The following is a 57,671-nucleotide window of genomic DNA, read 5'->3' as shown; positions in this document are numbered from 1 at the left end:
GCGCAGCGGCAAGCCTTCGCGGATGGCCGGCTCGTCGATCTGGATGATGCCGATGCCGGCCGTTTCCAGGTCTTGCACCTCGTCGCGGATGGCCAGGGCCAACTGCAGCGCCGTGCTGGCGCGCGGCTGGTCGTCGCGCACGAACGACCATTGCAAGAGCGTGACGGGGCCCGTCAGCATGCCCTTCATGGGTTTATGCGTCAGGCTTTGCGCGTGCACCGTCCATGCCACGGTCATGGCGGCCGGGCGCTGCACGTCGCCGTAGATGACGGGCGGTTTCACACAGCGCGAGCCGTACGATTGCACCCAGCCCAGGCGCGTGAAGGCGAACCCGTCGAGTTGCTCGCCAAAGTATTCGACCATGTCGTTGCGTTCCGCTTCGCCATGCACCAGCACGTCCAGGCCCAGCGCTTCCTGGCGCCCCACGGCGTGGGCAATTTCGGCGCGCATCTGGCTTTCATACTCGGCGCTGGCCAGTTCGCCCCGTTGATGGCTGGCGCGGGCGGCGCGGATGGCCGCCGTCTGCGGGAAGGAGCCGATGGTCGTCGTCGGGAAGTCGGGCAGCTGCAAACGCGCGCGCTGCACGGCCTGGCGCAGCGGGAAGCTGGAATCGCGGCGGTCGACGGTGGGCGTGAGCGCTTGCAGGCGCCGCGCCACCGATGCCCGGTGGACGCGGGGGCTGGCGCGTCGCCCGGCGATGGCCAGGCGGGAACGGGCCAATGCGGCCAGCGCGGCGGCGTCGGACTGGCCTTCCAGTGCCCCCTTGAGCAGGGACAGTTCCGCCAGCTTTTCCGTGGCAAACGCCAGCCAGCTCTTGATCTCGCCGTCGAGCGCCGTTTCCGCTTCCAGGCTGAACGGCACGTGCAGCAGCGAGCACGACGGCGCCAGCCACAGCTGGCCGTTGCGCCTGGCTGCCAGCGGCTGCAGCACGGCCAGGGCCGCGTCGAGGTCGGTGCGCCAGATGTTGCGCCCGTCGACGATGCCGATCGACAAGACTTTATGCGCGGGCAGCCAGTCCGTCACGCTGATCAATTCATGCGGCGCGCGGATGCCGTCCACGTGCAGGCCGGCCACGGGCAGGCGGCAGGTCAGGCTGAGGTTTTCTTCCAGCGGCGAGAAATATGTGGCCAGCAAGATATTCACGCCCACCTGGTTCAGCTGCCAGTACGTGCTCTCAACAGCGCTGCGCCAGGCGTGGGGCAAGTCCAGGCCCAAAATCGGTTCATCGAGCTGCACCCATGTCACGCCTTGCTGTTTCAGGCGGTCGAGCAGGGCGCCGTACACGGGCAGCAATTGTTCCAGCAGGGCCAGACGATGGAATCCCGACTCGCCCGGCGTCTTTTCCTTGCCCAGCCAGAGGAAGGTGAGGGGGCCGATCAGGGCCGCCTTGACCTGGTGGCCCAGCGTCTGCGCCTCGGCCACTTCCGCCAGCAGGCGCTCGCCAGCCAGCGAAAATTGGGTCTGCGGCGACAATTCGGGCACCAGGTAGTGGTAATTGGTGTCAAACCACTTGGTCATTTCCAGCGCGGCAGTGCCTGCGGCGTTGCTATGGTGCGCGTGGCCGCAGTGCGCGTGTTGCGCCTGCGTTGCTGCACCGCGCGCCATGGTGAAATAGCGCGCCAGCGGTGATTGCTCCTGCGTAAAGTTGAAACGCGCCGGTTCGCAGCCCAGCAGCTGGATATGGCTGGCCACCTGGTCGTAAAAGGCGAAGTCGCCCACTGTGACGTAATCGAGCCCGGCGTCGCGCTGCTGCGCCCAGTGGCGTGCGCGCAGTTGCTGGCCCGTCGCTTCCAGGGCGGCCTCGGACACTTCGCCACGCCAATGGCTTTCCAGTGCCAGTTTCAGTTCACGCGCGGCGCCGATACGGGGAAAGCCAAGGATGTGGGTACGAATGGGCATGATGTCATCGAGATTTAATGTGAATGCGCTAGAGTGTGCGGCAACTTGGTCTATAATCAAAACGAAACATTTTGCCGAATAACATGAAAATAATTCACGTACATCCCCCCATTTCCCGATGCTAGAAATCCGCCACCTGCGCACCCTGAGTGCCTTGCGTTCGTCCGGCAGCCTGGTGCGCGCCGCGCAGCTGCTCAATTTGACCCAGTCGGCGCTGTCGCACCAGATCCGCTTGCTGGAAGAGCGCTACAAGGCGCCCTTGTTCGAGCGCAAGTCGATGCCGATCGCGTTTACGGCCACGGGCAGCCGGCTGCTGGAGCTGGCCGACAAGCTGCTGCCCGAGATCGAGCTGGCCGAGCGCGACGTGGCGCGCCTGTCGCAGGGCGACAAGGGGCAGTTGCGCGTGGCGCTCGAATGCCATACCTGTTTCGACTGGCTGATGCCGGTGATGGATGCGTTCCGCCAGCGCTGGCCGGAAGTGGAGATCGACCTGGTCTCGGGCTTTCACAGCGAACCAGCGGACTTGCTGCGCTCGGGCGAGGCCGATCTCGTGATCGGTTCGCCATATGGCCCCGATTTCACCGTATTTCCCCTGTTCCGCTTTGAAATGCTGGTGGTGATGGCGCAGAAGCACCGGCTGCAGGCGCAGCGCCGGCTCGTGGCGGCCGACTTTACGGGCGAGACCCTGATCACCTATCCGGTGCCGGAAGAGCGCATCGATCTGATCCGCGAAGTGCTGCGGCCTGCCGGCATCGAGTTTGAACGCCGCACGGCGGAACTGACGGTGGCCGTGCTGCAACTGGTGGCGAGCCGGCGCGGCATCGCCGCCTTGCCGAACTGGGCCATCAAGAATTACGTCGATTACGATTATGTGGTGGCGCGTCCGGTGGGCGAGCACGGCCTGTGGAGCGACTTGTACGTGTCCGTGCCGGACCAGTTGCAGGACAAGGCGTATGTGCGCGATTTCGTCAGCGTGATACGCGAGCAGTGCGCGGCCTCGCTCGATGGTATCAAGTTGTTGTCCTGATCAACGTTGAGTTGGAAACAAACCAACAGCAAAGCTTGATAAATATCAAGGTTCAGCAATGAACCACCGCTTACAGTTGAGCACTGTGCGGCGCAACATGGCGCTGCCTACTCTTTGGGGAGGAACACGATGTTTTCATTTTCCGAGCAATGGGCACTGGCCGGCAAGGCCGTGGTGGAAGCACAATTGATCAGCGCGCAAGCGTATGCCCAGGCCGCCGTCGAGAGCGGCGCCAGCGTGCTGGACTTGCAGCTCGACGCGGCCCGCGCGGCGCTGGCGGCCGCTACGGTGGCGGGCAATCAGCTGCTGTCCGCGAAGGATACGCAAGCGCTGCTGGAACTGTCGCGCACGCAGTCGCAACTGGCCATCGAACGCATCGGTGCATATGGCCGTCAGGCAAAGGATGTTGCTCAGGAAACCCAGGAGAAATTCGACACTGTGACAAAGGGTGAGTTTGCTGCATCGCGTCAAAAATTTGGCGAACTGGTGCAGGTGGTAAAGCAAACGCCCGTGCCCCTGATTATTCCCTTCAATAATTTTCTAAAAACCACTTTCGGCGGCGCCGATGAAGGGTATGATAAAAATAAAAACACGCGTTCCGCTCGTCAAACATAGACGCGTTGCGGCCCGGCAGCGACTATCCGCCGCGCCAGGCCGCCCGCCGCCACCGCAAGGCAGGCTGCCATCGCCGCCGCCTGCGGTGTGGCGCTGGAACTGCGGCGTATGCCGCGCTAGAATGAAACACAGCTTGCTGTGTCTTCCCGGATTCATTGGATTGTATTAATACCTTGACCTTGGCCCTCGTGGCCTGCATATCGGAGAAATAAATGGATGATGTCGTAATCGTGGCCGCCGGCCGTACCGCAGTCGGCAAATTCGGTGGCAGTCTGGCCAAGATTCCTGCGTCCGAACTGGGCGCGCATGTAATCAAGGGCTTGCTGGCACAAACCGGCATCGACCCGAACCTGATCGGCGAAGCGATCCTGGGCCAGGTGCTGACGGCTGCCGTCGGCCAGAACGCCGCGCGCCAGGCTGTCATCAAGGCTGGCCTGCCCAGCTCCATCCCGGCATTCACCATCAACAAGGTATGCGGCAGCGGCCTGAAGGCCACGCACCTGGCGGCGCAAGCGATCAAATGCGGCGACGCCAACATCATCATCGCCGGTGGCCAGGAAAACATGAGCGCCTCGCCGCACGCGATGAACGGTTCGCGCGACGGTTTCCGCATGGGCGACTTCAAGATGGTCGACACCATGATCGTCGACGGCCTGTGGGACGTGTACAACCAGTACCACATGGGCATCACGGCGGAAAATGTCGCCAAGAAATACGAAGTGACGCGCGCCGAGCAGGATGAATTCGCGCTGCAGTCGCAACTGAAGGCGGAAGCGGCGCAAAAAGCGGGCAAGTTCAAGGATGAAATCCTGCCGCTGGAAATCGCCAACAAAAAAGGCACCGTGGTCTTCGACAGCGACGAATACATCAAGCCCGGTTCGACCCTGGAATCGCTGACCGGGCTGCGCCCCGCGTTCGCCAAGGATGGCACCGTCACGGCCGGCAATGCATCGGGCCTGAACGATGGCGCCGCCGCCGTCATCATGATGTCGGCCTCGCAAGCGAAAGAACTGGGCTTGAAGCCGCTGGCACGCATCAAGGCCTACGCCTCGTCGGGCCTGGACCCGGCCGTCATGGGCATGGGCCCTGTCTCCGCTTCGCGTCTGTGCCTGAAAAAAGCCGGCTGGACGCATGAAGAGCTGGACTTGATGGAAATCAACGAAGCGTTTGCCGCGCAAGCGATTGCCGTCAACAAGGAAATGGGCTGGGATACCAGCAAGATCAACGTGAATGGCGGCGCGATTGCCATCGGCCACCCGATCGGCGCCTCCGGCGCGCGCATCCTGGTCACCCTGATCCACGAAATGATCCGCCGCGACGCCAAGAAAGGCCTGGCCGCCTTGTGCATCGGCGGTGGCATGGGTGTCGCTCTAGCGATCGAACGCGACTAAGTAGCTGGCACCGCCCCCAAGCTACTGCGCGGCGCGCTTTGCGGCCTGCGATGCTCACCGTGCTAAAGCACGGTTGCGCTTCTTAGCCACAAATCATCGCCGCTCGCTACGCTTGGGTACGGTGCGGTTTGCCGCTGTGATGCAACGGTTGTGGACTGTCTTACCTAATTAATTAACTTTTTAGCAACAGAACGACACTGAGGGGATGAAAAATGGCAAGAGTTGCATTGGTAACTGGTGGCATGGGTGGTCTGGGCGAAGCAGTCTGTTTCAAGCTGGCGGCGCTCGGCTATCGCGTGGTCACGACCTATTCTCCAGGCAATCAGAAGGTCGCGGACTGGCTGGCGACGACCAAGGACATGGGCTATGACTTCAAGGCGTATCCGTGCGACGTGGCCGACTACGATTCGGCCGCCGCCTGCGTGGCTGCCGTGGAAAAGGACATCGGTCCTGTCGACGTGCTGGTGAATAACGCCGGCATCACGCGCGACATGACGTTCAAGAAGATGGACAAGCCGAACTGGGATGCCGTGATGGGCACCAACCTCGACTCTGTTTTCAACATGACCAAGCCCGTTTGTGACGGCATGGTGGAACGCGGCTGGGGCCGCATCATCAATATCTCGTCCGTGAATGGCCAGAAGGGCGCTTTCGGCCAGACCAACTATTCGGCCGCGAAAGCCGGCATGCACGGTTTCACCAAGTCGCTGGCGCTGGAAGTGGCGCGCAAGAACGTCACCGTCAACACCATTTCGCCAGGCTACATCGGCACCAAGATGGTCATGGCGATTCCGCAGGAAGTGCTCGACAGCAAAATCATCCCGCAAATTCCGATGGCGCGCCTGGGCAAGCCGGAAGAAGTGGCCGGCCTGGTGGCCTACCTGGCCTCCGATGAAGCAGCGTTCGTCACCGGCGCCAACATCTCGATCAACGGCGGCCAGCACATGTCGTAATCGTTGTTGAGGTAAAACAGAGAGACAGCTGCGGCTGTCTTTTTTTATGCTTGCCAGCAAAACTTGGGGATCGCCGGATTTGCCTTAGAATCAGCATTTCTTCACTGCATCATTCTCCATGCCCCTTGTTCCTGCCTTGCGCCGCGCCAGCGTGGCCGTCATTCTTTTCCTGGGCGCCAGCGCGGTCCAGGCCAGCGTCGCGTTCCACGTCACGGTGACGACCGAGCGCGTCAACCAGCCCGGCGTGAACACCAGCCTGCCCGCGCGCGATACGCAGGACAGCGATGTGGTGCTGGGTCCGCATTACCTCAGCGTGCGCGATGGCAAGAGCTTGTCCGTGCTCGATTTTGCCACGCGCCGCCGCCACGTCATCGATACGGCGGCGTCCACCTACGACACGTATTCGCTGTTCGACGTGGCGGGTTTTCGCCGTTTCGAGATAGAACACCGCAAGGGCATGGCCGGCGCGCTCCAGGCTGGCGGCTTGCAAGCCCACGTTACGCCGCTCGTGTACGAGGAGCAAGCGCTGTCCGTGCCGGCGGCCAGGCGGCGCAATGCCCTGCAGCCCCAGGTGCTCGACGGTGCCGTGCTGTGGTCGCTCGACGGGCAGCCCCTGTCGCGCCTGGATATTGCCGGCAGCCCCGCCAGCGGCGACGATGCGACGGCGTTTGCCCAGTACTTGCGCTACACCTGGGGCGGCCACCCGCTGGTGCTGAAGATGCTGGCCGACGGCAAGCGCATTCCCGCCGACTTCACTTTGCACTACCAGGAAGTGGGCGGCAAGGTCACGCGCCATTTCCGCATCAGCGCCATGACGGCGGGCGCACCGGCCACCTATACCTTGTCCGCGTACCGGCCCCGCCCGCTGGCGGCCGATGCGCCGGCGCTCGAACGTGTGCTGGCGCAGGCGGCGCTGCTGCCGCCGCCGGGACCCCAAGTCCATCCTGCGTTGCGCGCCGAAGCGGAAAAGCTCTTTGCCGCAGACAAGCCCTTCGAGGCTTTTTTGAGCATGCTGGAAGACCATTTTTCCACGGGCGCGCTGGTCGACAAACTCTCGCCGCAGCAGCAACTGGCCATGCAGGCGTGCCAGCCCATTCATGACTTGACGCGCGCACTGCTGGCCAAGGACAAGGAAGGCATTCAGGCCGCGCTGGCCACCGTGCAGGGCTTGCGCCAGCAGCATGGCCTGGGGCAGCCGGTACTGGCTTTGTTCGAGGGAAATATGCGCGCCAAGCTGGGGCAATGGCCGGCAGCGACCGCGCTGTATCTGCAAGTACTGCAGGAAAAACCGCAGATGGCGGCCGTGTACCAGGACCTGGGCGACGCCTTGCTGGCGCAATTCGATGCGCCGAACGCCTGGCGCAGCTGGGATGCGGGCCGGGCCATGGCGCCCACGCTGCGGCAATTTCGCAAGGTCAACGATTTGGAACGCAGCCTGTTGCACGACTACCCCGCCTTCTTTAGCGGCGGGGTGATGCTTGCGCCTGACGTTCAGCCCAGCACCAGCCGCCCGGCCAGCAAGACGAAGACGGTGGGCAGCACGAACTTGCCGTAAGGCGAAGGTTTACCACGCAGGCGGCGCGCCAGGCGTGCGGCCAGCACGGCGTACAGGGCATCGAACAGCAAGCCCACCAGCACCAGGACGGCGCCCAGGCGCAGGTATTGCATGCCGACCTGCTCGCCGCCGACGACGAATTGCGGCAGGAACATGCTGCAAAACAGCAGTGCCTTCGGATTGAGCAGATTCGTCAGGAAGCCGCGCACCAGGCTGGCGCGGGCGCCGTGCGCCGTGGCGGGGGCGGCTTCTTCCTGTGCCGTTTTTGTCGACAGGGCAGACTGCAGCAGGCGCAGCGCCAGGTACAGCAGGTAGGCGGCGCCCGCCCATTTGACCCACTGCAAGGCTTGCGGATGCGTCACCATCAACGCCGCCAGGCCCGCGCCCGACAGCGCCACGTGCACGGCGCGCGCGCCAGCGATACCCAGCGCCGTCACCAGCGCCGTGGCCACGCCGCGCGCGGCGCCCGTCGCCAGCACCAGCGCCATGTCGGGGCCTGGCAATAAAAAGGCGCCGGTCAGTGCCAGCAGGTACATCAGGAAGGTAGAATCGGACATGGCGCAGCTCGGTCACAGGCAAAAAGTAAGGGCGGGAGCAACGGCAGCTTGCCGCATGCTCGCCGGGCCCCATTATGTTCTTGTCGCGATGAAATGTGCTTGCTTTTCCTGCCCTGCATGCCCTAGTATTCGGGTAGATTCCACTCCTATAAAAACAAAAATTAGATGAAAATTTCAGAAGTTAGCCTCGACGCCACCGATTTGCAGATACTCAGGCTGTTGCAGGATGAAGGAAGGCTGTCCAACGCGCGCCTGGCCGAGCGCTTGAAGCTCAGTGAAACCCCCGTCTGGCGCCGCTTGCGCCGCCTGGAAGAGGAAGGCTTTATTACCGGCTACCAGGCTTTGCTCAACCGCAAGAAACTGGGCATCGGCCTGGTCGCGTTTGTACGGGTGGTGTTTGCCAACCATGGCGGCGAGCAGCCGTCGCAGTTCGAGCAAGCGATCGCGACGATTCCCGAAATATTGTCGTGCCACAATGTGGCGGGCGAAGCCGATTATTTCCTGCAAGTGGTGGCGCGCGACCTGGAAGCGTATGGCGAATTCGTCTCGACGGTGCTGCGCCGCCTGCCCGGCGTGGCGGAAATCCAGTCCAGCCTGTCGATGCGCGAAATCAAGTCGTCGAACCGCCTGCCCTTGCCGCTGGCCTGAGGCGCCGGGGGCGCACTATAATTGGAACAGTTGCCAGGAATCGTGCCTGGTGCCCTGACCGCCATTCCGAGGACCGCCATGCCCGATTCTTTATCCCCCCTGTTTCCTGCCCTGTCGCCGAACCGGCACGGCATGCTGGCGGTCGATGACATCCACACCATTTACTGGGAAGAGTGCGGCAACCCCGACGGTATTCCCGTGCTGTTCCTGCATGGCGGCCCGGGCGCGGGCCTGTCGCCGCAGCACCGTCGCTTCTTCGATCCGCAGCGCTACCGCGTGATCCTGTTCGACCAGCGCGGCGCGGGCAAGTCCACGCCGCTGGGTGAATGGCGCAACAACACGACGCAGTTGCTGATCGACGATATCGAAGTGCTGCGCGCCCAGTTCGGCATCGCCCAGTGGCTGGTGTTTGGCGGCTCCTGGGGCTCGACCCTGGCGCTGGCGTATGGCCAGGCGCATCCGGAAGCCTGCCTCGGTTTCGTGCTGCGCGGCATCTTTTTGTGCACGCAGGCGGAAATCGACTGGTTCATCGAAGGCGTACGCTGGTTCTATCCGGAACTGTACGAAGAATTCGCCGCGCCGATTCCGTCGGAGGAGCGGGGCGACCTGCTGGCCGCCTATGTAAAGCGCATCCTCAGCAGCGACCCCGCCGTGTACTGGCCTGCCGCGCGCGCCTGGAGCCGCTTCGAGGGCCGCCGCGTGTACCTGATGCCGCAGCCGGAAGATGCGCCGAACGATGCGCTGGACCTGGGCGTGGGCAGGCTTGAATCGCATTACATGGCCAATCTCGGTTTCTTCGAGGAAGACCAGCTGATCCGCAACATGGGGCGCATCGCGCACTTGCCGGCCGTCATCGTGCAGGGACGCTACGACGCCATCTGCCCGCCCCTGTCGGCCTACCGCCTGCAGCAGGCCTGGCCCGGCGCGCAGCTGGAGATGATCCCCGACGCGGGCCATGGCGCACTCGAGCACGGCATCGCTTCGGCGCTGGTGCGCGCCACCGAGCGCTTCGTGCCGGGGCGCGGCTTCGCATGACATTACAACACGCCGGTTGGCAAAGCGGCCAGCCGGTGTGCGTCACCTGCTACACTACGGCCTGTGCTGGCGCCAGGGTCGGGTGCCGGTGTGAACCCACGACTTCTTATCCATGAACATACAGATCGGCGACATCGGCCATATCATCCAGCTGGCGATTGCGCCGGTTTTCCTGCTGACCGGCATCGGCACCATGCTGGTTGTGCTGACCAACCGCCTGGGCCGCATCATCGACCGCACGCGCGTGCTGGAAGACCGGCTCGACATCGGTTACAACGATTTCTATATGGATGAGCTAGATACCTTGTATCAGCGTACCCATCTGATCAATTACTCGATTTCGCTCAGCACGGCGTGCGGTTTCTTCGTCTGCGTCATCATCGCCATGCTGTTTTTGGGCGATATTCTGAACCTGACCCTGGACAAATACATCGCGGCCTTCTTTGTACTGGCCGTGATTTGCCTGATCGGCTGTTTTATTTATTTACTGCGCGAAATTTACCTGGCCGCCAGAGCCCAGCGCATCCGGCGCCATATCCGCCCGCCACGGTAAGCGGCGCGCCGGTTTACCCTACTATTGAAGAACGAGTCCAGCATGCACGATTACAAACGTCCCCCCACCCTGCACCGCTACGGCCAGCGCAGCGAACTCGAGCTGGCGCTGAGCCTGGGCCAGTTCCGTCTGATGCCAGCGGGCAATTGCCTGACCCTCAGCTTTTCGCAAGTGTGGGACAAGCAACTGTTCGACCTGTTTGCTCCGGCCGACGCCTGTCTGATCATCCACAATACGGAAGAATTCGGCGAACGCCTGCACCGCGCCGTGCAGCGCACCTTGCCCAGCTGGGCCGGCATCGATGGCGTCGTCGAGTATGGCCAGCGTGCCGCCCTGGGCGCCGCCTTCACCAAGACGCGCGCCGAAGCGCCCGAGCAGGAATGGCTGTTCGCCTGGCGCTCGATGCAGCCGCAAGCGAGCCTGAACCCCGTCACCGTAAAACTGGGCAGCCTGGAAAACTTCGCGGAAATCCGCGACCGCGACACGTATCTGGCTTGATCTAACCTGCTTTTTCTGCGTACTGGCTGTCGATACGCGCCAGCACCGCCGCCATCATGCGCTCGATATCGCCGCGTATCATGGTCGTGCCCAGCATGCCGGGTACATAGAAGCCCGGCATCAGCCGGCTGGAAAAGACGATGCGCGTACCGCCCGTTTCGGGGATGGGGTACAAATTCCAGCGCGATTCGTAATGCCGCATGTCGCCGGAGATCAGGGCGATGTCGATGGAGGTCAACGGCGTCTCCGTGGCCCGCACCACCAGGTGGATGGCGTGGTTCATGAACAGGAAGCGCGCCATGCCCTGCTGTTCGATGATGACTTCATTGCCGTTGCGCGACAGCACGCGGCAGGAGCTGAGGTCGGGCACGAATTCGCTCATGCGCTCGTAGGTGGTCAGGGTTTTCCACACGGACGCCGGCCGCGCCTGCACGCTGCCGCTGGCATCGACTTCATACATGCGCTGCCCGTCGACCTCGATGCGCTTGACCTCGACCTTCAGCTTGTCCAGGCGTATCGCCTGTGCCAGCGCGGTCGCGGGGACGGCGCACAGCATCAGCAGGCAGAGGAAGAGTCGCTTCATGTCACCTAGCCTACGGGAAACTAGCGCCCGGCACAAGCTGTACCCATCGCCGGCGGGCGCGCCCGGCGATTTAGAACTCCCGGTCTAGAGAAATACACTGCGGTGGCCAGCAATGCTTGTTACCGTACGGCCTGCATACCACCATCTATCGGACCGACCATGACTGCCTATCCCCACCTGCTGGCCCCGCTCGACCTGGGTTTTACCTCTTTGCGCAACCGCGTCATCATGGGGTCCATGCACACGGGCCTGGAAGACCGCTTCTATCATTATGGCAAGCTGGCCGCGTTTTACCGCGAACGGGCGCGCGGTGGCGTGGGGCTGATCGTCACGGGCGGCATCTCGCCGAACCGCCAGGGCTGGCTGCTGCCGTTCGGCGGCACCTTGAATTTCCTCGGCGACGTGCCCAACCACCGCAAGGTGACGCGCGCCGTGCACGAGGAGGGCGGCAAGATCGTCATGCAGATCCTGCATGCGGGCCGCTATGGTTATCAACCGTTCGTCGTCTCGGCGTCGGCGAAAAAATCGCCGATCTCGCCGTTCCGCCCCCGTCCCTTGAGCGAGCGGGGCATCGAGCGCACCATCTGCGACTACGTGCGCTGCGCGCGCCTGGCGCAAAAGGCCGGCTACGACGGCATCGAAGTGATGGGCAGCGAAGGATATTTATTGAACCAGTTCCTGTGCGCGCGCACGAATCTGCGCCAGGATCGCTGGGGCGGCACGATCGAGAACCGCATGCGCCTGCCCGTGGAGATCGTGCGCCGCATCCGCGCCGCCGTCAGTCCCAACTTCATCATCATGTACCGCCATTCCCTGCTCGACCTGGTCGAGGGCGGCAATACCTGGGACGACGTGGTGACGGTGGCCAAGGCGCTGGAGCAGGCCGGCGTGACCATTCTGAATACCGGCTTCGGCTGGCATGAAGCGCGGGTGCCCACCATCGTCACGTCCGTGCCGCGCGCCGCCTTCGCTTCCGTGGCGGGCCGCTTGCGCCGCGAAGTGAGCATTCCCGTGGTGGCGTCGAACCGCATCAACATGCCGCACGAAGCGAACGCCATCCTGGAACGGGGCGACTGCGACCTGGTGTCGATGGCGCGCCCTTTCCTGGCCGACCCTGACTTTGTCGCCAAGGCCGCTTCCGGCCGCGCCGACGAAATCAACACCTGCATCGGCTGCAACCAGGCGTGTCTCGACCACACCTTTGCCAACAAGCGCGCCAGCTGTCTGGTCAACCCGCGCGCCTGCCATGAAACGGAACTGGTCTATGCGAAAAAGGCCGTGCCACGCCGGGTGGCCGTCGTCGGCGCCGGGCCGGCCGGCCTGTCGGCCGCCTGCGTGGCCGCCGAATGCGGGCACGCGGTGACCCTGTTCGACAGCAGCGACAGCGTGGGCGGCCAGTTCAAGGTGGCGATGCAGATACCGGGCAAGGAAGAATTCACGGAAACCATCCGCTATTTTGCCCGCCGGCTGGCGCTGCTGGAAGTCACGCTGCGCCTGGGCCAGCGCGTCACGCGCGAGCAATTGCTGGCCGGCGGCTATGACGACGTCATCGTCGCCACGGGCATCAAGGTGCGCCTGCCGGCCATTCCCGGCATCGAGCATCCGAAGGTGCTGTCGTATCTGGATGTGCTGCAAGCCAAGAAACCTGTCGGCGCGCGCGTCGCCATCATCGGCGCGGGCGGCATCGGCTTCGACGTGGGCGAGTATTTGCTGCACGACCCGGCGCACCCGCTGCCGCAATCCGTGGCGACGTGGGCGGGCGAGTGGGGCGTGGACTTGAATGCGGCAAGCGGCGGCGGCCTGGTGGCCCCCGTGGCGCCGCATCCCGTGCGGCAGATTTTCCTGTTGCAGCGCAAGACCTCGAAAGTGGGCGCGGGCCTGGGCAAGACCTCGGGCTGGGTGCACCGCGCGGCGCTGGCGCGCAATGGCGTGGCCATGCTGGCCGGCGTGAGCTACGACAAGATCGACGGGCAAGGCTTGCACATCACCGTGGGCGGCGAACAGCGCCTGCTTGCGGTGGACAATATCGTCATCTGCGCGGGCCAGGACAGCTTGACGGAACTGATGCCGCCCGTCGGCAAGGATGGCAAGCCCTTACAGGCAGGCGGCCCGCGTTTCCATAAAATCGGCGGCGCCGCGCTGGCGGCGGAACTCGACGCCAAGCGGGCGATACGGGAAGGGGCGGAGCTGGCCGCGAGTTTGTAACCCTGAAAAAAACTGGGGTCGGACCCTAAGGGTCCGACCCCGGCATTTGCATGGGTCAGAGGTTCGGCATCAAAGAACCTTAATGGCCATGCCCCTTCTTCGCCGTCTCAAAACTCTGCAGCACGTGCTCGGCCATGCCATTGGCCAGTTCGTGCTCGCCGATAAACACCTTGCCCGCGTTTTCCGTGCGCAGCAATTCCGCCTCTTCCTCGCTGTGCGTGCGCACCACCGTCAGGATGTGCGGGTTCAGCGCGCGCGCCGTCTCGATCATGGCGCGCACATGGAAGGTGTCCGGCGTGGCGATGACGAGCATGGTGGCGTGCGTGATGTGCGCCTGGATCAATACCGCCGGTTCGCCCGCATTGCCGGCCACGGCCGGAATGCCCTGCTTGCGCAGCTGATCGACGATTTCGCGGTTTTCCTCGGCCACGACAAAGTGGATGCCCCGCTCCATCAGGGCGGCGGCGATGCGCCGGCCCACGCGGCCGTAGCCGACCAGCACGACTTGGCCCGACAGCTTTTCCTGCGGCACCGTCATCGGCAGTTCGGCCAGCGGGTCGGTGGTGCGTTCGAACTTGCGCGCGAAATCGCTGTTGCCGATCACGCGCAGCAGCGGCTTGGCCATGCTGAACACGAGCGGGTTGAGAGCGATGGACAGGATGGCGCCGGCCAGGATCAGGCTTTGGCCTTCCTGCGGCATCAGGCCCAGCGACAGGCCCAGGGCGGCCAGGATGAACGAGAATTCGCCGATCTGCGCCAGGCTGGCCGAGACGATGATGGCCGTTTTCGGCGGATAGCGCAGGGCCATCACCAGCAAAAAGGCGGCAATCGACTTGCCGAAGATAATGATGGCGCACACGGCCAGCACCTGCAGCGGCTTGTCGATGAGGATATTCGGCTCGAACAGCATGCCGACGGACACGAAGAACAGCACGGCAAATGCGTCGCGCAGGGGCAAGGACTCTTCCGCGGCGCGGTGACTGAGTTCGGACTCGCGCAGCACCATGCCGGCGAAGAAGGCGCCCAGCGCGAACGACACGCCGAACAGTTTGGTGGAAGCGTAGGCGATGCCGACGGCGGCGGCGATCACGCACAGGGTAAACAGTTCGCGCGAACCGGTGCGCGCCACTTGCCACAGTATCCATGGGAACAGCTTGCGGCCCACCACCAGCATGAAGACGATGAAACCGGCTACTTGCCCCAGGGTCACGGCCAGGGTTTGCCACAGGCTGGTGGCCTCGGCACCCGGTGCGACCTTGCCACCCAGCATACCGGCGAACGCCGGCAGCAGCACCAGCACCAATACCGTGACGAGGTCTTCCACCACCAGCCATCCGACGGCGATGCGGCCATTGAGCGAGTCGAGGATGCCCCGTTCTTCCAGCGCGCGCAGCAGCACCACGGTACTGGCCACGGACAGGGCCAAGCCAAACACCAGTCCGCCACCGAGGGTCCAGCCCCACCAGTGGGCCAGGCCCATGCCCATCGCCGTGGCGACGCCGATCTGCAAGATGGCGCCGGGCAGCGCAATTTTGCGCACGTCCCACAAATCGTCGATGGAAAAGTGCAGGCCGACCCCGAACATCATCAACATCACCCCGATCTCCGCCAATTGCCCGGCTATTTCCGCATTCGCCACAAAACCGGGCGTGGCCGGTCCGATGATGATGCCGGCGGCCAGATAGCCGACCAGGGCCGGCAGTTTCAGGCGCGCGGCGATGAAGCCGAAGATGAGGCCGAACCCGAGGGCGGCGGCGATGGTGGTGATCAGACTGATGTCATGGGGCATGCGTGGTGGGTTCCTTATGGCGACGTGCGGATGGAAAAAGAGGCTGTTCAGCGATTGAGTATAAACGCAACAAAGCTGCGGCTGGAATTTTCCTGCCGCTTTTTTCACAAAAAATTTGCGCTATATCTTCGTCCAGGTGGCACCGAACACATGCCATCGACTGCGATCTGCGCCTAATTGAGGCAATCAGGCGCATCCCGCCCCAAACGCTTACACCTTGCGCACGACCACGCAGCCGATGGAATAGCCGGCGCCGAACGAGCAGATGACGCCCATGGCGCCCGCCGCCATGTCATCCTGATATGTATGGAAGGCGATGATGGAACCGGCCGACGAGGTGTTGGCGTAGGTGTCGAGGATCACGGGCGCTTCGTTGGCCTCGGCATCACGGCCCAGGATCAGGCGCGCGATCAGCAGGTTCATGTTCAGGTTGGCCTGGTGCAGCCAGTAGCGGCTCACTTGCGCCACTTCCACGCCGGCCTTGGCCAGGGTCGCCTTGATCATTTCGGCGGCCATCGGGCACACTTCCTTGAAGACCTTGCGGCCTTGCTGGCGGAACAGCTTGTCGGTCTTGCCCACGCCGGATTCGTCAAAACGGTTGAGGAAGCCGAAATTGTTGCGGATGGCGTTAGAGAAGCGCGTTTTGAGTTCCGTGCCGATGATCTCGAACTGGTGCTTGGACACGGCCGTGTCTTTCGCTTCGACGATGATGGCGGTGCAGGCGTCGCCGAAAATGAAATGGCTGTCGCGGTCGCGCCAGTTCAGGTGGCCGCTGGTGATTTCGGGATTCAAGACCAGCACGGCGCGCGCCTGGCCGCTTTGCACGGCGGCCACGGCTTGCTGGATGCCGAAGGTGGCGGACGAACACGCCACGTTCATGTCAAAACCATAACCGTCGATGCCCAGCGCATCCTGCACTTCCACCGCCATGGCGGGATAGGCGCGCTGCATATTGCTGCAGGCCACCAGCACCATGTCGATGTCGGCCGGCGTGCGGCCGGCGCGCGCCAGGGCGTCACGCGCGGCGGCGACGGCCATTTCCGCCTGCAAGGACAGTTCGTCATCGCCCCGTTCCGGGATGCGCGAGACCATGCGCGCCGGATCGAGGATGCCTTCTTTCTCCATCACGAAGCGCGACTTGATGCCGGACGCCTTTTCGATGAAGGCCACGCTCGACAGCTCCAGCGCCGTCACCGTGCCCGCGGCAATCGCGTCGGCGTTGTCGGCATTGAACTTTTCCGCGTAGGCATTGAAGCAGATGACCAGCTCTTCGTTGGAGATCGAAAATGGCGGCGTGTACAGTCCGGTACCGCTGATGACGACTTGTTTCATGGTTAAACTTTCAAATTTGGCAATCGGCGCGGCGCCGATAAGTGAAGCAAATTTTACACAAACGGGCTCGACTGTAGAGAGTTTCGTGTGGCGGGGCAGGGAGAAGTGTGGCGGAAGATTGATTTTTGTCGCGTGGACCGGTTAACGGGAGGCATGGCGCCCCCTGCGGGATGGGGGCAGACCCGGCGGGTCTGCCCCCAAACTGCCTACTTTTTCTGCTCTTTCTTGACATCGGCTTGCACCACCACCGGTTCGGCCTTGGCCAGCTGGACCGGTAAACCCTTCAGGTGGTTCAGCGCCTGGTGCAATTGAAAATCGTCCTTGCTGCCAAATTCCAGCGGCTTGCGGGTCTTTTCCAGGGCGATGATGCGCAATTGCTCTTCCATCTCGTCGTTGACGGGGGCGGCTTTAGCGCTTTCTTGGTCGCGGTCGTTGCTCAGGTGCTTGGTCAGGTCCGCTTCGCGGATGCGCAAGCCGTTCAAGCCGTCGCCGTCCGCATTTTCATCGACCAGCAGATCGGGCACGATGCCCTTGGCCTGGATCGAGCGGCCGTTCGGCGTGTAGTAGCGGGCCGTTGTCAGCTTGACTGCCGTGTCAGCCGTCAGCTGGCGGATGGTTTGCACGGAACCCTTGCCGAAGGTTTGCGTGCCGATGATGGTGGCGCGCTTGTAATCTTGCAGGGCGCCAGCGACGATTTCCGAGGCCGAGGCCGAACCCGTGTTGACCAGCACCACCAGCGGCACTTTCTTGATAGCGGCCGGCAACTTCGCCAGCGCATCGCCTTCCGAGCGGAAGGTATAGTATTCGGCGCGGCCGTAGAACACCTGCTTCGAGTCCGGCAGCTGGCCGTTGGTCGAGACGATGGCCGCGTCCTTCGGCAGGAAGGCGGCCGAGACGCCGATGGCACCCTGCAGCACGCCGCCCGGATCGTTGCGCAGGTCCAGCACCATGCCCTTGATGTGCGGGTCTTGCTGGTACAGGGCCGTGATCTGCGCGGCCATGTCGTCGACGGTCGGTTCCTGGAATTGCGACACGCGCAGCCAGGCATAGCCCGGCTCGACCATCTTCGCCTTCACGCTCTTTTGATGGATTTCCTCGCGCGTGATGGTGAAGGCCAGCGGCTGCGGTTCATCCTTGCGGGCAATGGTCAGCGACACCTTGGTGCCCGGTTCGCCGCGCATGCGCTTGACGCTGTCGTCCAGGCTGACGCCTTTCACGGGCTGGCCATCGAGGCGGGTAATCAGATCGCCGGCCTTGATGCCGGCGCGGTAGGCGGGTGAATCCTCGATGGGCGAGACGATCTTGATGTAGCCGTCTTCGCTCATGCCAATTTCAATGCCCAGGCCGACGAACTTGCCTTCGGAACCTTCGCGCAGTTCGGCGTAGGCTTTCTTGTCGAGGTAGGCGGAATGGGGGTCGAGCGAGGCGACCATGCCGGAAATGGCGTCTTCCAGCAGTTTCTTGTCTTCCACTGGCTCGACGTAATCGGACTTGATCAGGCCAAACACATCGGCCAGCTGGCGCAGCTCTTCCAGCGGCAGGGGCGGCTCGACGGTCTTTTGCGCCATGGCGGAAAATTGCAGCGACACGGCGACGCCGGCCACCACGCCCAGGCCGATCAAGCCGGTATTTTTGAGTTTGCCCATCATTGCACCTTTGCAGCTAGCGTGTCTTGCATAAGCGCCAGTCCCCGTGGAGCGGCGCTTTCCTGAAAGTATAGACCTGAATCTCTGCCGGTGTGGGCCGGCCGTGGAAAAAGCGTGCCTGGCCTCAGTCTACGCGCGAAAACGGGGCTGTCAGCTTGCCATATGTTGCGGTTTTGTATGCAATGTATAGTTACTCTTGAGGGGAGTAAGCATTTGTAAGAGTCGAAAAAAAGCGTGTGCGGCGGCCCTATAGTGGACTCGCATTCTCGACCCGATGTGGTTTTGCCTGCGTCTGCGGACGCAGGCTTTTTTTTATCCGGAGCCCCCCATGACATCGCTGACCTTTTTCCCCGCCTTGCGTCGCCTCAGCCTGGCTTTCCTGCTGGGCACTACCGCCTTGACCGCCTCGGCCGTACCGATCGCCGAGATGCGCCTGGAAGACTTGCTGCCGATGGCCCCCGATTTCAGGACGGAATTGAAACTCAATGCGAATCAAACCACCTTGTGGCAGCAGGTGGAAGGAAAAACCCGTCAACTCTTGCGCGAACGCAAGGCGCGCCGCGAACGCCTGCAAGCGGCTGTGACGCAGGGCTTGCTGGCGCCCCGGCTGGAGTTGCGCGACCTGCTCGCCGGCCTGGACACGGAAAGCACGCAGAGCCTGGCTGAAGAAAAGCAGGTGCGCGAGTGGTGGCTCAGCGTCAACGATGCCCTGGACGAGCAGCAGCGCCAGGCAGTGGCCCAGTTCATCGCCGGCCAGATGGCGCGCGTGATGGATGCCGCCGTACCCCACAGTGAATCGCGCGGCGCGCCCGCTGGCGAACACGGCGGGCGCAAGGGGGGCAAGGGCGGCATGGGCGGCGTGAGCATGGGCAGCGGCGGCGCCGGCATGACGCTACCCAACAACTGAGGGGCAATCCCGGGGCAAAGGATGGCCAAATGGCATGGTCGCGTGCTACATTCCTGCAGCACCTGGCGCGGCGGGCTATCCGCCCGCAGCTATCTGCCCGGTCTTTTTTGACATGCCCCATAAGGACAATCCGTGAATCGCTATCTCTTGAGCAGTCTGACCCTGACCCTGTTGGCTGCGTTTGCCCATGCCGCCGAACCAGCCTCCGCCGCATCCGCCGTGACGGCACCGACCGTGGCACCCGGTGCCGCGCCTGCCGCCACCGGCGTCGTTTCCGGCATCGATGTGCAGTACATCGACCCTGCCGTGCGCGTGCAGGACGACTTTTTCACCCATTTGAATGGCAAGTGGCTGGCCACGGCCGAGATTCCTGCCGACAAGTCGAGCTGGGGTTCGTTCGCCAAGCTGCGCGATGACACCACGCCACAGTTGCGCGGCATCATCGAAGCTGCGCAACAGGACAAGCACAAGAAGGCCGGTTCCGAAGCACAGAAAATCGGCGACCTGTACGCCAGCTACATGGATGAAGCCAAACTCGATGCGCTGGGCACGAAGCCGCTGGCCGGCGAATTGAACCGCATTCGCTCGCTGCGCGACAAGAAGGGCGTGCCCGCCCTGATCGCCCACCTGAGCCAGGCGCGCGTGTCGACCCCGTACGCCGTGTATGTGGGCCAGGATGCCCGCGCCTCCACCAAATACGCCGTGTATGTGAGCCAAAGCGGCCTGGGCATGCCTGACCGCGATTACTATCTGGAAGCCAAGCAAGCTGGCGTGAAAGAAAAATACCAGGCGCACGTGGAAAAAATGCTGGCCATGGCCGGCGACAAGAATGCCGCCGCGCGCGCCAAGGCTGTCGTTGCGCTGGAAACGGCTTTGGCCGAAGTGCAATGGACCAAGGTCGAGAACCGCGACCCCGTGAAACGCTACAACAAGACCGACATCAACAAGCTGAACGAGCTGACCCCCGGCTACGACCTGAAGTCCAGCCTGGCTGCCTTGGGCATCGCCAACAAGGTCGATTACGTCATCGTCAACCAGCCGAGCTACCTGGCCGGCTACAACAAGGTGCTGGCCGCAACCGACCTGGACACCCTGAAAGCCTACTTCGAATGGCAGTTGCTGAACAGCTATGCCAGCTATCTGTCGAAAAACTTCGTTGACGAGAACTTTGCCTTCTATGGCACGGTACTCAGTGGCGTGACGGAAAACCAGCCGCGCTGGAAGCGTGGCGTGGGCGCCGTCGAAGGCATGCTGGGCGAAGCCGTCGGTAAACTATATGTCGCGCAATATTTCCCGGCTGAGCGCAAGGCGCACATGCAGGAACTGGTGAAAAACGTGCTGGCCGCCTACAAGGACAGCATCGACACCTTGGACTGGATGAGCCCGGAGACCAAGAAAGAAGCGCAAGCCAAGCTGGCCAAGTTCACGCCGAAGATCGCGTATCCGAACAAATGGCGCGATTACACGAAGCTGCAAATCGTCCAGGGCGACCTGGTGGGCAACATAATGCGCGCGGCGAATTTCGCTTCGGCGCGCCAGGTGGCCAAGCTGGGCAAACCGATCGACCGCGAAGAGTGGGGCATGACGCCGCAGACGGTGAACGCCTATTACAGCTCGACGATGAATGAAATCGTCTTCCCCGCGTCCATTCTGCAGCCGCCGTTCTTCGACGCCAACGCGGACGACGCCGTCAACTATGGCGCCATCGGCGCTGTCATCGGCCATGAAATCAGCCACGGTTTCGACGACAAGGGCAGCCAGTCCGATGGCGACGGCAATCTGCGCGACTGGTGGACCCCGGCCGACCGCAAGAACTTCGCCGCCAAGGCCGATGCGCTGACCAAGCAGTACGACGGCTATAGCCCATTGCCGGGCTACAACGTCAACGGCGCGCTGACCCTGGGCGAGAACATCGCCGATAACTCGGGCGTGGCGATTGCCTATAAAGCCTACAAGATTTCGCTGGGCGGCAAACCGGCGCCCGTGCTCGATGGCTTGACGGGCGACCAGCGCTTCTACATGGGCTTTGGCCAGGTCTGGCGCAGCAAGATGCGCGAAGCGCAGCAGATCGTGCAAATCAAGACCGATCCGCATTCGCCGGGCCAGTACCGCGCGAATGGCACCATGGTCAACCAGCCAGGTTTTTATGAAGCGTTTGGCGTGAAACCGGGCGACAAGATGTATGTCGCGCCGGAAAACCGCGTCATTATCTGGTAAGCGTAGCAAGCTTAATTCTGTAGTAATAAAGAGACCACCGCGCGTGGTCTTTTTTGCATTTCTGCCAAAGTTCTTTCTCCGCTTCCGGCCGGTATGCTACAGTCAAAAACCGGGCCAGAAGCCCTGGGCCTTCTGACCCTTATATTCCACACAATATAATATAGAGGACAACCGTGAATCGTTATTTGTTAAGTGCATTGACCCTGAGTTTGCTGGCCGGCGTGTCCGGCATGGCTGGCGCCGCTGATACGGCCAAGAAAGCCGCTCCCGCCACGGCCATCGCCGCCGCCGCGCTGACGTCCGGCATCGCCGTCGAATACGTCGACCCTGCCGTGCGCGCGCAGGACGACCTGTTCCAGCACCTGAATGGCAAATGGCTGGCGGAAACCGTGATTCCTGCCGACAAGTCGAGCTGGGGCAGCTTTGCCAAGCTGGCCGACGATACGCAAACGCAGCTGCGTGGCATCGTCGAAGGCGCCAGCGCCGACAAGGCCCGCGCCGCCGGCTCGAATGCCCAGAAGATCGGTGATTTTTATAACAGCTTCATGGATGAAGCCAAGCTGGAAAGCCTGGGCCTGACACCCTTGAACGCGGAGCTGGCGAAGATCGCCGCACTGCAGGACAAGGCCGAATTGCCGGCCGTGATCGCGCACTTCAGCAAGCTGGGCGTGACCTCGCCTTACGACTTCGCGATCCACCAGGACGCCAAGGATTCCACCAAATACGTGGCCGACATCGTGCAAAGCGGCCTGGGCTTGCCTGACCGCGATTACTACCTGGAAGCGGGCAAGGCCGATACGCGCGCCAAATACCTGGCCCACGTGGAAAAAATGCTCAGCTTGTCCGGCGACGCGAATGCTGCCGCGAATGCGAAAGCCATCCTCGCGCTGGAAACGGAGCTGGCCAAGGCGCAATGGAGCAATGTGCAGAACCGCGATCCCGTCAAGACCTACAACAAGGTCGAGCTGGCGAAACTGGCCGCCATGGCGCCAGGCTACGACTGGGCCCGCTACCTGAAGGACACGGGCATCGCCGGCAAGGTCAATTATGTGATCGTCAGCCAGCCCAGCTACCTGAAGGGCTTTGCCGAGATCGCCAACAAGACGCCGCTGGACACATGGAAAGCGTACTTCCAGTGGCACTTGCTGCATGCCAATGCCGGCTACCTGCCGAAAGCGTATGTCGATGAAAACTTCGCGTTTTATGGCACCACCCTGACGGGCGTGACGGAAATGCGTCCGCGCTGGAAGCGTGGCGTGGGCGCCGTCGAAGGCGCGCTGGGCGAAGCCGTGGGCCAGCTGTACGTGGAGCAATATTTCCCGGCCGAGCGCAAGGTGCGCATGGAAGCGCTGGTGAAAAACCTGATGACGGCCTACCAGCAAAGCATCGACAAGCTCGACTGGATGAGCCCTGTCACCAAGAAACAGGCGCAGATCAAGCTGGCCAAGTTCACCACCAAGATCGGCTACCCGAACAAATGGCGCGATTACTCGGGCCTGACGGTGGCGCCGGACGACCTGGTTGGCAACATCCAGCGTTCGCACTTGCTTAACTACAACCGCGAATTGAACAAGCTGGGCCAGCCTATCGACCGCGACGAGTGGGGCATGACGCCGCAGACCGTGAATGCCTATTACAACCCAGAGCTGAACGAAATCGTCTTCCCGGCCGCCATCCTGCAAGCGCCGTTCTTCGACGCCAACGCGGACGACGCCGTCAACTATGGCGCCATCGGCGGCGTGATCGGCCATGAAATCAGCCACGGCTTCGACGACCAGGGCGCCCAGTACGACGGCGATGGCAACCTGCGCGACTGGTGGACCAAGGCCGACCATAAAAACTTCGCCAAGAAAACCAAGCAACTGGTGGCGCAGTACAACAGCTTCAGCCCGGTCCCTGGCCATTTCGTCAACGGCGAACTGACTCTGGGCGAGAACATCGCCGACAATTCCGGCGTGGCGATTGCCTATAAAGCGTATAAATTGTCGCTCAATGGCAAGCAAGCCCCCGTCATCGACGGTTTCACGGGCGAGCAGCGCTTCTACGCGGGCTTTGCCCAGGTCTGGCGCATGAAGATGCGCGAAGCGCAGCAACTGGTCTTGCTGAAAACGGACCCGCACTCGCCAGGCCAGTTCCGCGCCAACGGCACCATGCGCAACCAGCCTGGCTTCTACCAGGCCTTCGACGTGAAACCGGGCGACAAGATGTATCTGCCACCGAAAGACCGCGTCATCATGTGGTAAGACCGCTGTTCAAGGCCTGAGTTGCCAGCCGCCCCGCGCAAGCCGGGCGGTTTTTTTTGCGCCCGACATGGGCGTGCTATTGCGGAAGAAAGCTGAGCAAAATGAGGGAAGTGTTGCGTGCCTCGCCGGTGATTTTCCTTGCTCGTTGACAACGAAGATTGAAGCGCCTATATCTGGATGAAAACAAGAATAAACCTGTATAACGCCCCGTGTGTCATCAAAAAGGAAACATTGTGAGAGACATATTTCGTACCAGCCAAGCCCGTTTTATCACCCTGTTCAGTCTTGTTTTTGTGGTGCTGCTGGTCATGACCTTAGCCGTCATCCATTTTTTCGTTACGCCGGATTTGAAACGCACCGAGGGCATGGTGGTCGGTTTTGACGTCAGCAAAATTTCCACCAGGATTACCGAGCAGCTGCGACAGGTGGAGGCGCAGCAGCGCAGCATCACCCAGACGGTGGCGCTGATGGACAGCGCGGCGATCGACGTCCTGTTGCCGGGACTGGTCGACCAGTATTCCGACCCGAATGTGTTTGGCGGCGGCATCTGGCCACTGCCGAAAAAGCGCGATCCCGAGCGCGACAAGTTCAGCACCTTTTTCGCCCGCGACGCCTCCAACAAACTGGTCGTCAACACCCACTGGAACTCGCCGGAGTCGTTGAAGTACTTCGAGCAGAGCTGGTATCTGGGCGGGCTCAAGTCGGCCAAGGGGCATTGCGACTGGGCCAAGGCCTACAAGGACGACGCCAGTGCGCAGCCGCGCACCAACTGCGCCATGCCGATCTACAAGGATAACGAGTTGTACGGCGTTTCCACCATCGACGTCACGCTGGGCTTTTTCAACCGCCTGGTAGCCGACATGGAGAAAGCGATCCACGGCCAGATCCTGATCGTCGAGCGCGACGGCAAGATCATCAGCAACAGTACGTATATCAAGGACGAGATCGTACTTAAGAAAGTCGAGGATCTGGCGTCCAGTTCGCCGATGGCGGCGGAAATCGGCCGCCTGCTGCCCAAGCTGGACGCGCAGGGCGTGGCGGAATCAGAATATCGCAGCGACGGCACGCCCCACACGCTGTTCCTGAAGGCGATACCGGGCAGTCCATGGGTGCTGGCGACCGGTTTGCCGACCAGCCAGCTGACCGAGCAAAGCGACCGCATCTTGAGCAAGCTGGGCATGGTGCAGATCCCCATCGCCTTGCTGCTGCTGGCCATGTTCATCGGCAGCATCCGCCTGTTCATGGGACGCCTGGGCGTACTCAAGAGCAATATCGACGCGCTGTCGGCCGGCGACGCCGACCTGACGCGGCGCCTGCCGGGCGGCGGCGGCAGCGAGTTCAACGATGTGGCCGGCAGCTTCAACGCCTTCATCGAGCGGCTGCAGCGGATGATGCGCGAAATCGGCACCAGCACGGCGTCGATCGCGCTGGCCTCGCGTGAAATCGCCAGCGGCAACCAGGATCTGTCGGCCCGCACCGAAAGCCAGGCCAGCGCGCTCGAGCAGACCGCCGCGTCGATGGAGGAGTTGACCGGCACGGTCAGGCAGAACGTCAGCAGCGGTCAGGAGGCCAACCGGCTGGCGCTGGACGCCTCGAAGGTGGCGGCGCGGGGCGGGGCGGTGGTGACGCAGGTGGTCGAGACGATGGGCGCGATCGAACACTCGTCGAAGAAAATCGCCGACATCATCAGCGTCATCGACGGGATCGCGTTCCAGACCAACATCCTGGCGTTGAACGCGGCCGTCGAGGCGGCCCGGGCCGGCGAGCAGGGCCGCGGCTTTGCCGTGGTGGCATCCGAGGTACGCAACCTGGCGCACCGCTCGGCCACGGCGGCCAAGGAAATCGGCGCGCTGATCGTTGAATCGGTGCACAACGTCAACGCCGGTACCAAGCTGGTCGACCAGGCGGGCGCCACCATGCAGGACATCGTCGCCGGCACTGACAAGGTTGCCAACATCATCGGCGAGATCCTGCTGGCCAGCCAGGAGCAGGAAACGGGCATCGGCCAGGTGAACCAGGCCATCGTCCAGCTCGACGACACCACCCAGCAAAATGCCGCGCTGGTGGAGCAGGCGGCAGCGGCAGCCCATTCGATGCAGGAGCAGACGGCCAAGCTCGAACAGATCATCGGCGCATTCAAGCTGTAGCGCGCCGCGCACGGACATGAAAAAGCCGCCCGGTTCAGTTGAACCGGGCGGCTTTTTTACATCCGCAGCAACCCTGTGGCCGCTTTAACGCGCCGCCTGAGCGGCATCGCGCTTATTTCTTGGCTTCTTGCGCTGGTGCGCCAGCGCCGTCAGCGGCCGCGGCCGGTGCTGGCACTTCCGGTTCCTTGAACTTGCCGCCCGAAGCGTTGGCCATGTAGACCACGGCGCGCGCCACTTCCACATCGTCGAGGTCGGGATTGCCGCCCTTGGCCGGCATCGCGCGCAAGCCTTCGATCGCGTGCTTCAGGACCGTATCGTAGCCCTGGGCCAGGCGGGCCGACCAGCTGCCCGCGTCGCCAAACTTCGGTGCACCGGCCACGCCGGCGCCATGGCACGCCACGCAGGTGGCCGTGTAGACGGCTTCGCCGCCTTGCAGCACCTTCGGACCGCTGGCATCCTTGAAGGTAAAGCCGGCGTTGGCCACGGGGCTCAGGCGCTCGGCAATGGCTTCCGGCGCCTGGCTGTCCGTCCCTGCGCCCGTCAGTTTTTGCGCCGTGACGAACTGCACCAGCAGGATGATGCCGATGACGGTGACGAGGAAGAAGCCCGCTACGGCGGCAAGCAATTGTTTAGGCGTTTTGATCGCTGATTGTTGTTCGTTATGTGCGTCGCTCATGATGTCCTTAGTCCAGATTTGAAACTGATGGCCGTGTAAGGTAGCATTTTTACATGCTTGTATGTAAACCTTTATGAAACCCACAATTATAGGCACAAAAATTGAGCAGTGACATGCAATTGCCAGTGATACGACAGTTTCCGTAGACGTAGGTAAAGAAAAACGGTATCCTTCGCATCACTTCAGAAATTCCCCCTACGCGGCTGTAGCTCAGTGGATAGAGTATTGGCCTCCGAAGCCAAGGGTCGTGGGTTCGATCCCCGCCAGCCGCACCAAGACAAATCAAGGCTCTTCGCCAGATTTCAGTAGTATTCCTATTCAAAAATCGTATTATTTCGAGAATCTGGCCCAGTGTCCATGCGTTTCCGATGGGAAAATCGCGGGCAAATTTTTTGCTATCGCACCTAGGATAAGATGACCGTCTCTCGTACCGCCTGCAGGTGCCAAAGGCATGAACATGGCGCTATACGACGTTGATATTTTCGCAACTGCACTGGGCAAGGCAGTCCATGAACACGAAGAGGCGGACCTAAACAATTATTCCGATACCGTTCTGCCTCACGTCTGGCGCTACGAGGAGTTCAGTGCCTGGATGACGGACACGATGCGTGACGCTGGCAACGCCAGCCAGCACGGCAATTTGCGCCAGATGACGGCGCGCGCCCGTCTCGACGCTTTGTTCGACTCACCCACTGTGGCACGTTTGCACGGCGAATATCAGCGGGGTATAGTTTGAAGGTGCCATAGCGCAAAATACAGAGGGGTAAAGTTTTTCAAGCGTGCGGTACTTGCTGGGTGAACCTTGACCGACCGCTTTGTCGAAGCGGCCAGCCATGCGCACCGCCGCAAGCGCCAACCACTGGCCAGCTAAGGGCCTAGGTAGACGCAAAATTGACACTTTTCAATTCTGATGGAGTTGAAAAGACAAGGCTGAAGCAATGCCGCATAGCGAACCGTGAGTAGTAACGGGGCATTTAACTACGGTCAACTACACATAGATTCTAAAATTCATTCGTATTTAGAATGTTCGCTATGGTCGCGGATTGTAAACGGCAGTGTTGTCGACGGTAGCAAGACGGAACGCGATGCTGCGAACGGAGCTTCATGGTTGTGCTTGGTGGTCTCCCGGTGGTGGCGTGATAGCGGTCTCCGCTTGTGCTAGCAAATAGTCGAGCATACGGATTGTGGCGTGTTCGATTGGCTGTGAGGTGTCTGCTGCCAACGAACTACCTTGCACCATTGCAGGCGAAGTCAGAAAGCGGTCAGCGACAATAATGGTTGGCACAGCCCTGATAGCATAGCGGTGGCGCAGCGCTAACACGTGATCGATCTGTTGCTGCACAGCCGGAGCGTGATAAGCGGCTAGGAAAGCGGCCCGTTCGATGCCCAACTGGACCATGTAATCCGTAATCTCGCTTTCGCTATCGAGTGGCCGTTTTTGCTGGTGGATCGCGGCAAAAATACTGCGATGCAGCTGTGCCGGATTTGGCAGAGTCTGCACAGCGTAATACAGACGTTGCAGTGGCACGTCACGTGCACTGAACGCTATCGGAACCCGTTGAAAATGAATTGCCGGCCGCTTTTGCAACCAGGCGTTCAAAGGCTCATCGAAAGCATAGCAATGGCCGCATGAATACATGAAAAATTCGACGATCTCAACGGAACTGCGGGACGGCGTGGAATGCCCAGGGTTTGCGTTTAATAATGTATAGCCTGCTTGATTGTCAGGCCGGTCGGTGGGCGCGCAGGCGACCAGCAACAAGCTGATGATGGCAAGTGCCCGGTATTGGTATAACGATATTGACATGATGTTATAGGTCTTGGATTATTCAAAAGATCGCATGGGCGATCACTAGCATGAGCACCCACAGACCGTTGCTCAGCACTTCCCACAGTGAAGTCACCATTTTCGAGGCCGAAGCGTGGTCCTGCTTGTTTAAGGCCATTGCCCGCTTTCGGCTGATACGGTTGGCCGAGCCGCATGCGCCGGCCAAGGCGATGGCTGTTAATACCCCCAGCTTCGGATCGGTGGTGCCGAGCCATAGCGATGCAGGCAGGCTCAGTAACAGCGCCGGTATCAAAGCCGCCCAGCGTTTGGCAGCGCTGAACGTGGCTGGCGCTGCCGGTGAGGATGCCAGCAAGTCCCACGCCTGTTCGCCGGAGACAATCAGGCGAGTCAGCATGCCGGCCAATGCCGCAGTGGCATACACAATGATGGCGGCAATGACGACGGGATGCAGACTGTGGGTGCCGGCAGCCACAAAGGCCACCACCAGCCAAGCTGACTTGGCGGCTAGTTGGCTTAATAACATGGGCTGGCGCAAAATAAGCAGCCACTCCTTGTACAACGCCAGCTTGCTCATGCCATAGCCAAAGCGCAGGCCTATGCCGAACGCAAAGCCTGGTCTGCGGCGCGGCAGCTCGCTTCCCAGCTGCAGTGCATGCAGGAAGCTGTGCTGGAGGCGCACGGTGGCAAGATGGGCCAGTCCGAACGCGGCAAGACAAAACAGCATCAGCGCGACTGGGCTGCCCTGCAGCGCGTGCACTGGCAGCCAGAGCGGGCTTGTCGGTCCAAGCATGGCGCCGTCCTCCAGCAACTGGCATAACGCAGTCTTGATATCGGTAGGGATGATATGCCGTAATGCGGGCATGAAATACAGTCCCACGACGACGACAGTGCCGGGCACCTGCGCAACAATGGCGGTACGGCGTGGGCCGATCAAGCGGGCAAGCTGGAGAGTGATGATCATCCCACAGCTGGCTGCGATAGTGGCCATCGCAACCAGCGCCGGATACAGTGCCAATAACCGCGGCCGGCCAGTCAACAGGCCGATATGGATGATCGGGCTCACCAAGAACAGTACCAGCAGCAGCGTACCCAGCACCACGCCGCCCAGGCGCGCGCGCAGGATGGTGGCACCAGACACGGGAGCGCACAGCAGGAGATCCAGGTCATGGCGGCCGTACATCACATGTACGCAGCGTATCATCGCGGCCGATAGCATCAGGATGAACAGCACCGCAGCGGCTGCACCGTCGAGATGAAGTTGTCCGATACTCCCCGTTGGCTGCCAGTAAGGCAGGGTTGGTAGCGCGCTCCATGCGACCATGTGCAGTACCAGATAGATCATTGCAAACCACCCCAGAATGGCCCTTGGCAGCGCGCGCCGGTTAGGGGCACGTTGCAGGGTGCGGCTGAGGGCCGAAGCCGAGTCGGCGACAAACAGGCTTAGCTCGTGTCGCATCAGCCAGGGTGCGCCTCCCGGCCGGAGCGACAGTACATCAGACAGTGGTCGCATGACTGCTTTCCGTCAGGCGCAGGAACACATCTTCCAGCGAGCCGTCGCGCTGCTGTGTCTGCATCCGCAATTGATCAAGACTGCCCTCGCCGATAAGACGTCCATGTTGAAGAATGCCAATGCGATCGGCCATGCGCTCGGCCACTTCGAGAATGTGCGTGGTCATGACGACAGTGCCGCCGTCCGCCGTATGGCGGTGTAGCAGATCTTTGACCTGGCGCGCAGCATGGGCATCGAGTCCAGTGAGCGGTTCGTCCAGAATAATGAGTTCGGGCTGGTGAATCAGGGCGCCAGCCAGCGCCAATTTCTGTTTCATGCCGCGGGAATAGCTTTCGGTCAGCTCCTGCGCGTGAGGCGCAAGTCCGAGCAGAGCCAGTAGCACCTCCGCACTAGCCGCAGCCAGGGCGGCGGGCATCTTCCACAGACCAGCCACAAAGACCAGATACTCCAGCGCAGTGAGCCTGCCATACAGCAGAGGTTCATCTGGCAAGTAGGCCACAGGGCGTTTCGCCACCTCTGGCTGGGTATGCAAATCGACTCCAAAGATGTGCACACTGCCGGCATCGGGCATTAACAGCCCCGTGGCCATGCGCAGGGTGGTGGTCTTGCCTGCACCGTTAGCGCCCAGCAAAGCGTAGATTTCGCCGCGCCGCACGCGCAGGTCCAGCGCATCCACGACGGGCCGCTCAAATCTTTTGCTGAGCCCGCGCAGTTCTAGGGCATGGTTGTTCAAGACGGACATGTTTGTCTCCAGGAAAAGATGTTCTTATTCAAAGCGCAGCGCCTCGATTGGGTCCAGGTTGGCGGCCTTTGCGGCCGGCAGAATGCCGAACAGCAAACCCACCAAGGTAGAAAATCCCAGCGCAAGGGTCATCGCCCACCACGGGATGGATGGCGCTGACAGGGCGGGGATCAGCGCGCTCGCCAGCAGTGACAGCAGGTAGCCAGCCACCACGCCGATGGCACCGCCCAGCAGCGACAGCATGGCCGCTTCCATCAGAAACTGCATGAGGATATGATGGCGCCGTGCTCCCAGTGCCTTGCAGATACCAATTTCACGCGTCCGCTCAGTGACGGAAATCAACATGACGTTCATGATGCCGATGCCGCCAACCAGTAGTGAAATACCAACAATTCCTGTCAGCACCAACGTCATTGATCCCACTACGCGGGACATGATTTCCTGCAGTTGCACGGCGGTGAAAATCTCGAAATCATCTTTGTCGCCGGGCTGAATCCGATGCAACTGACGCAGCAAACTGGCCGTGCGCTCCTGTACCGCCGCCAACTGCTCACTGTCGATGACATTGAAAGTCACCGCCAGATCGATTTGCGCTGGATCGGCCGCCAACGACTGTCCGGTCGAGAATGGAATCAGCGCCTGATCATCCTGGGCGCCGCCAAATGCCTCCGCGTGGGGTTCGGTGACGCCGACCACCTTGAACCACTGCCCCCCCAGCTCGATAAATTGCCCGATCGGATTGTTCGGCAGATGCAGCTTGTCCCGCAGCTTCTTGCCGATAACGCAGACACGCCGGTGGGTGGCGACGTCATCATTGCTGATATAGCGGCCATATTGTGGTGTGGCCTGGCTCAGAAGCTGATAGTTGGGCGTGACGGCGCTGACTCTGGCAAAAACCGTGGTCGAAGCGTGCTTGATCGCGGTACCGTAGTCACCGAAGGGCGAAAAGGATGGCGCGATGTCGCTGATGTCCTCCACGTGGCGCACAATATGGCGGTAATCGTTGAAGGTGAGGCGATTAAACCTGCCCTGCAGCGCTTGTTCAGGCGTGGTCAGCGAACGTATGCTCATGCTATTGCTGCCGAGCCCCTTGAAATTGCTGGCGATAATGTCACCCAGCGCCTGGCTTAGGGCAACGATGGCGATAACCGAGGCGACGCCGATAATAATTCCCAGCATGGTCAGGACACTGCGGAATCCATGGCTGCGAATGCTGGCCAGCGCCAGGCAAAAACTGTCGAGCACGTTATGCACCAACGTCCTCCATTGGCGTGAGGGCATCGGCGATACGGCCATCCAGCAGCCGCACATGGCGGCGGCAGCGCGCTGCGATGTTGTGGTCGTGGGTGACGACGATCAGCGTGTGTCCTTCGGTGTGGAGTTCGTCAAACAGGGCCATGATCTCCGCCGTGGTGACGCTGTCCAGATTACCGGTGGGTTCGTCAGCCAGCAGCAGCGAAGGCGCACTGCACAGTGCGCGTGCAATCGCCACCCGCTGGCGCTGTCCGCCGGATAACTGGTTAGGCAGGTGCTGCATGCGGTGCTCCAATCGGACTTTGGCAAGCGCCGTGCGTGCCATCCTCTCGCGTTCGCTTCGCCGCACACCTTGATAGATAAGCGGCTGCATAACGTTCTGTAGTGCAGTGGCCCGTGTCAGCAGATTGAAGTTCTGGAAAATAAAGCCAATCTCGCGGCTACGCAGCGCCGCCAACTGCTCATCGTTCATGGCGGCCACATCTGCACCGCGGAACAGATAACGTCCCGTCGTTGGACGGTCCAGGCAACCGAGGATGTTCATCAGCGTCGACTTGCCGGAGCCTGAGGTCCCTGTCAACGCCAGGTAGTCGTTGGTTTCCACCGTCAAATTGATCTTGTCCAGCGCGGTAATCGGCTCATCCCCCATAAGGAAGCTGCGTTCCACGTCGTGCAATGCCAGTAGCACGCTCATGATGCCTCCATGGAGGCCGCCACACGGTCTCCACTCTTGAGTTGGCGCAGCACTTTGTACGGCCCGGTGATGATGGCGTCCCCAAGCTTGAGGCCGCTTATGATTTCCTGCCGTTCATCGTCGGCAATCCCCAGTTTCACCAGCTTGCGCGTGACGACACCGTCGCGCGCGACCAGTACATATTGACCGGAGCTGGCTTCACGCTGGCGCGATGCGACGGTGCGGCGTTCGCCCAGTGCGGCTTCGGCGCTATCGCTCTTGTCACCAGCCGGGCTGAGGATGGCCTGCAGCGGAGCGCTGAGCGCGGCGCCGGCGCTGGCAGTGTAGATTTCTGCGCGGCAGCTCATGCCTGCATGCAAGAGCACGCCTGCGGCGTCAGCCAGCGAGAGCTTGATCAGGTAGCTGCGCGCCAAGGTGCCGTTACCTGCGACGCCATCGTTGCGTTGCGGGGAAAGCGCGATGGATTGTACCGCTCCGTGCAATACCCGGTCTGGATGTGCGGCCGTAAAAATGGCGACTTGCTGCCCGGCCCGAATGCGAGCGATATCAGCTTCGTCGACACTGATTTCCGCCATCAGAGTGCTGGTGTTGGCGATGGTCAGCAAGCTGGAACCGCGGTATCCGACCTGATTGGGCACTGCCGTCTCGCCGGTTTTGATGTCGATTGCCGTGACCGTGCCATTCAGCGGTGCTGTTACGACAGTCTTGGCGGCGCGGTCGACCGCCTGCTTGAGCACTGCTTTCGTCTGCTGCAGTGCCTCCGTGCTGTTGCGTAGCTGGATCCTGGCCTGGTCGAGCGCATACTGCGCATCTTCCAATGCCGACGGGGCGATCATCTGGTGACTGTACAGGGTTTGTTTGCGCTGGAACTGGCTTTCTTGATTGTTCAAGGCGAGCCGTTGGTTGTCAATATTGATCTGTTGCTGGCGAACCACCGACTGCTGCTGCACAACCTCGGCGCGTGACTGCGCATCATCGATGCGCAGTAGCGCTTGCCCTGCTGTGACGCGCTCGCCTTCCTGGACCAGGATGGCAGTGACGCGGCCGATCACTTCGGACGACAGTTGTACCTGCTGCTGGTACATCAGCGTGCCGGAAGCCAGTACCGAAGCACGGATCTGGCGTGGTGCGGCGGACTCCAGCGTGACCAACTGGGTCTGTGCCGGACGCAGCACCCGAGTCAGAAAGGGCGCGGCAAATAGGGCAAGCAGCACGGCCGTCATCATCACGCCGCGTTTCACTTGATGAAGCCCAGCGAAATCACCAAGGCCCAGCCGCCATAGACGATGAACGGCGGCAACAGTGCAATCGCCAGGCAGGTTGGCCAGCTACGGCGCGTCCAGCTACGCACACCGAGCGCGAGCAGCATGATGCTCCAGATCAGGCCCACATCGATCGCTTCCGCAAGACCGATCCACGGGCCGCTTCGCAATTGCAGCACCAGCTGGTTCAGTGAAAGCGGATGCACCTGGGAAGTACTGATCTGGCCGTCGGTGCTGAGGAGGATTTGTGCCGCCCCTGAGACCAGCAGCAGAAAATGCGGCATATTACTCCACACCACGAGGGCAAACCACTGGCGGAAGGAGCGGTTGAACGCCAGCAGTTTGGAAACGCAAAATAGGTAGAGCGCCATCAGCGCCCATCCGAGCGGCATCAGCAGCATGTCGTGCATCAAGGCGCTGGTCAGCAGCATCGGCCGCTGGATGGCCAGGCGAGCGGTTTCACGAACATTCACATCGGCGATGCTCAGCAGCGCTTGTTCCTTGAGCCACTCGAAATCCACCACGCTGTAGTACCAGGCAGAGACAGCCGCCGTGCTCAAAGTAAGTAGCAACAGCGGCGCCAGCCAAGTCGGGTATGTGTTTAGCGACGCGAACAGTTTGCGCGGTTCGGTGATAGCCTGGCTAAATTGGGTATTGAATGTTGGGCGCTCCTGCGTTGACGGGAGGGGCGTACGGGTAGAGGAAATAGTCATGTGCTTGATCCATTGAAAAAAAGAATTGTGTCGCCTGCCTAAAACGTCAGTGTCTGACTGGCGACCGCCCCCAGAGCGGTGATCGTTTGGGAGTGCTCGCGCAGCTTACCGCCGCGCAACTCGAAGATGCGGTCGCCATCAGAAATGGCCCCAGAGCGGTGGGCAACAATGATGCGTGTCAACCGCAATTGGCGAACCACCTGGCTAATGTGCCGTTCGTTGTCATTGTCGAGATGGCTGGTGGCCTCGTCCAATGCCAGGATACGGGGTTGCTTGTACAACGCCCGTGCCAGCAGGATGCGCTGCTTCTGGCCGCCGGAGAACACATTCCCCATTTCGCCGACCAATGTTTGATAAGTCATCGGCGTCGCCATGATCTCACTGTCAATCGCGGCCTGTCGTGCGCACTCCCGTACCCGTTCTGGCTCGGCGTCACGGGCGAAAAAGCTGATGTTGTCCGCGACCGAACCCTGCTGCAAGGTGTCGTCCTGCATTACTGCGCCAACGAGCTTACGGTAGTTTGCTAGTCCTATTGTGGGCACAGGTATGCCGTCTAGCAGCATCTCGCCCTCGGTGGGCTCCAGCAAACCCATCAGTATTTTGCATAGCGTGGACTTGCCGCAGCCGCTTGCGCCAGTCAGAACCACACTTTCGCCGGCGGTGATATGCAAGTCGATGCCATCTAAAACCCACGGGTCGGTTGGTGAATGGCGGAAGCGTATCTGCTTGAGCGTGATGGTGCCCTTCACCTGGGTGAGATCGACGTGATTAGGCTGCGCTGGCTCCATTGGCTCGTGGACGATGCCGCTCAGACGTTCGGCATGCAGCCGGGTCATGTTCAGATCCGCGAACAGGTTGATAAGGCGCGTCGCACGGCTCGAAAAAATCATGGCATACATGCTGCAGGCCATTAGCATACCGACGCTCATGGCGTGATCCATCACCAGACCTGCCCCCAGATAGAATATCCCCAGCGCTTGCACGCTAAAAATTGCTGTGTTGAGAACCTTGGCCAGCGCGATGATGCGTTGCCGCCTAGCCTCACAATTGGCGGCATTTTGCTTCAGGTTGAGCCAGCGCGCACTGCGATCACTTTCTTGACCGTATAGGCGGATCGCTGTCATCGATCGCAGCGTCTCCAGGAAATAGGTGCGCTCCTTGGCGTGCATCAGCAAGCCATCGTTGGTGGCATTGCGCAACGGTTCCTGCATCAGCTCGCGCACTACCCAATACACCAGCACGCATCCCAGTGTGAGCAGGGCCAGTTGACAGGAGTAAGCAAACAAGATTATCAGCGACAGCAGCGCCAACATCAAATCCAGCACCGTCTCCAACATCAAGCTGGTGAGGGTGTTTTGCACTATCGTGATACTCTCGAAACGGGAGGTGATATCACCCAGGTGGCGCTTCTCAAAGTAGGCGACCGGCAAGCGTGTCAGGTGGCTAAACACGCGCGCCACCCATTGTAAATTCACCTCGAAGCTCCAGCGCATCAAGAATCGGGAGCGCGCGAAGTCGATGGCCGTATATATCGCGATCAGTAGCAGAAAGGCGCAGAACAGTGTCGTCAGAAAAGGTCGGTTACCCGACAGGATTACCTCGTCGATGACGACCTGATTAAATATGGGAAGTACTACGGCAAACAGCTCCAGTGCGGCCGACCATAACAGCAGTTGCAGCGTGGCGCGACGCAGACCGCGAATCGGACCGATCAGGCTGCGTAGCGACAGCGGTACCGTGTGATCATGGCGCTCGAAGCCTGGTGTCGGAGTGAATTCCAATGCGACTCCGGTAAAGGAGGTTGACACCTGTCCCAGCGAAAGCCGACGTTCGCCTAGTGCAGGATCGAACACGATGACGCCGCGCGCACCGCGCAGCACCCGTGTCAGCACCACGAAATGGTTCAAGTTCCAATGCAGGATGCAGGGTAATTTCAATTCGGGAAGATCCTCCAACTCTAACCGTAGGGGACGCGCAGCCAGTTGCAATGCGCTGGCATGTCTGATCAGCTCTGCCACACTGGCGCCCCGTTGGCTGGCGGCGAATTTATGCCGCATGCCAGGCATGTCGTAGATTTTTCCGTGATGAGAAGAAATCATTGCTAGACACGCCAGGCCGCACTCGCTGGATTCGCCCTGTAATACGACTTTCTGTTTCATGTACGATTTCCTAACAGCCATCGGGACAGCGGGGTAGGCGCTTGCGGTAAATTGACCTCAAGCAGCAGCCCCGCTGGAACCTTTTGTGTTTGGCCGTTATCCCTAATTTCGGGAGTTAACAGCGACAGCGTCATGCGTCGGTAAGTGATGGTGTCGATGTTGCCGCCATTTGCTGTGCGGCGCAGTTTGGCTTGTACGCCCTCCGGTAGACCGTTGGCGTATAGAAAACCGGTGTCAACCGTATGTACGATGCCGATCTGAAGACCATATTTTTGATAAGGATAGGCGTCGTAATGCAGCTTGATGCGTTGACCAGGGGTGAGGGCTGCGGCGTTAATGACCGGAACAAAAACAGTGGCCACGACAACCGTGTTCGTGGGGCCGGACGCTAGCGTCTCGGTGACACCAGCGGCGGAGACATTTTTAGCGACAGTGCCGTAGGTGATAATGAGCAAAAGCGTCAGTGCCATGCCCATGCTGGCAACGGTGATCGCCCAACCTGATATGGAATGTAATACGCGAATTTCGCCAAAATCGCCGGAGCTATTTCCCGACAAGACTTCAGAGCGAAAAGTGTTTTTTTCTACGACCGGCGCCATTGATTCTAAAATTTCTATTCTATTATATTGCGCTTATCGCGTTATAAAGTACCTGAATGGGTTGCCCCCTGATTAAATATAAGGGACCAACCCATTAAGTTAATTCAAAAAATCAACCGCAAAATTTTCCACCAAGCCAACCACCGAGGGCGGCGCCGACGGTTCCGCCAACGATAGCGCCAGCTGGGCCGCCACTGGCACCGAGTGCAGCACCGAATCCACCAGTGAAGGCGGTATATATGTCATTGCACATAGCGGCGCCACTGACTACGTCGAACTCTTCTACAGCTAATTCACGAACTGCCATTAGTTTCTCCATCAAATTACGGTTCTAGACTTAAACGGAAGTCTCCACCGATTAATGACCAACCCGGATGGTTAGCCATGAATTCGTTAAGTTTTTTTGATTCTATTTTCGTCAACTATTAATCGGATATTAACTACAAATCCATTTGATAACAAGTGACTTTTTCTTATAACGATATGTCTTTTTTGAATGCCATCCCTGTTTCATTCATTGCTCAAGTTGCAGGTAATATTTTTCCGTCAATTAGATTCCTATTTTTCCGCTAATTGAATTTATTGGCCATTTTTCAATCACGGTTGTAATTGCACGAGCTACTGTTCAGCTCTTTTTCAAGCCAGGACAAATCGCAGTAACGTTTGCAAAACATGCAGCCAGATCAGCTTTCAACAATTCCGTGCGAACGAATCTACAACGCCCCACTAATTTCGCGACTTCGCTAACCGTGAGCAGTTCATTTACCTTGACTCGTTCCAGGAGGCAGATACTTGTTCGTTTGCTAGAAGGATTGACCCGCTCTCCATGCCCTAGTGAACGACGCGCCCCTATCGTGAACCCCCTCGACCCCCAATTCCTTTAGGTCCTCATGGATCTGTTTTAGCGTAGGCCGTTACTTGCGGATCACCGTCAGTTTGGGATGGCGCGTCTCCGGGATAGGGAAAAGCCCTCAATAGTTCGGCAGTAGTGCCATATCTTCCGCTGCGGTTGAAGAACGGGAGCAGCCACTGATACAAATCGATTGACGTGAGCGTCTGCCAAAATGTTCATGCGAACTCCTGTGCAAGCGATGGGTGGGGGGCGCAATACTACGCCATCAGCCTGGTCTTATTCGTACTCTCATGCTGCACGCCAGCGCGGCCACTTTTTTTTGCGCAGTTCCTCTCGGAAATGCTCCTGACGCCCCAGCCGTTGTCGCTTTACAAGCTCCAAACTCCTTCAGCCACCGATATCAAAATTGATATCGAAACAGTGGAAAAATTGATTGGAGAGATTATCGTCCAGCCCCTAAGATAAACGCCGAGCATGCGCACGACATGCAAGCGGCATAAAAAATATCAATACAATATCTGGAGATTCATGATGCGCCATGCTACCGGCCCGCTCGCGGCCACTTTCCCTCGTCCATTCATTTTGAAGGCAGCCGTTGCGGCATTGGCCGGTATCGGCCTGCTGAGCACGGCTTCGGTCTGGGCGCAGGACGCGGTGGCGGCCGATGCCAGTGCCGAGCCTGCGGCGGAAGTGTCGGTCGTGACCGTCAGCGGCGTGCGCCGCTCGGCGCAAAATTCGCAGCAGATCAAGATGCGTTCGGACCAGGTCATCGATTCCATCGTCGCTGACGACATCGGCAAATTCCCTGACAATAACGTGGCCGAGACCCTGGCGCGCATTTCCGGCATCCAGATCCGCCGCGATTCGGGCGAGGCGAGCGCCGTCATGATCCGCGGCTTGCGCGATGTCACGACCCTGCTCAACGGCCGCGAACTGTTCACCACCACGGGCCGCTACGTCAATCTGGCCGACATTCCCGCCACCATGCTGCAGCGCGTGGACGTGTACAAGTCGCAGGGCGCGGACCAGGTCGAAGGCGGCGTGGCCGGCATCATCGACGTGCGCACGAACCGCCCGTTCGACTTCAAGGAGTTTACCGCCAGCGTCAACACACGCGCCGTTTACAGCGACAAATCCAAGGCCACCGACCCGAACATCAGCGGCATGCTGTCGAACCGCTGGAAGACGGGCATCGGCGAAGTGGGCGCGCTGCTGGGCTTGTCGCAGCAGCAACACCGTTACCATGAGGAACGCGCGTTCAGTACGGCGCCCGTGGACAAAAGTTTCCTGTCGCCGGGCTTGACGGGGCCGGACCAGGTGGGTTTGTTGCCGATCAAGGGCGACCGCCGCCGCAGCACCGCCAATGCCGTGCTGCAATGGCGTCCGAACGCCGATATCGAACTGTACGCGGAAGGCATGGCCACGCGCTTCCTGCTCGACGCCGAGTCCGATTACTTCGTCGGCTTGCCATGGTGGGGCACGCCCGTGTCGGCCACCAAGATTGCCGGCAGCAACCAGCTGCAAACGCTGACCTCGACCAACGTCAACACCATCATGTCGACGCAGGCGAACAAGAACCAGACGAAGACGCAGCAGTTTGCCGTGGGCGGCTTGTGGGATATCAACCCGGAATGGCGCTTCACGTCGGAAGTGGCCAGCACCAAAAGCACTTATGCCTGGCGCAATCCGATTCTCGATGCCATCACCGTCGTGCCGAACGCCACCATCAATACCAACCAGAACGGCACCCTGCACGTCGACTACACGGGCATCGATCTGCAAGACCCGTCGAACTACTATCTGAAGGGTTTCTTCGACCGCTACGGCGAAGACAAGGGCAGCTCGAACGACCTGCGCGCGGACCTCGCGTACACGCCGAGCTCAGGCGGCTTTTTCAAGGAAATCAGCGTCGGCGTGCGCGGCGTCAAGCGCGAAGCCGAATCGATCAAGAGCTTCGAGGGCAATGCGGAAGCACCGGACGTGTCCGGCGCCGCGTTTCCGTTCGGCCGCCAGAGCGTGACCTCGATTCCCGGCCTCAATTGCCTGTCGGAACCGATGTCCGGCGGCGGTCCCGACTATGGCTTGAAGCAGTGGTACACGCCGTGTGCCAGCTTCCTGCTCAATAACACGGGTACGATCCGCCAAGCCGTCACGGGCAGCGGCGCCGCGCGCGCCATGGATCCTGGCTCCTTCTTCAAGGATACGGAAAAGACGTATTCGATCTACACCAAGGCGAAGATCGCCTTCAAGCTGGGCGCCTACCCCGTCGACGGCACTCTGGGCGTGCGTGTGGTGCGCGCCGAACAAAGCCTGCAAGGCAACAGTTCGCAGGATGGCGTCTACACGCCCGTCATCAGCGACACGGCCAGCACCGACGTGCTGCCCAGCGTGGCCCTGAAAATCAAGCTGCGCGCCGACCTGGTGGGCCGCTTCGCGGCAGGCCGCACCATCAGCCGCCCCGGCTTTGCACAGCTGAACCCGGGCGTGGCCCTGGTCAACTCGACGGAAACGGTGAAGGCGACGGGCGCGGGCGGCAATCCGAATTTGAAACCGGTGACGGGCGACAATGTTGATGCCGCACTGGAATGGTATTTCGCGCCGGCCGGTTCCGTGACGGCTACCGTGTTCCACCACAAGTTCGACGGCTATATCCAGCAACGCATTGCCAGCGAAACCATCGGTGGCAAGGCCTACGACGTGGACCGCCCGTACAACACGGGCGCCGGTAAGCTGCAAGGTCTGGAAATCGGCTACCAGCAGTTTTATGACGGCTTGCCGGGCCTGTTGAGTGGCCTGGGCTTGCAAGCGAACGGCACCTACATGAGCGGCAGCACCGACGATGAGACGGGCAGCCATGCCATCACGGGCGTGTCGCGCTATGCCTACAACCTGGTGTTGCTGTACGAAAAAGATGCGTGGTCGGGCCGCCTGGCCTACAACTGGCGCTCGAAATTCATCGACAGCTACAACCAGGGCGGCCCCGGCCTGGACTTGAAAGTGGCGCCGACGGCGCAGCTTGACGGATCGCTGTCATACAAGATCAATGAGCAGTTCACCGTGACCCTCGACGGGAATAACTTGCTCGATACCAAGTTCAAGGATTACTGGAACGAGGCAGGCGTGTATCCGCGCGATACGCGCCGTTATGACCGGACAGTCGGCCTGTCTTTACGCTGGAAAATGTAAGTTGGTCGCACAGTAAACATCAAGGGCGTTGCCAAGGTTTCGGCCGGCAGCGCCCCTTGCGTTGCAGTTGGGCAGTCAGACACGATTCATCATCAAAAGAATGGACGGAAAGCATGGAGACGCAAAAATTATCCACCGTTGAAAAGGTCGGCTTCGGCGCCGGCGACATGGCGCTCAATGTCGTCATCTCGTCGATGATGTTGATCATCACCTTTTTCTATACCGATATCTATGGCTTGAAAACCACGGACCTGGCCCTGCTGTTCGTGGCCGTGAAAGTCATCGGCGCCATCGCCGACCTGGGCATGGGCCAGATCACGGACCGCTACAGCTTTGCCGCAGGCCGTTACCGTCCCTACCTGCTGTGGCTGGCCGTGCCGTTCGGCGTCAGCGTGTTTTTTGTGTTCACCACGCCGGAATGGGGCTATGACGCCAAATTGATCTGGGCGTATTCGACGTATATCCTGATGACCATCATGACGGCCGGCGTGGGCATCCCCTACATCTCGCTGATCAGCGGACTCACCAGCGACCCGCACGAGCGCCTGTCGGCCAATGGCTACCGTTTGTTCTTCGCCAAGATCGGCGCCTTCATGGTGACCATCGTCGTGCCGGTGCTGTCGCAGCGCTGGGGCGGCGGCAACCCGGCCGTCGGCTACCAGGCGGCCATGGCCGTGATGGCGGTGATGGGCGTGGCCCTGTTCCTGTTCTGCTATTTCACCACCACCGAGCGCGTCGTGCACGTGGTGGAAAAACAATCGCTGCTGGAACAAATGAAGGTGCTGCTGCAGAACGACCAGTGGCTGGTGCTGTGCGGCGTGTGCGTCACGGGCACGGTCGGCTACGTGGTGCGCGGTTCCGTCGCCATCTATTATGCGAAATACTATCTGGGTGGCAGCACGGAAACCGTGGCCGCCTTTCTGACCACGGGCGTGGTGGCGGCCATCCTGGCCATGATCGCCTCGACCTGGATCACCAAGTTTTATTGCAAGGTCAAGCTGTTCCGCTACTCGCAAATCGGCGTCGCGCTGATCAGCCTGGCGATCTACTTTTTTGTGAAGCCGAGCGACACCGTGCTGGCTTTCGCCCTGTATTTCCTGCTCTCCTTTGTGGTGGACTTGCATGCGCCCGTGTTCTGGTCGGCCATCGCGGAAACCATCGATTATGGTCAAGTCAAAACGGGCAAGCGCGTCTCCGGCTTCGCCTTTGGCGGCATTTCCGTCTGCCAGAAGGCCGGCATGGCCGTGGCGGGCTTTTTGGTCGGCATGCTGCTGTCCTACTTCGACTACCAGCCCAACCATGAACAAACGCAATTTGCCCTGAACGGCATCGCCCTGATGCTGTCGATCATCCCCGGCTTCTTTCATTTGCTGATGGGCTTGCTGATGTTCAAGTACCGCATCAGCGACAGCTATTACACGGGCGTGAAAACCGAAATGCACAAGCGCGGCTATGTAGCCGCCTGAGACTAATTATTTGGAGTAAACAACATGGCTGAAGTCCTGACCCCGCTGATCGAACAACGTGCCGATCCGCACATTTACCGTCACAGCGACGGTTACTATTACTTTACGGCCTCCGTGCCCCAGTACGACCGCATCGAGCTGCGCCGCGCCGACAGCATCGCCGGCCTGGCCGACGCGCCAACGGTCGACGTGTGGCACAAGCCGGAAATGGGACCGTACAGCGAGCTGGTGTGGGCGCCGGAATTGCACTTCAACCAGGGCGCCTGGTATGTGTATTTCGCCGCCGCGCCGAGCCGCGAAATCAAACATCAACTGTTCCAGCACCGCATGTATGCGATCCGCAACACCAACGCCAACCCGCTGGAAGGCGAGTGGGAATTCATGGGGCAGATCGACACGGGCATCGACACCTTCTGCCTCGATGCCACCACGTTCGAGCACAATGGCGTGCTGTACTACCTGTGGGCGCAGAAAGATGTCGCCATCGAGGGCAATTCGAACCTGTACATCGCGCCGATGGCCACGCCGTGGCAGCTGGTCGGCCGGCCCGTGATGCTGAGCAAACCGGAGTTCGACTGGGAAATCCGCGGCTTCTGGGTCAACGAGGGACCGTCCGTGCTGAAACGCAATGGCAAGATCTTCATCAGCTACTCGGCCAGCGCCACCGATGAAAACTACGCCATGGGCCTGCTGTGGGCCGACGAGTCCGCCGACCTGCTCGATCCGTCTTCCTGGAGCAAGTCGCCCGTGCCCGTGTTTGCCACCTGCTACGAGCACGGCATCTACGGCCCCGGCCACAACAGTTTCACCACGGCTGACGACGGCGACGGCGTATTGCTGGTGTACCATGCCCGCACCTACACGGAAATCGTCGGCGACCCCCTGTGGAACCCGGATCGCCACACGTTTGTGAAGCCGCTGCGCTGGGATGCGCAAGGCATGCCCGTGTTTGGCCGCTCATCGACCCTGTAACGTTCCGGACCCGACGCCATGACCCCAGTTGATTCTGTTTCAGTGACGCAAGCGCCATTCGGCATCCTGCCCGATGGCCAGCACGTGACGGTGTTTACCCTGGCGAACCGCCAGGGCATGCAGGTAAAAGTGCTCGACTTTGGCGCCATCATCAGCGCAATCCACGTGCCGGACCGCGACGGCACGTTTGCCGACGTGGTGCTGGGTTTCGAGCGCCTCGAACCGTATTTGCAGAACAGCGCCTTCCTGGGCGCCGTCATTGGCCGTTACGGCAACCGCATCGCCGAGGGACGTTTCAGCCTCGACGGCAAGGATTACCAGCTGGCCGTGAACAATGCGCCGAATCACTTGCATGGTGGCAACCAGGGCTTTCACCAGGTGATGTGGCAGGCCGCGCCGTTCACGAAGGATGACGCCGTGGGCATCACGTTCACGCGCAGCAGCCCGCACGGTGAAGATGGCTATCCGGGCAAGCTCTACGTGACGCTGAGCTATGAACTGGATGACGACAACGCGCTGAGCCTGCGCTACCACGCCGTGACGGACCAGGCCACACCGATCAACCTGACCAACCACAGCTATTTCAACCTGGCGGGGCAGGGCACTATCCTCGGCCACGCGTTGTCTATCAACGCGGACCGCTACCTGCCCGTCGATGCGGGGGCTATCCCCACGGGAGAATTGGCGGACGTCGCCGGCACGCCGTTTGACTTGCGCCAGAGCACCGTCATCGGCGACAACATCGATGTGCCGCATGAACAGCTGCGCATCGGTCGCGGCTACGACCATAACTTTGTGCTGAATCAACGCGCAGATCACGGGCTGACGCTGGCCGCCACCGTGCGCGAGCCGGAATCGGGCAGGGTGATGCAGGTGTACACGCAGGAGCCGGGCATCCAGTTTTATTCCGGTAACTTCCTCGACGGCAGCCAGCACGGCAAGCGGGGTGCCCACAGTTACCGCAGCGCGCTATGCCTGGAAACCCAGCATTTTCCCGATTCGCCGAACCAGGCGCATTTCCCGAATGCCATTTTGCGGCCCGGCGAGGAATACCGGACGGTAACCGTGTACCGGTTTTCCGCCGAGTAAGCACCCCTGCCAAAACAGCCCACGCCCTGCCGCCACGCGCCCGCAGGGCGTTTTCATTGGGGCATGCTGATACCGTTTTCGATATCGGAACGCATTAAAAATTGATTGGAAAGGCATGGCAGGATTCTTTAGTATTCCAACATCGCTGCCCGGGCCGACGACATTAGATCCGGCATGGCACAACCAGGAGAATGGCATGTCTGAGACAAAAAAGAAGGTAGCCCTGCGCTCGGCCGAGTGGTTCGGCTCGCAGGACAAGAACGGTTTCATGTACCGCAGCTGGATGAAAAACCAGGGCATACCTGACCACGAATTTCACGGCAAGCCCATCATCGGCATCTGCAATACCTGGTCCGAACTGACCCCGTGCAACGCGCATTTCCGCCAGCTGGCCGAACACGTCAAGCGCGGCATCCTGGAAGCGGGCGGTTTCCCTGTGGAATTCCCCGTCTTCTCGAACGGCGAATCGAATCTGCGCCCGACCGCCATGCTGACGCGCAACCTGGCGTCGATGGACGTGGAAGAATCGATCCGCGGCAACCCGATGGACGCCGTCGTGCTGCTGGTCGGCTGCGACAAGACCACGCCAGCGCTGCTGATGGGCGCGGCCAGCGTCGATATCCCCACCATCGTCGTCAGCGGCGGCCCCATGCTGAACGGCAAGCTCAACGGCAAGGACATCGGTTCCGGCACGGCCGTGTGGCAGCTGCACGAGCAGATGAAGGCGGGATCGATCACCCTGCACCAGTTCATGTCGGCCGAATCGGGCATGTCGCGCTCGGCAGGTACCTGCAACACCATGGGCACGGCCTCGACGATGGCCAGCATGGCCGAAGCGCTGGGCACGTCCCTGCCGCACAACGCGGCCATCCCCGCCGTCGATTCGCGCCGCTACGTGCTGGCGCACATGTCGGGCATCCGCATCGTTGAAATGGTGCATGAAGACCTGCGCCTGTCGAAAGTGCTGACGCGCGAGGCGTTTGAAAACGCCATCAAGGTCAACGCGGCCATTGGCGGTTCCACCAATGCCGTGATCCACCTGAAAGCGATTGCCGGCCGGATCGGCGTGCCGCTGGAGCTGGAAGACTGGACCAAGGTCGGCCGTGGCACGCCGACCATCGTCGACTTGCTGCCGTCGGGCCGTTTCCTGATGGAAGAGTTTTACTACGCGGGCGGCTTGCCGGCCGTGATACGCCGCCTGGGCGAGGGCGATTTGCTGCCGCACAAGAATGCCTTGACCGTCAACGGCAAGTCGCTCTGGGACAACTGCGTCGACGCGCCGATCTACAACGATGAAGTGGTGCGCACGCTGGACAACCCCTTGCTGGCCGATGGCGGCATTTGCGTGTTGCGCGGCAACCTGGCGCCGCGCGGCGCCGTCTTGAAACCATCGGCCGCCTCGCCGCATTTGATGCGGCACCGGGGCAAGGCCGTCGTCTTCGAAGACTTTGAACATTACAAATCGCGCATCCTCGATCCCGACCTGGACGTCGACGCGAACTCCGTGCTGGTGATGAAAAATTGCGGCCCGAAAGGCTATCCGGGCATGGCCGAAGTGGGCAACATGGGCTTGCCGCCGAAACTGCTGGCGCAAGGCATCACCGACATGGTGCGCATCTCGGACGCGCGCATGAGCGGCACGGCCTACGGCACCGTCGTGCTGCACGTGGCGCCGGAAGCCATGGCGGGCGGCCCGCTGGGCATCGTGCGCGATGGCGACATGATCGCCCTCGATTGCCACGCCGGCAGCCTGAACATCGACATCAGCGACGCGGAAATCGCCGAACGCCTGGCGAAGCGCGAACTGGGCAGCGCGCCCGGACCGAAGAGCGGCTACCAGCAGCTGTACATCGAACACGTGTTGCAAGCCGACGAAGGCTGCGATTTCGACTTCCTCGTCGGCAATCGCGGTTCCGCCGTGCCGCGCCACTCACATTAAGCGGAGACAACTATGCTGTTGCTGCAATTTACGAATGAACATGGCGGCCGCCTCGTCGGCCTGCTGCAAGACGACGTCATCCGCGTCATCGAAGGCTACAACACGACGTATGCGCTGGCGCAAGACGCCATCCGCAAAAAGGTCAACCTGGCCGATCTGGTCAACGCCACTGTCGGCAACACCACGCATGTCTATGCGGACGTGGCCGCTGCCGGGCGTGTGTTGCCTCCGCTCGACCACGCGGACGAGGCGCACTGCTACGTGACGGGCACGGGCCTGACCCACCTGGGCAGCGCCGGCGCACGCGACGCCATGCACAAGAAGATCGGCGGCGATGCCGATTCCCTGAGCGACTCCATGAAAATGTTCCGCCTGGGTGTGGAAGGCGGCAAGCCTGCCGATGGCACGGCCGGCGCCCAGCCAGAATGGTTTTATAAAGGTGACGGCTCCATCGTGCGCGCCAGCGGCCAGCCGCTGCGCATGCCGGACTTTGCCCTCGATGGCGGCGAAGAGCCGGAAATCGCCGGCCTGTACGTGATCGGCGATGACGGCCAGCCGTACCGGGTCGGCTACGCCATCGGCAATGAGTTCTCGGACCATGTGACGGAACGCCAGAACTATCTGTACCTGGCCCATTCGAAGCTGCGCATGTGCAGCGTGGGGCCGGCCCTGCTGGTGGGCGAATTGCCCGCGCATATCGCCGGCAGCTCGCGCGTGCTCGATGCCGCCGGCAAGGTGCGCTGGGAAAAGGCCTTTGTCAGTGGCGAAGAGAATATGTCGCACACGATTGCCAACCTGGAACACCATCATTTCAAGTATCCGCTGTTCAAGCGCCCTGGCGACGTGCACGTGCATTTTTTTGGCACGGCCACCCTGAGCTTTGCCGATGGCGTGAGCGTGGCGCCGGGCGAAACCTTTGAAATCGAAGCGCCGGCCTTTGGCCCTGCCTTGCGCAACCGCCTCGACGTCTTCCCAACCGCATTTGCGAAAGTGAGCACATTATGAGTTTCAATATCACCGGTGAGGCATTGATCGGCGGCGTCGCCGTCAAGGGCAATGGCGGCTCCTTCGAAGCGTGGGACCCGGCCGCGCGCGCCCACATCGCGCCCGCCTTCCACATGGTGGACGTCGCGCAAATCGACGCGGCTTGCCGTCTGGCGCAAGCCGCGTTCGACCCGTTCCGCGCCACCAGCGATGCGCAGCGTGCCGAATTCCTGGACACCATCGCCGCGCAAATCGGCGAACTGGGCGACGACTTGATCGTGCGCGCCATGACAGAAAGCGGCTTGCCGCGCGCGCGCCTGGAAGGCGAACGTGGCCGCACCGTCGGTCAATTAAAACTGTTCGCCGGCTTGCTGCGCGAAGGCTCGTGGACCGATGCGCGCATCGATTCGGCTTTGCCCGAGCGCACACCGCCGCGTCCTGACCTGCGCTTGCGCATGATCGGCCTGGGGCCCGTCGCCGTATTTGCGGCCAGTAACTTCCCGCTGGCCTTCTCCGTGGCCGGCGGCGATACGGCCTCGGCCCTGGCGGCTGGCTGCCCTGTCGTCTTGAAAGCCCATTCGGCCCATCCTGGCACGTCCGAACTGGTGGCGCGCGCCATCGTCAAAGCCATCGAGATTTGCCAGCTGCCGGCCGGCGTGTTCGCCTTGCTGACGGGCACGGGCAATGGCATCGGCCAGACGCTGGTCGCCCATCCGGCTATCCAGGCGGTGGGCTTTACGGGTTCGCGTTCGGGCGGCATCGCCCTGATGAAGGTGGCGGCGGAACGTGCGCAGCCGATACCCGTGTATGCGGAAATGAGCAGCATCAACCCCGTGTTTGTGCTGCCGCAAGCCTTGGCTGCCCGTGGCGCGGCGATCGCCAGCGGTTTTGCCGCCTCGCTGACGATGGGCGTGGGCCAGTTCTGCACCAATCCCGGCCTCGTGCTGGGCCTGGAGGGCGCCGACTTCACGGCCTTTGCCGCCGCCGCCGCCGCAGCGCTGGCGCCCGCGCCGGCCGCCACCATGCTGACGGCCGGCATCGCCAGCAGCTATGCCAAGGGCGTGGCCGCCCTGGCGCAGCACGCGGACGTGACGCCGCTGGTGCACAACACGGGCGAGGAAGGCAAGGGCGCCGCCGCCCTGTTCGTCACTTCGGGCGAGGCTTTCCTGGGCAAGCACGATCTGCGCGATGAAGTGTTCGGTCCCGCCTCCCTGCTGGTGGCGTGCCGCGACATGGAGCAATTGCTGGCGATCACGGAAAGTCTGGAAGGCCAGCTGACGGCCACCCTGCAGATGGATGCCGGCGACGTGGACAATGCGCGCCGGCTGCTGCCCGTGCTGGAGCGCCGCGTGGGCCGCATCCTGGCCAACGGTTTCCCGACCGGCGTGGAAGTGTCGACGGCCATGGTGCACGGCGGCCCGTTCCCGGCCACCTCGGACGGCCGCAGCACCTCGGTCGGCACGGCGGCCATCAACCGCTTCCTGCGTCCCGTGTCTTACCAGAACCTGCTGCAGGACTTGCTGCCGGCATCGCTGCGCGACGATAATCCGCTCAGTATCTGGCGCCGTCACGATGGCGTGCTGGGCAAACTTTAATCATAAAAAAATAAAAATACACAGGTGGAGACAAAATGAAGCAATTGGCGAAATATGGCAGCTTGCAGGGCAAGCGCGTGTTCATCACGGGCGGTGGCAGCGGCATCGGCGAATCTTTGGTGGCGGAGTTTGCCGCCCAGGGCGCGCTGGTGGCGTTTGTCGACATCGCCGTGGAAGCGAGCGAGGCCCTGTGCCGCCGCCTGGCCGAAGCGGGCTTGACGGCGCCCCTGTTCCGCCATTGCGACATCACGGATATTGCCTCGCTGCAAGCCGTCATGGCGGAACTGGCCGAGAAGCTGGGCGACTTCGATATCCTCGTCAACAATGCGGCCAATGACCAGCGCCATCAGGCGCAGGACGTCACCCTGGAGTACTGGAACGAGCGCATTGCGATCAATCAGCGTCCCATGTTCTTCACGTGCCAGGCCGTCTTCGAGGGCATGAAACGCCAGGGCGGCGGTTCCATCATCAACGTCAGCTCGATTTCCTGGCACATGAAGTCGGGCGGCTATCCCGTGTATGCCACCACCAAGGCGGCCGTCGTGGGCCTCACGCGGGGCCTGGCGCGCGATTATGGCGCCCACAATATCCGCGTCAATACCGTCACGCCCGGCTGGGTCATGACGCAGCGCCAGATCGACCTGTGGGTCGACGACGCGGCGGAAGTGGAAATCCAGAAAAGTCAGTGCTTGCCAAGCAAGCTGATGCCACAGGACATCGCCGCCATGGTGCTGTTCCTCGCCTCCGATGACGGCGCGATGTGCTCCAGTCAGGAATTCATTGTCGACGCCGGCTGGGTCTGACAAAACGTCCAGGGCGTTGTTGCAGGGTCTCGCCGTACTAGCGTACTGTCTTCGACCCTGCGCCTAGCCCTGGGCGTTTTGTCGGGCGCGGGCTTGCCCGCAGCCAAATCTTTCCCTTTAGAAATACCGCTCTTGCCGCCCCAACCCCGCGGCAGGAGAGGCATCGCCATTCCAGATTGTGCCGGGGTTGATCCCGGCCCTTGCTTTTCACTACAAAAACAGGAGACAGCATGAAATTCATCCATACCAGCATCGTGGCCTTGAGCCTCGTCGTCGGCGGCGCCTTTGCCGCGCCCGTCAAGGTCACCATCGACGTAGCCACGCCCGGTCCCGTGATCAACAAGAACGTCTACGGCCAGTTCGCCGAGCATCTGGGCACCGGTATCTACGAAGGCATGTGGGTGGGGCCGGACTCTGCCATTCCGAACACCAAGGGCTGGCGCAATGACGTGCTGGGCGCGCTGAAACAGTTGCATGTGCCGCTGGTGCGCTGGCCGGGCGGCTGCTTTGCCGATGAATACCACTGGAAGGACGGCATCGGCGCGCGCGCCCAGCGCCCGACCAAGGTCAACACCAACTGGGGCGGCGTGGAAGAGTCGAACGCCGTCGGCACGCATGAATTCTTCGACCTGGCGGAATTGCTGGGCGCACAGACCTATATCAACGGCAATCTCGGTTCCGGCACGCCACAGGAAATGTCCGAGTGGCTCGAATACATGACGTCGGACAGCAAGTCGACCCTGGCCGAGTTGCGCCGCAAGAATGGCCGTGCGCAGCCATACAAGGTCGATTATTTCGGCATCGGCAATGAAGCCTGGGGTTGCGGCGGCAATATGCGTCCGCAGTACTACGCCGACCTGTACAAGCACTATCACACCTTCATGAAGACGCCGGAAAGCACGCGCCCGAAATTCATCGCCAGCGGCGGCAATGACGACGACATCAGCTGGTCCGGCACCCTGAGCCGCGAAATCAAGCCGAACATGATGGATGCCATCAGTTTCCACTACTACACGGTGCCGACCGGCGTATGGGAAAAGAAGGGCGCCGCCACGGGCTTTGGCGAAAATGAATGGATTTCCACCCTGAGCCGCACCCTGCGCATCGATAGCTTGATCAAGAACAATCTCGCCGCCATCGACAAGAACGACCCCTCGAAAAAGACGGGCTTGTACGTCGATGAATGGGGCACCTGGTACGACGTGGAGCCGGGCACCAACACGGGCTTCCTGTTCCAGCAAAACAGCTTGCGCGACGCGCTGGTCGCCGCCCTGAACTTCAATATTTTCCATCAGCACGCGGACCGCGTGCGCATGACGAATATCGCGCAGATGGTCAACGTGCTGCAGGCCATGATCATCACGGACAAGGATAGCTATTTCCTCACCCCCACGTATCACGCGTTTGAAATGTATGTGCCGTTCCAGGATGCCACCTCGCTGCCGGTCGCCATTAGCGGCAATGGCAAGTACAGCCTGGGCAAGGTCAGCATTCCTGAAGTGAGCGCCTCGGCCGCGCGCGGCAAGGATGGCAAGGTTTACTTGTCGCTGGTCAACACGAACCCGCACAAGGCCGTCGACGTGAGCGTGGCGCTGGCCGGCAAGCCAGTGGTCAAGGTGACGGGCCGCGTGCTGACCGCCGGCAAGATGGATGCTGTCAACAGCTTTGCGCAACCGCAAGCCGTGCAACCGGTGGCGTTCAATGCCCAGGCGCAAGGCGGCAAGCTGACCGTGTCCGTGCCCGCCAAGGCCGTCGTGGTGGTGGCGGTCGAATAAACCTGCCGATGTTGAGGTATCCGGCCGGCCCGCATGACGGGCCGGCTGGCCATGTGGAGAACACGATGCAATTTTCGACAATGATGGCCTTGGCGGCCATGCTTGCCTTCAGCCCCGCCCAGGCGGCCCAGGTCAGCGTGCACGACCCCGTGATGGCGAAGGAAGGCGACACGTATTATCTGTACAGCACGGGTCCCGGCATTACCTTTTACAGCTCGAAAAATAGGCGCGACTGGCAGCCGGAAGGGCGCGTCTTCGCGGGCCAGCCCACGTGGGCAAAAACGGCCGCGCCATCGTTTGACGACCACATCTGGGCGCCCGACGTGCAATTTCACGACGGCAAGTATTACCTGTACTACTCGGTCTCCGGTTTCGGCAAGAACACGTCCGGCATCGGCGTGACCGTCAACACCACCTTGAATCCCCGTTCGCCCGATTACCGTTGGGTCGACCAGGGCATGCTGCTGCAATCGGTGCCCGAGCGCGACGAGTGGAATGCCATCGACTCGAACATCGTCACCGATGCGGCCGGCACGCCGTGGATGGCCTTCGGCTCGTTCTGGAACGGCATCAAGCTGGTCAAGTTGACGCCCGACTGGACCCGTATTGCGGAACCGCAAGAGTGGCACTCGCTGGCGCGCCGGGCGCCGCTGCCGCCAAGGGCGGGCGAATTCAAGCCCGCGCCCGAGGAAATCGAGGCGCCATTCATCTTCCAGCGCGGCAAGGATTACTTTCTGTTCGTTTCCTGGGGTTTGTGCTGCCAGAAGGAAAAAAGTACCTACCACCTGGCCGTGGGCCGCTCCAACAGCGTGACGGGGCCGTACCTGGACAAGAACGGGCGCGACATGGCGCAGGGCGGCGGCACCGTGGTGCTGCAAGGCGACAAGGACTGGCAAGGCCTGGGCCACAACAGCGCGTACACGTTCGACGGCAAGGATTACCTGGTGCTGCACGCGTATGAGACGGCGGACAATTATTTACAGAAGCTCAAGATCCTGCCCATGACGTGGGACCAGGACGGCTGGCCGCAGGTGGACCCGCGCGACTTGAACCGCTATCAAAGCCGCGAATTGCCGGCCGCCAAACGCTAAGGGACCAGGAGCGGTGGGCCAGGGGATACGCAAATCGGTATCGCAAGCGAAAAAGAATTGATTGGATGGCTATGTTGCTTTCTCCTACCATGGGTTCATAAAAAACCGCCCATCCGGCATCCGGCTGTGATGGTATTCCAATAAAAAACTGGAGACAAGAATGACCTTGAGCCGCCGCACCCTCCTCGCCAGCGCCATGCTGCTGGCCTTTTCCGCCACCACCTTCGCTACCACGTCCGCTTTCGCCGCCAAGCCCCTCGTCATGGGCTTTTCGCAGGTGGGCGCCGAGAGCGAATGGCGCACCGCCAATACCGTCTCCATCAAGGATGCTGCCAAGAAAGATGGCGTCACCCTGAAATTTGCCGACGCGCAGCAAAAGCAGGAGAATCAGGTCAAGGCCTTGCGCTCGTTCATCGCGCAAAAAGTCGACGTGATCGCCTTCTCGCCCGTGGTGGAATCGGGCTGGGATACGGTGTTGCGCGAAGCCAAGGCCGCCAAGATTCCCGTCATCCTGACGGACCGCGCCGTCAACGTGGCCGACAAATCGCTGTACGTGACCTTTATCGGCTCCGATTTCGTGGAAGAGGGCCGCCGCGCGGGCCAATGGCTGCTGGATTATGCCAAGAAAACCCCGGATGCCACCTTGAACATCGTCGAACTGCAGGGCACGGTCGGTTCCGCGCCCGCCATCGACCGCAAGGAAGGCTTCCAGGAAGTCATCGGCAAGAATCCCAAGCTGAAGATCATCCGTTCGCAAACGGGTGATTTTACGCGCGCCAAGGGCAAGGAAGTGATGGAAGCGTTCCTGAAGGCCGAAGGCAAGAAGATCAACGTGCTGTATGCGCACAATGACGACATGGCCATCGGCGCCATCCAGGCCATCGAAGAAGCGGGCATGAAACCGGGCAAGGACATCATCATCATCTCGATCGACGGCGTGAAAGGCGCGTTCGAGGCCATGATCGCCGGCAAGCTGAACGTCACCGTCGAGTGCAGCCCGCTGCTGGGCCCGCAACTGATGTCCATCGCCCGCGATGTGGTGGCCGGCAAGCCCGTGCCGGCGCGCATCACGACGGTGGAAGGCGTGTTCCCTGCCGAGGTGGCCGCCAAGGAATTTCCGAACCGTAAGTACTAAGCTTGCCGCATGATGAATACGCAAGCGCATCACATGGCCGCGCCAGCTCCCTTGCTGGAGTTGCGCGGCATCAGCAAAGCCTTTCCCGGCGTCAAAGCCCTCAGCGATGTTGCCCTGCGCCTGTATCCGGGCGAAGTGCACACCCTGATGGGGCAAAACGGCGCGGGGAAATCGACGCTGATCAAGGTGCTGACGGGCGTCTACACGCCCGACAGCGGCCAGATTTTGCTCGATGGCAAAGCCATCGCCCCCGCGTCCACCTCGGACGCGCAGGCGCTCGGCATCAGCACCGTGTACCAGGAAGTCAATCTGTGCCCGAACCTGTCGGTGGCGGAAAACATTTTTATCGGCCGCTATCCGCGCCGCTTCGGCTTCATCGATTGGCGTTCCATGCAGCAACAGGCGCGTGCCTTGCTGCAGCAATTGCAGATCGATATCGACGTCACGGCGCAACTGTCCAGCTTTCCATTGGCCATCCAGCAAATGGTGGCCATTTCGCGCGCGCTGAATATTTCGGCCCGCGTGCTGATCCTCGACGAACCCACGTCCAGCCTGGACGAGGCGGAAGTCACTCTGCTGTTTTCCGTACTGCGCCGTTTGCGCGAGCAGGGCATGGCGATCCTGTTTGTCACCCACTTTCTCGATCAGACCTATGCCATTTCTGACCGCATCACGGTGATGCGCAATGGCGAGCGCGAAGGAGAGTATGCGTGCAGCGAACTGTCGCGCCTGGCGCTGGTCAATAAAATGATCGGCGTGGCGGCGGATACCCAAGCGCAAGAGCTTGACCTGGCGCAAGAAGCGGGCGCGGTCAGCTTTGGTCCGAACGTGCTGGAAGCAACAGGACTGGGCCGCAAGGGTGCCTTGCTGCCCATGGATTTCCACATCCGCCAGGGCGAATTGCTGGGCCTGGCCGGCTTGCTCGGCTCGGGCCGCACGGAACTGGCGCGCCTGCTGTTCGGCGCCGACAAGGCCGACTCGGGCAGCATCACCATGCAGGGTCAGCCGCGCCACTTCCACGTGCCGCGCGATGCGATTGCCCGTGACATCGGCTTTTGCTCGGAAGACCGCAAGCACGAGGGCGCGATTTTATCGCTGTCCGTGCGCGAAAACATCATCCTGGCCTTGCAGGCCCGCACGGGCTTGGTGCGCGCCATCCCGTTCAAACGCCAGCAGGCGCTGGCCGACGAGTACGTCAAGGCGCTGGGCATCAAGACGGCCAGCATCGAAACGCCGATCGGCAGCCTGTCGGGCGGCAATCAACAGAAAGCCTTGCTGGCGCGCTGGCTGGTGACCTCGCCGGCCATGCTGATTTTAGACGAGCCGACGCGCGGCATCGATGTGCGCGCCAAGCAGGAAATCATGAGTTATGTGAGCAAGCTGTGCCGCAAGGGCATGGCGATTCTGTTCATTTCGTCCGAACTGCCGGAAGTGTTGCGCTGCAGCGACCGTATCGTCGTCATGCGCGACCGCAAGGCTTGCGGCGATTATGCGCGCGGTGAGCTCGATGACAGTTCCGTGCTGCAAGTGATTGCTGGAGACGCCACATGAGTTTATCCACGCCCTCCAGCGCGCCCTTGGCGCGCCCGGCTTCTTTTACAGGGAATACCTTCTTGCACCACCCTCTGAGCCGCCCCCTGGCCGCGCTGTGCTTGCTGCTGCTGGTCGATTTCTTTGCCATCCCCGGCTTTTTCCATCTGGAGATCCGCGACGGCCATTTGTACGGCAGCGTGATCGACATCGTCAACCGTGCCGCCCCGCTGATGCTGGCGGCCCTGGGCATGACCCTGGTCATCGCCACGCGCGGCATCGATATTTCCGTGGGCGCCGTCGTGGCCCTGTCCGGCACCGTGGCCGCCATGCTGATCGGCGGCACCATGGTGATGGACAATGGCGTGGCTACCTATGTGAGCAACATCCCCATGGGCTGGGCCCTGGCGGCGGCCCTGGGCGCGGCCCTGCTGTGCGGCGCCTGGAATGGCGTGCTGGTGGCCGGTCTCGGCTTGCAACCGATCGTCGCGACATTGATATTGATGGTGGCGGGGCGCGGCCTGGCGCAATTGCTGACGGATGGGCAGATCGTCACCGTCTATTATCAACCGTACTTTTTCATCGGCAGTGGCTATTTGTTCGGCTTGCCGTTCTCGCTGTTCCTCGTCGCGGCCGTGTTCATCATCACGGCCGTGCTGATGCGCAAGACCGCATTGGGCCTGTTCATCCAGGCCGTTGGCATCAACCCCGTCGCCGCGCGCCTGGCCGGCATCAGGACGGCTACCTTGATCTTTTTCGTCTACGTCTTTTGCGCCGCCTGCGCTGGCCTGTCGGGGCTGATGATCAGCTCGAACATCAAGAGCGCCGATGCGAACAATGCGGGCCTGATGCTGGAACTGGACGCCATCCTGGCCGTCACCCTGGGCGGCACGTCGCTGGCCGGCGGCAAGTTCAGCCTCGTGGGTAGCATGATCGGCGCGCTCATCATCCAGACCCTGACCTACACGATTTATTCGCTCGGCGTGCCGCCCGAAGTGAACATGGTCGTCAAGTCGGTCGTCGTCTTCCTCGTCTGCCTGTCGCAATCGTCGGAATTCAAGCAATTGCTGCATCGGAGAAAAGCATGAAGGGCTTGCTGCACACCCCGTATTTCACTTCGCTCGTCACGGTCCTGCTGCTGGTGGTGATGCTGGGCCTGGGTGGCGCCGCCTATCCGGGCTTGCTGTCGACGCAAGTGATCTTTAACCTGTTGATCGATAACGCCTTTTTGCTGGTGATCGCCGTCGGCATGACCTTCGTCATTGTTTCCGGCGGCATCGACTTGTCTGTCGGCTCCGTGCTGGCCCTGTCGACCATGATCGCCGCCTGGTTGCTGAACGTGGCGCACTGGCCGCCGCTGCTGGTGATCGTCACCGTGCTGGCGCTGGGCACCGTGTTTGGCGCCGGCATGGGCGCGCTGATCCATTATTTCAAATTGCAGCCGTTCATCGTCACCCTGGCCGGCATGTTTCTGGCGCGGGGACTGTGCTACTTGATCAGCATCAATTCCATCACCATCGATGACCCGCTGTTCGTGGCCATGTCGCAGACGCAATTGGGCTTACTCGGCGGTTTTGTCTCGCCCGGCGTGGTGATCGCCGTGGCGACGTTACTTTTGGCCATCTGGCTGGCGCACGCCACGCCGTTCGGCCGCGCCGTGTATGCGATCGGCGGCAATGAGCAGTCGGCCCTGATGATGGGCTTGCCAGTGGGCCGCACCAAGGTCTTCATTTACGCCTTCAGCGGATTCTGTGCGTCCCTGGGCGGTGTGCTGTTTTCGTTCTACATGCTGTCCGGCTATGGCTTGCATGCGCAAGGCACGGAGCTGGACGCGATTGCCGCCGTCGTCATCGGCGGCACCCTGCTCAGCGGCGGCTATGGCTATGTGGCCGGTGCGCTGTCGGGCGTGCTGGTGCTCGGTACCATCCAGACCCTGATCGCCTTCGACGGCACGCTCAGCTCGTGGTGGACCAAGATCGTCATCGGCGGCCTGCTGTTCGTCTTTTGCGTCGTGCAAAGACTGATGGCCATGGGCCAGAAAACCACCAAAGGGAG

Annotated in this window: 44 protein-coding genes, 1 tRNA gene and 1 pseudogene (2 of these 46 cut by a window edge); 30 read left to right on the top strand and 16 right to left on the bottom strand. The window is 61.2% G+C overall.

The window, feature by feature from the left end; all coding sequences use genetic code 11:
• On the bottom strand, positions 1-1,899 hold the 5' portion of the coding sequence (gene metE, locus K0F86_RS08810; protein ID WP_219134048.1) for a 5-methyltetrahydropteroyltriglutamate--homocysteine S-methyltransferase. It extends 432 nt beyond the left edge of the window; 1,899 of the gene's 2,331 nt are visible here — the first part of the coding sequence; its start codon is at positions 1,897-1,899; its stop codon lies off the left edge, out of view.
• A 118-nt stretch (positions 1,900-2,017) separates the two neighbouring features.
• Here metE and K0F86_RS08805 point away from each other — a divergent pair, with 118 nt between their 5' ends.
• From K0F86_RS08805 to K0F86_RS08785, 5 genes are all read left to right on the top strand, one after another.
• Positions 2,018-2,926, top strand: coding sequence for a LysR family transcriptional regulator (locus tag K0F86_RS08805; RefSeq protein WP_219134047.1), 909 nt, complete (start codon positions 2,018-2,020; stop codon positions 2,924-2,926).
• A gap of 129 nt (positions 2,927-3,055) precedes the next feature.
• The gene (locus K0F86_RS08800; RefSeq protein ID WP_219134046.1) at positions 3,056-3,541 is read left to right on the top strand and encodes a phasin family protein; all 486 of its coding nucleotides are present in this window, start codon (positions 3,056-3,058) and stop codon (positions 3,539-3,541) included.
• 212 nt (positions 3,542-3,753) lie between these two features.
• A complete protein-coding gene (locus tag K0F86_RS08795; RefSeq protein ID WP_099761085.1) occupies positions 3,754-4,932 on the top strand; it encodes an acetyl-CoA C-acetyltransferase in 1,179 nt (392 codons plus the stop codon).
• A gap of 212 nt (positions 4,933-5,144) precedes the next feature.
• Entirely contained in the window at positions 5,145-5,885 is a 741-nt protein-coding gene (gene phbB / locus K0F86_RS08790; protein WP_096233088.1) for an acetoacetyl-CoA reductase, read from the top strand.
• Between the two features lie 118 nt (positions 5,886-6,003).
• On the top strand, positions 6,004-7,440 hold the full coding sequence (locus tag K0F86_RS08785; RefSeq protein ID WP_219134045.1) for a tetratricopeptide repeat protein: 1,437 nt from the start codon (positions 6,004-6,006) through the stop codon (positions 7,438-7,440).
• Here the strand turns inward: K0F86_RS08785 and K0F86_RS08780 are convergent.
• Positions 7,377-7,997 carry a LysE family translocator gene (locus tag K0F86_RS08780; RefSeq protein ID WP_257572058.1) on the bottom strand — a complete coding sequence of 207 codons (621 nt, stop codon included), beginning with the start codon at positions 7,995-7,997 and terminating at the stop codon, positions 7,377-7,379. The genes K0F86_RS08785 and K0F86_RS08780 overlap by 64 nt on opposite strands.
• A 165-nt stretch (positions 7,998-8,162) precedes the next feature.
• On the opposite strand from K0F86_RS08780, the gene K0F86_RS08775 reads away from it, so the two are divergent.
• The 4 genes from K0F86_RS08775 (at position 8,163) to K0F86_RS08760 (ending at position 10,731) form a co-directional block, all read left to right on the top strand.
• Positions 8,163-8,645 carry an Lrp/AsnC family transcriptional regulator gene (locus K0F86_RS08775; RefSeq protein ID WP_010393611.1) on the top strand — a complete coding sequence of 161 codons (483 nt, stop codon included), beginning with the start codon at positions 8,163-8,165 and terminating at the stop codon, positions 8,643-8,645.
• Positions 8,646-8,723: 78 nt separating this feature from the next.
• Complete coding sequence (gene pip, locus K0F86_RS08770) at positions 8,724-9,680, top strand: prolyl aminopeptidase (RefSeq protein WP_219134044.1); 957 nt, start codon at positions 8,724-8,726, stop codon at positions 9,678-9,680.
• A 112-nt stretch (positions 9,681-9,792) separates the two neighbouring features.
• Positions 9,793-10,233 carry a DUF2721 domain-containing protein gene (locus K0F86_RS08765; RefSeq protein ID WP_101483434.1) on the top strand — a complete coding sequence of 147 codons (441 nt, stop codon included), beginning with the start codon at positions 9,793-9,795 and terminating at the stop codon, positions 10,231-10,233.
• Positions 10,234-10,275: 42 nt separating this feature from the next.
• Positions 10,276-10,731 carry a hypothetical protein gene (locus tag K0F86_RS08760; RefSeq protein ID WP_219134043.1) on the top strand — a complete coding sequence of 152 codons (456 nt, stop codon included), beginning with the start codon at positions 10,276-10,278 and terminating at the stop codon, positions 10,729-10,731.
• Position 10,732: 1 nt separating this feature from the next.
• Here the strand turns inward: K0F86_RS08760 and K0F86_RS08755 are convergent, their stop codons facing one another.
• Positions 10,733-11,314 (bottom strand): SRPBCC family protein, encoded by a 582-nt coding sequence (locus K0F86_RS08755; RefSeq protein ID WP_257572057.1) that lies wholly within the window; start codon positions 11,312-11,314, stop codon positions 10,733-10,735.
• A gap of 159 nt (positions 11,315-11,473) precedes the next feature.
• Here K0F86_RS08755 and K0F86_RS08750 point away from each other — a divergent pair, with 159 nt between their 5' ends.
• Positions 11,474-13,519 (top strand): NADPH-dependent 2,4-dienoyl-CoA reductase, encoded by a 2,046-nt coding sequence (locus K0F86_RS08750; protein WP_219134042.1) that lies wholly within the window; start codon positions 11,474-11,476, stop codon positions 13,517-13,519.
• A 79-nt stretch (positions 13,520-13,598) separates the two neighbouring features.
• Here the strand turns inward: K0F86_RS08750 and ybaL are convergent, their stop codons facing one another.
• From ybaL to K0F86_RS08735, 3 genes are all read right to left on the bottom strand, one after another.
• A complete protein-coding gene (ybaL, locus tag K0F86_RS08745) occupies positions 13,599-15,308 on the bottom strand; it encodes a YbaL family putative K(+) efflux transporter (RefSeq protein WP_219134041.1) in 1,710 nt (569 codons plus the stop codon).
• 210 nt (positions 15,309-15,518) lie between these two features.
• Positions 15,519-16,640 (bottom strand): beta-ketoacyl-ACP synthase III, encoded by a 1,122-nt coding sequence (locus K0F86_RS08740; protein WP_219134040.1) that lies wholly within the window; start codon positions 16,638-16,640, stop codon positions 15,519-15,521.
• Positions 16,641-16,846: 206 nt separating this feature from the next.
• Positions 16,847-18,289 (bottom strand): S41 family peptidase, encoded by a 1,443-nt coding sequence (locus K0F86_RS08735; RefSeq protein ID WP_219134039.1) that lies wholly within the window; start codon positions 18,287-18,289, stop codon positions 16,847-16,849.
• Between the two features lie 325 nt (positions 18,290-18,614).
• Between K0F86_RS08735 and K0F86_RS08730 the strand changes: the two genes are divergently transcribed.
• The 4 genes from K0F86_RS08730 to K0F86_RS08715 all read left to right on the top strand — a co-directional run bounded on the left by K0F86_RS08730 (position 18,615) and on the right by K0F86_RS08715 (position 25,800).
• Positions 18,615-19,193, top strand: coding sequence for a hypothetical protein (locus K0F86_RS08730; RefSeq protein ID WP_219134038.1), 579 nt, complete (start codon positions 18,615-18,617; stop codon positions 19,191-19,193).
• A 132-nt stretch (positions 19,194-19,325) separates the two neighbouring features.
• A complete protein-coding gene (locus K0F86_RS08725) occupies positions 19,326-21,410 on the top strand; it encodes a M13 family metallopeptidase (RefSeq protein WP_219134037.1) in 2,085 nt (694 codons plus the stop codon).
• 173 nt (positions 21,411-21,583) lie between these two features.
• Positions 21,584-23,653 carry a M13 family metallopeptidase gene (locus tag K0F86_RS08720; RefSeq protein ID WP_306823191.1) on the top strand — a complete coding sequence of 690 codons (2,070 nt, stop codon included), beginning with the start codon at positions 21,584-21,586 and terminating at the stop codon, positions 23,651-23,653.
• Between the two features lie 242 nt (positions 23,654-23,895).
• Positions 23,896-25,800, top strand: a complete 1,905-nt coding sequence (locus tag K0F86_RS08715) for a methyl-accepting chemotaxis protein (protein WP_219134228.1) — start codon at positions 23,896-23,898, stop codon at positions 25,798-25,800.
• Positions 25,801-25,912: 112 nt separating this feature from the next.
• Here K0F86_RS08715 and K0F86_RS08710 read toward each other — a convergent pair whose 3' ends face one another.
• Positions 25,913-26,476: a cytochrome c5 family protein gene (locus K0F86_RS08710; protein ID WP_219134036.1), complete on the bottom strand. Its 564-nt coding sequence runs from the start codon at positions 26,474-26,476 to the stop codon at positions 25,913-25,915.
• Between the two features lie 199 nt (positions 26,477-26,675).
• Between K0F86_RS08710 and K0F86_RS08705 the strand changes: the two genes are divergently transcribed.
• Together K0F86_RS08705 and K0F86_RS08700 are read left to right on the top strand one after the other, a co-directional pair.
• A tRNA-Arg gene (locus K0F86_RS08705) sits at positions 26,676-26,751 on the top strand.
• A 164-nt stretch (positions 26,752-26,915) separates the two neighbouring features.
• Positions 26,916-27,212 (top strand): annotated as a pseudogene (locus K0F86_RS08700) (hypothetical protein); the annotation flags it as partial.
• 366 nt (positions 27,213-27,578) lie between these two features.
• Here the strand turns inward: K0F86_RS08700 and K0F86_RS08695 are convergent.
• Genes K0F86_RS08695 through K0F86_RS08655 form a run of 9 tightly spaced genes read right to left on the bottom strand, consistent with a single transcriptional unit; the run spans position 27,579 to position 37,198 of the window.
• Entirely contained in the window at positions 27,579-28,283 is a 705-nt protein-coding gene (locus tag K0F86_RS08695; RefSeq protein ID WP_219134034.1) for a thiol:disulfide interchange protein DsbA/DsbL, read from the bottom strand.
• A gap of 22 nt (positions 28,284-28,305) precedes the next feature.
• A complete protein-coding gene (locus K0F86_RS08690) occupies positions 28,306-29,775 on the bottom strand; it encodes a hypothetical protein (RefSeq protein WP_219134033.1) in 1,470 nt (489 codons plus the stop codon).
• Positions 29,759-30,517, bottom strand: a complete 759-nt coding sequence (locus K0F86_RS08685; RefSeq protein ID WP_257572056.1) for an ABC transporter ATP-binding protein — start codon at positions 30,515-30,517, stop codon at positions 29,759-29,761. The genes K0F86_RS08690 and K0F86_RS08685 overlap by 17 nt, the downstream gene beginning before the upstream one ends.
• A 24-nt stretch (positions 30,518-30,541) precedes the next feature.
• Complete coding sequence (locus tag K0F86_RS08680) at positions 30,542-31,771, bottom strand: ABC transporter permease (protein ID WP_219134032.1); 1,230 nt, start codon at positions 31,769-31,771, stop codon at positions 30,542-30,544.
• Positions 31,764-32,465, bottom strand: coding sequence for an ABC transporter ATP-binding protein (locus K0F86_RS08675; protein WP_219134031.1), 702 nt, complete (start codon positions 32,463-32,465; stop codon positions 31,764-31,766). The genes K0F86_RS08680 and K0F86_RS08675 overlap by 8 nt, the downstream gene beginning before the upstream one ends.
• A complete protein-coding gene (locus K0F86_RS08670) occupies positions 32,462-33,691 on the bottom strand; it encodes an efflux RND transporter periplasmic adaptor subunit (protein WP_257572070.1) in 1,230 nt (409 codons plus the stop codon). The genes K0F86_RS08675 and K0F86_RS08670 overlap by 4 nt, the downstream gene beginning before the upstream one ends.
• A gap of 11 nt (positions 33,692-33,702) precedes the next feature.
• Complete coding sequence (locus K0F86_RS08665; protein ID WP_219134029.1) at positions 33,703-34,440, bottom strand: YIP1 family protein; 738 nt, start codon at positions 34,438-34,440, stop codon at positions 33,703-33,705.
• 38 nt (positions 34,441-34,478) lie between these two features.
• Entirely contained in the window at positions 34,479-36,599 is a 2,121-nt protein-coding gene (locus K0F86_RS08660; protein WP_219134028.1) for a peptidase domain-containing ABC transporter, read from the bottom strand.
• Positions 36,596-37,198, bottom strand: a complete 603-nt coding sequence (locus K0F86_RS08655) for a hypothetical protein (RefSeq protein ID WP_219134027.1) — start codon at positions 37,196-37,198, stop codon at positions 36,596-36,598. The genes K0F86_RS08660 and K0F86_RS08655 overlap by 4 nt, the downstream gene beginning before the upstream one ends.
• A gap of 1,381 nt (positions 37,199-38,579) precedes the next feature.
• Between K0F86_RS08655 and K0F86_RS08650 the strand changes: the two genes are divergently transcribed.
• The 14 genes from K0F86_RS08650 to yjfF form a co-directional block, all read left to right on the top strand.
• Positions 38,580-41,237, top strand: coding sequence for a TonB-dependent receptor (locus K0F86_RS08650; RefSeq protein WP_219134026.1), 2,658 nt, complete (start codon positions 38,580-38,582; stop codon positions 41,235-41,237).
• A 113-nt stretch (positions 41,238-41,350) separates the two neighbouring features.
• Positions 41,351-42,703, top strand: a complete 1,353-nt coding sequence (locus K0F86_RS08645; protein ID WP_219134025.1) for an MFS transporter — start codon at positions 41,351-41,353, stop codon at positions 42,701-42,703.
• A 24-nt stretch (positions 42,704-42,727) separates the two neighbouring features.
• Positions 42,728-43,675: a glycoside hydrolase family 43 protein gene (locus tag K0F86_RS08640; RefSeq protein WP_219134024.1), complete on the top strand. Its 948-nt coding sequence runs from the start codon at positions 42,728-42,730 to the stop codon at positions 43,673-43,675.
• Between the two features lie 18 nt (positions 43,676-43,693).
• Positions 43,694-44,764, top strand: a complete 1,071-nt coding sequence (locus K0F86_RS08635; protein ID WP_219134023.1) for an aldose epimerase family protein — start codon at positions 43,694-43,696, stop codon at positions 44,762-44,764.
• A gap of 196 nt (positions 44,765-44,960) precedes the next feature.
• Positions 44,961-46,703 carry an IlvD/Edd family dehydratase gene (locus K0F86_RS08630; protein ID WP_219134022.1) on the top strand — a complete coding sequence of 581 codons (1,743 nt, stop codon included), beginning with the start codon at positions 44,961-44,963 and terminating at the stop codon, positions 46,701-46,703.
• Positions 46,704-46,715: 12 nt separating this feature from the next.
• Positions 46,716-47,708: an AraD1 family protein gene (gene araD1 / locus K0F86_RS08625; protein WP_219134021.1), complete on the top strand. Its 993-nt coding sequence runs from the start codon at positions 46,716-46,718 to the stop codon at positions 47,706-47,708.
• Entirely contained in the window at positions 47,705-49,282 is a 1,578-nt protein-coding gene (locus K0F86_RS08620) for an aldehyde dehydrogenase (NADP(+)) (protein ID WP_219134020.1), read from the top strand. Before araD1 ends, K0F86_RS08620 begins: the two co-directional genes overlap by 4 nt.
• Positions 49,283-49,317: 35 nt before the next feature.
• Positions 49,318-50,085, top strand: a complete 768-nt coding sequence (locus tag K0F86_RS08615; RefSeq protein WP_219134019.1) for an SDR family NAD(P)-dependent oxidoreductase — start codon at positions 49,318-49,320, stop codon at positions 50,083-50,085.
• A 230-nt stretch (positions 50,086-50,315) separates the two neighbouring features.
• Positions 50,316-51,860, top strand: a complete 1,545-nt coding sequence (locus tag K0F86_RS08610) for an alpha-N-arabinofuranosidase (RefSeq protein ID WP_219134018.1) — start codon at positions 50,316-50,318, stop codon at positions 51,858-51,860.
• 65 nt (positions 51,861-51,925) lie between these two features.
• On the top strand, positions 51,926-52,951 hold the full coding sequence (locus K0F86_RS08605) for an arabinan endo-1,5-alpha-L-arabinosidase (RefSeq protein WP_219134017.1): 1,026 nt from the start codon (positions 51,926-51,928) through the stop codon (positions 52,949-52,951).
• A 160-nt stretch (positions 52,952-53,111) separates the two neighbouring features.
• On the top strand, positions 53,112-54,086 hold the full coding sequence (locus K0F86_RS08600; protein WP_219134016.1) for an ABC transporter substrate-binding protein: 975 nt from the start codon (positions 53,112-53,114) through the stop codon (positions 54,084-54,086).
• A 9-nt stretch (positions 54,087-54,095) separates the two neighbouring features.
• Positions 54,096-55,637: a sugar ABC transporter ATP-binding protein gene (locus K0F86_RS08595; protein ID WP_257572055.1), complete on the top strand. Its 1,542-nt coding sequence runs from the start codon at positions 54,096-54,098 to the stop codon at positions 55,635-55,637.
• Entirely contained in the window at positions 55,634-56,704 is a 1,071-nt protein-coding gene (locus tag K0F86_RS08590; protein ID WP_219134015.1) for an ABC transporter permease, read from the top strand. The genes K0F86_RS08595 and K0F86_RS08590 overlap by 4 nt, the downstream gene beginning before the upstream one ends.
• Positions 56,701-57,671, top strand: partial view of a galactofuranose ABC transporter, permease protein YjfF gene (gene yjfF, locus K0F86_RS08585; protein ID WP_219134014.1) — the 5' portion only. 4 nt of this gene lie beyond the right edge of the window; 971 of the gene's 975 nt are visible here — the first part of the coding sequence; the start codon lies at positions 56,701-56,703; the stop codon falls past the right edge of the window. Before K0F86_RS08590 ends, yjfF begins: the two co-directional genes overlap by 4 nt.

The sequence above is a fragment of the Janthinobacterium sp. UMAB-60 genome (genome assembly GCF_900095235.1).
Taxonomy (GTDB): Bacteria; Pseudomonadota; Gammaproteobacteria; order Burkholderiales; family Burkholderiaceae_D; genus Janthinobacterium.
This window is presented reverse-complemented; position numbering and strand designations above follow the sequence as displayed.

Excerpts from the sequence above, each read along its gene's own strand:
- phbB (WP_096233088.1), top strand. The coding sequence starts at position 5,145 with ATGGCAAGAGTTGCATTGGTAACTGGTGGCATGGGTGGTCTGGGCGAA.
- K0F86_RS08780 (WP_257572058.1), bottom strand. The coding sequence starts at position 7,997 with ATGTCCGATTCTACCTTCCTGATGTACCTGCTGGCACTGACCGGCGCC.
- K0F86_RS08595 (WP_257572055.1), top strand. The coding sequence starts at position 54,096 with ATGATGAATACGCAAGCGCATCACATGGCCGCGCCAGCTCCCTTGCTG.
- K0F86_RS08640 (WP_219134024.1), top strand. The coding sequence starts at position 42,728 with ATGGCTGAAGTCCTGACCCCGCTGATCGAACAACGTGCCGATCCGCAC.
- pip (WP_219134044.1), top strand. The coding sequence starts at position 8,724 with ATGCCCGATTCTTTATCCCCCCTGTTTCCTGCCCTGTCGCCGAACCGG.
- K0F86_RS08735 (WP_219134039.1), bottom strand. The coding sequence starts at position 18,289 with ATGATGGGCAAACTCAAAAATACCGGCTTGATCGGCCTGGGCGTGGTG.
- K0F86_RS08590 (WP_219134015.1), top strand. The coding sequence starts at position 55,634 with ATGAGTTTATCCACGCCCTCCAGCGCGCCCTTGGCGCGCCCGGCTTCT.
- K0F86_RS08730 (WP_219134038.1), top strand. The coding sequence starts at position 18,615 with ATGACATCGCTGACCTTTTTCCCCGCCTTGCGTCGCCTCAGCCTGGCT.
- K0F86_RS08805 (WP_219134047.1), top strand. The coding sequence starts at position 2,018 with ATGCTAGAAATCCGCCACCTGCGCACCCTGAGTGCCTTGCGTTCGTCC.
- K0F86_RS08740 (WP_219134040.1), bottom strand. The coding sequence starts at position 16,640 with ATGAAACAAGTCGTCATCAGCGGTACCGGACTGTACACGCCGCCATTT.
- K0F86_RS08650 (WP_219134026.1), top strand. The coding sequence starts at position 38,580 with ATGATGCGCCATGCTACCGGCCCGCTCGCGGCCACTTTCCCTCGTCCA.
- K0F86_RS08690 (WP_219134033.1), bottom strand. The coding sequence starts at position 29,775 with ATGCGACCACTGTCTGATGTACTGTCGCTCCGGCCGGGAGGCGCACCC.
- K0F86_RS08660 (WP_219134028.1), bottom strand. The coding sequence starts at position 36,599 with ATGAAACAGAAAGTCGTATTACAGGGCGAATCCAGCGAGTGCGGCCTG.
- K0F86_RS08645 (WP_219134025.1), top strand. The coding sequence starts at position 41,351 with ATGGAGACGCAAAAATTATCCACCGTTGAAAAGGTCGGCTTCGGCGCC.
- K0F86_RS08635 (WP_219134023.1), top strand. The coding sequence starts at position 43,694 with ATGACCCCAGTTGATTCTGTTTCAGTGACGCAAGCGCCATTCGGCATC.
- K0F86_RS08665 (WP_219134029.1), bottom strand. The coding sequence starts at position 34,440 with ATGACTATTTCCTCTACCCGTACGCCCCTCCCGTCAACGCAGGAGCGC.
- K0F86_RS08675 (WP_219134031.1), bottom strand. The coding sequence starts at position 32,465 with ATGAGCGTGCTACTGGCATTGCACGACGTGGAACGCAGCTTCCTTATG.
- K0F86_RS08800 (WP_219134046.1), top strand. The coding sequence starts at position 3,056 with ATGTTTTCATTTTCCGAGCAATGGGCACTGGCCGGCAAGGCCGTGGTG.
- K0F86_RS08750 (WP_219134042.1), top strand. The coding sequence starts at position 11,474 with ATGACTGCCTATCCCCACCTGCTGGCCCCGCTCGACCTGGGTTTTACC.
- K0F86_RS08760 (WP_219134043.1), top strand. The coding sequence starts at position 10,276 with ATGCACGATTACAAACGTCCCCCCACCCTGCACCGCTACGGCCAGCGC.
- K0F86_RS08710 (WP_219134036.1), bottom strand. The coding sequence starts at position 26,476 with ATGAGCGACGCACATAACGAACAACAATCAGCGATCAAAACGCCTAAA.
- K0F86_RS08615 (WP_219134019.1), top strand. The coding sequence starts at position 49,318 with ATGAAGCAATTGGCGAAATATGGCAGCTTGCAGGGCAAGCGCGTGTTC.
- K0F86_RS08765 (WP_101483434.1), top strand. The coding sequence starts at position 9,793 with ATGAACATACAGATCGGCGACATCGGCCATATCATCCAGCTGGCGATT.
- K0F86_RS08620 (WP_219134020.1), top strand. The coding sequence starts at position 47,705 with ATGAGTTTCAATATCACCGGTGAGGCATTGATCGGCGGCGTCGCCGTC.
- ybaL (WP_219134041.1), bottom strand. The coding sequence starts at position 15,308 with ATGCCCCATGACATCAGTCTGATCACCACCATCGCCGCCGCCCTCGGG.
- K0F86_RS08655 (WP_219134027.1), bottom strand. The coding sequence starts at position 37,198 with ATGGCGCCGGTCGTAGAAAAAAACACTTTTCGCTCTGAAGTCTTGTCG.
- K0F86_RS08600 (WP_219134016.1), top strand. The coding sequence starts at position 53,112 with ATGACCTTGAGCCGCCGCACCCTCCTCGCCAGCGCCATGCTGCTGGCC.
- K0F86_RS08630 (WP_219134022.1), top strand. The coding sequence starts at position 44,961 with ATGTCTGAGACAAAAAAGAAGGTAGCCCTGCGCTCGGCCGAGTGGTTC.
- K0F86_RS08785 (WP_219134045.1), top strand. The coding sequence starts at position 6,004 with ATGCCCCTTGTTCCTGCCTTGCGCCGCGCCAGCGTGGCCGTCATTCTT.
- K0F86_RS08755 (WP_257572057.1), bottom strand. The coding sequence starts at position 11,314 with ATGAAGCGACTCTTCCTCTGCCTGCTGATGCTGTGCGCCGTCCCCGCG.
- K0F86_RS08775 (WP_010393611.1), top strand. The coding sequence starts at position 8,163 with ATGAAAATTTCAGAAGTTAGCCTCGACGCCACCGATTTGCAGATACTC.
- K0F86_RS08605 (WP_219134017.1), top strand. The coding sequence starts at position 51,926 with ATGCAATTTTCGACAATGATGGCCTTGGCGGCCATGCTTGCCTTCAGC.
- K0F86_RS08795 (WP_099761085.1), top strand. The coding sequence starts at position 3,754 with ATGGATGATGTCGTAATCGTGGCCGCCGGCCGTACCGCAGTCGGCAAA.
- K0F86_RS08610 (WP_219134018.1), top strand. The coding sequence starts at position 50,316 with ATGAAATTCATCCATACCAGCATCGTGGCCTTGAGCCTCGTCGTCGGC.
- K0F86_RS08685 (WP_257572056.1), bottom strand. The coding sequence starts at position 30,517 with ATGTCCGTCTTGAACAACCATGCCCTAGAACTGCGCGGGCTCAGCAAA.
- K0F86_RS08670 (WP_257572070.1), bottom strand. The coding sequence starts at position 33,691 with ATGATGACGGCCGTGCTGCTTGCCCTATTTGCCGCGCCCTTTCTGACT.
- K0F86_RS08695 (WP_219134034.1), bottom strand. The coding sequence starts at position 28,283 with ATGTCAATATCGTTATACCAATACCGGGCACTTGCCATCATCAGCTTG.
- araD1 (WP_219134021.1), top strand. The coding sequence starts at position 46,716 with ATGCTGTTGCTGCAATTTACGAATGAACATGGCGGCCGCCTCGTCGGC.